This window comes from Sphingomonas sp. NFR04, from assembly GCF_900114095.1.
Taxonomy (GTDB): domain Bacteria; phylum Pseudomonadota; class Alphaproteobacteria; order Sphingomonadales; family Sphingomonadaceae; genus Sphingomonas.
In genome coordinates this window covers 673,241-730,159 of the sequence record NZ_FORV01000002.1, presented here as the reverse complement: position 1 = coordinate 730,159, position 56,919 = coordinate 673,241, and the positions used below count along the sequence as shown (strand labels likewise).

Annotated in this window: 49 protein-coding genes, 4 tRNA genes and 1 riboswitch (2 of these 54 only partly in view); of the genes, 35 read left to right on the top strand and 18 right to left on the bottom strand. The window is 68.1% G+C overall.

Annotated features, from left to right (window positions below):
• Positions 1-1,098: the 5' portion of a M1 family metallopeptidase gene (locus tag BM009_RS09525; protein ID WP_093295643.1), read on the bottom strand. The gene continues 588 nt to the left of window position 1, outside the view; the window shows 1,098 of its 1,686 coding nt (coding positions 1-1,098); the start codon lies at positions 1,096-1,098; the stop codon falls past the left edge of the window.
• A gap of 248 nt (positions 1,099-1,346) precedes the next feature.
• Between BM009_RS09525 and lon the strand changes: the two genes are divergently transcribed.
• The 6 genes from lon (at position 1,347) to BM009_RS09495 (ending at position 10,029) form a co-directional block, all read left to right on the top strand.
• On the top strand, positions 1,347-3,767 hold the full coding sequence (lon, locus tag BM009_RS09520; protein ID WP_093295641.1) for an endopeptidase La: 2,421 nt from the start codon (positions 1,347-1,349) through the stop codon (positions 3,765-3,767).
• Between the two features lie 158 nt (positions 3,768-3,925).
• Entirely contained in the window at positions 3,926-4,198 is a 273-nt protein-coding gene (locus tag BM009_RS09515; RefSeq protein ID WP_064311555.1) for an HU family DNA-binding protein, read from the top strand.
• A gap of 107 nt (positions 4,199-4,305) precedes the next feature.
• Positions 4,306-4,380 (top strand) — tRNA-Val (locus tag BM009_RS09510).
• Positions 4,381-4,516: 136 nt separating this feature from the next.
• Entirely contained in the window at positions 4,517-5,407 is an 891-nt protein-coding gene (locus BM009_RS09505; RefSeq protein ID WP_093295639.1) for a DMT family transporter, read from the top strand.
• Positions 5,408-5,608: 201 nt separating this feature from the next.
• Complete coding sequence (locus tag BM009_RS09500; protein WP_093295637.1) at positions 5,609-7,255, top strand: hypothetical protein; 1,647 nt, start codon at positions 5,609-5,611, stop codon at positions 7,253-7,255.
• 86 nt (positions 7,256-7,341) lie between these two features.
• Positions 7,342-10,029 carry a TonB-dependent receptor domain-containing protein gene (locus BM009_RS09495; RefSeq protein WP_093295635.1) on the top strand — a complete coding sequence of 896 codons (2,688 nt, stop codon included), beginning with the start codon at positions 7,342-7,344 and terminating at the stop codon, positions 10,027-10,029.
• Positions 10,030-10,071: 42 nt separating this feature from the next.
• Here BM009_RS09495 and BM009_RS09490 read toward each other — a convergent pair whose 3' ends face one another.
• Positions 10,072-10,737, bottom strand: a complete 666-nt coding sequence (locus BM009_RS09490) for a prolyl hydroxylase family protein (protein WP_093295633.1) — start codon at positions 10,735-10,737, stop codon at positions 10,072-10,074.
• 120 nt (positions 10,738-10,857) lie between these two features.
• Between BM009_RS09490 and BM009_RS09485 the strand changes: the two genes are divergently transcribed.
• From BM009_RS09485 to BM009_RS09475, 3 genes are all read left to right on the top strand, one after another.
• Entirely contained in the window at positions 10,858-12,027 is a 1,170-nt protein-coding gene (locus tag BM009_RS09485; protein WP_093295632.1) for an ATPase, T2SS/T4P/T4SS family, read from the top strand.
• 48 nt (positions 12,028-12,075) lie between these two features.
• A tRNA-His gene (locus BM009_RS09480) sits at positions 12,076-12,152 on the top strand.
• 33 nt (positions 12,153-12,185) lie between these two features.
• The gene (locus BM009_RS09475) at positions 12,186-13,235 is read left to right on the top strand and encodes a Glu/Leu/Phe/Val family dehydrogenase (RefSeq protein ID WP_093295630.1); all 1,050 of its coding nucleotides are present in this window, start codon (positions 12,186-12,188) and stop codon (positions 13,233-13,235) included.
• 185 nt (positions 13,236-13,420) lie between these two features.
• Here the strand turns inward: BM009_RS09475 and BM009_RS09470 are convergent, their stop codons facing one another.
• Positions 13,421-13,993, bottom strand: coding sequence for a TMEM165/GDT1 family protein (locus BM009_RS09470; RefSeq protein ID WP_093295629.1), 573 nt, complete (start codon positions 13,991-13,993; stop codon positions 13,421-13,423).
• A gap of 10 nt (positions 13,994-14,003) precedes the next feature.
• Positions 14,004-14,187, bottom strand: a riboswitch (yybP-ykoY riboswitch).
• 110 nt (positions 14,188-14,297) lie between these two features.
• Between BM009_RS09470 and ccmC the strand changes: the two genes are divergently transcribed.
• From ccmC to BM009_RS09440, 7 genes are read left to right on the top strand one after another with little or no spacing between them, the layout of a single operon-like run.
• A complete protein-coding gene (gene ccmC / locus BM009_RS09465; protein ID WP_175487961.1) occupies positions 14,298-15,017 on the top strand; it encodes a heme ABC transporter permease CcmC in 720 nt (239 codons plus the stop codon).
• Positions 15,014-15,145, top strand: a complete 132-nt coding sequence (locus BM009_RS23140; RefSeq protein WP_302847360.1) for a hypothetical protein — start codon at positions 15,014-15,016, stop codon at positions 15,143-15,145. Before ccmC ends, BM009_RS23140 begins: the two co-directional genes overlap by 4 nt.
• Entirely contained in the window at positions 15,142-15,576 is a 435-nt protein-coding gene (gene ccmE, locus BM009_RS09460) for a cytochrome c maturation protein CcmE (protein WP_093295626.1), read from the top strand. Before BM009_RS23140 ends, ccmE begins: the two co-directional genes overlap by 4 nt.
• Positions 15,573-17,501 (top strand): heme lyase CcmF/NrfE family subunit, encoded by a 1,929-nt coding sequence (locus tag BM009_RS09455; RefSeq protein ID WP_093295624.1) that lies wholly within the window; start codon positions 15,573-15,575, stop codon positions 17,499-17,501. Before ccmE ends, BM009_RS09455 begins: the two co-directional genes overlap by 4 nt.
• Positions 17,498-18,025 carry a redoxin family protein gene (locus tag BM009_RS09450; RefSeq protein ID WP_093295623.1) on the top strand — a complete coding sequence of 176 codons (528 nt, stop codon included), beginning with the start codon at positions 17,498-17,500 and terminating at the stop codon, positions 18,023-18,025. Before BM009_RS09455 ends, BM009_RS09450 begins: the two co-directional genes overlap by 4 nt.
• Entirely contained in the window at positions 18,022-18,429 is a 408-nt protein-coding gene (locus BM009_RS09445; protein WP_093295621.1) for a cytochrome c-type biogenesis protein, read from the top strand. The genes BM009_RS09450 and BM009_RS09445 overlap by 4 nt, the downstream gene beginning before the upstream one ends.
• A complete protein-coding gene (locus tag BM009_RS09440) occupies positions 18,426-19,088 on the top strand; it encodes a tetratricopeptide repeat protein (RefSeq protein WP_254772213.1) in 663 nt (220 codons plus the stop codon). Before BM009_RS09445 ends, BM009_RS09440 begins: the two co-directional genes overlap by 4 nt.
• Positions 19,089-19,420: 332 nt before the next feature.
• Here BM009_RS09440 and ald read toward each other — a convergent pair whose 3' ends face one another.
• Positions 19,421-20,527: an alanine dehydrogenase gene (gene ald / locus BM009_RS09435; protein WP_093295618.1), complete on the bottom strand. Its 1,107-nt coding sequence runs from the start codon at positions 20,525-20,527 to the stop codon at positions 19,421-19,423.
• Between the two features lie 136 nt (positions 20,528-20,663).
• Between ald and BM009_RS09430 the strand changes: the two genes are divergently transcribed.
• From BM009_RS09430 to BM009_RS09415, 4 genes are all read left to right on the top strand, one after another.
• Positions 20,664-21,134, top strand: coding sequence for an Lrp/AsnC family transcriptional regulator (locus tag BM009_RS09430; protein WP_093295617.1), 471 nt, complete (start codon positions 20,664-20,666; stop codon positions 21,132-21,134).
• A 168-nt stretch (positions 21,135-21,302) separates the two neighbouring features.
• The gene (locus BM009_RS09425; RefSeq protein WP_093295615.1) at positions 21,303-23,237 is read left to right on the top strand and encodes a potassium transporter Kup; all 1,935 of its coding nucleotides are present in this window, start codon (positions 21,303-21,305) and stop codon (positions 23,235-23,237) included.
• On the top strand, positions 23,234-23,758 hold the full coding sequence (locus BM009_RS09420; protein WP_175487960.1) for a 2'-5' RNA ligase family protein: 525 nt from the start codon (positions 23,234-23,236) through the stop codon (positions 23,756-23,758). The genes BM009_RS09425 and BM009_RS09420 overlap by 4 nt, the downstream gene beginning before the upstream one ends.
• Before the next feature lie 41 nt (positions 23,759-23,799).
• A tRNA-Met gene (locus BM009_RS09415) sits at positions 23,800-23,876 on the top strand.
• A 94-nt stretch (positions 23,877-23,970) separates the two neighbouring features.
• Here BM009_RS09415 and BM009_RS09410 read toward each other — a convergent pair.
• The 5 genes from BM009_RS09410 to moaA form a co-directional block, all read right to left on the bottom strand.
• Positions 23,971-25,221 (bottom strand): arsenic transporter, encoded by a 1,251-nt coding sequence (locus tag BM009_RS09410; protein ID WP_093295614.1) that lies wholly within the window; start codon positions 25,219-25,221, stop codon positions 23,971-23,973.
• Entirely contained in the window at positions 25,218-26,495 is a 1,278-nt protein-coding gene (locus BM009_RS09405; RefSeq protein WP_093295612.1) for an MFS transporter, read from the bottom strand. Before BM009_RS09405 ends, BM009_RS09410 begins: the two co-directional genes overlap by 4 nt.
• Positions 26,496-26,687: 192 nt before the next feature.
• Positions 26,688-26,762: transfer RNA gene (locus BM009_RS09400), tRNA-Asn, on the bottom strand.
• Positions 26,763-26,846: 84 nt separating this feature from the next.
• Complete coding sequence (locus BM009_RS09395) at positions 26,847-27,623, bottom strand: NAD kinase (RefSeq protein ID WP_093295611.1); 777 nt, start codon at positions 27,621-27,623, stop codon at positions 26,847-26,849.
• On the bottom strand, positions 27,620-28,636 hold the full coding sequence (gene moaA / locus BM009_RS09390; RefSeq protein ID WP_093295610.1) for a GTP 3',8-cyclase MoaA: 1,017 nt from the start codon (positions 28,634-28,636) through the stop codon (positions 27,620-27,622). The genes BM009_RS09395 and moaA overlap by 4 nt, the downstream gene beginning before the upstream one ends.
• 81 nt (positions 28,637-28,717) lie before the next feature.
• On the opposite strand from moaA, the gene BM009_RS09385 reads away from it, so the two are divergent.
• A complete protein-coding gene (locus tag BM009_RS09385; protein ID WP_093295608.1) occupies positions 28,718-30,703 on the top strand; it encodes a putative bifunctional diguanylate cyclase/phosphodiesterase in 1,986 nt (661 codons plus the stop codon).
• 15 nt (positions 30,704-30,718) lie between these two features.
• Here BM009_RS09385 and BM009_RS09380 read toward each other — a convergent pair whose 3' ends face one another.
• A complete protein-coding gene (locus tag BM009_RS09380) occupies positions 30,719-32,185 on the bottom strand; it encodes a methyl-accepting chemotaxis protein (RefSeq protein ID WP_093295870.1) in 1,467 nt (488 codons plus the stop codon).
• Between the two features lie 271 nt (positions 32,186-32,456).
• On the opposite strand from BM009_RS09380, the gene BM009_RS09375 reads away from it, so the two are divergent.
• Positions 32,457-32,861 (top strand): YybH family protein, encoded by a 405-nt coding sequence (locus BM009_RS09375; RefSeq protein WP_093295607.1) that lies wholly within the window; start codon positions 32,457-32,459, stop codon positions 32,859-32,861.
• Positions 32,862-32,867: 6 nt separating this feature from the next.
• Here the strand turns inward: BM009_RS09375 and mfd are convergent, their stop codons facing one another.
• Both mfd and BM009_RS09365 read right to left on the bottom strand, forming a co-directional pair.
• Complete coding sequence (gene mfd / locus BM009_RS09370) at positions 32,868-36,341, bottom strand: transcription-repair coupling factor (RefSeq protein ID WP_093295605.1); 3,474 nt, start codon at positions 36,339-36,341, stop codon at positions 32,868-32,870.
• A gap of 167 nt (positions 36,342-36,508) precedes the next feature.
• Positions 36,509-36,775 carry an FAD assembly factor SdhE gene (locus tag BM009_RS09365; protein WP_093295604.1) on the bottom strand — a complete coding sequence of 89 codons (267 nt, stop codon included), beginning with the start codon at positions 36,773-36,775 and terminating at the stop codon, positions 36,509-36,511.
• Positions 36,776-36,965: 190 nt separating this feature from the next.
• On the opposite strand from BM009_RS09365, the gene BM009_RS09360 reads away from it, so the two are divergent.
• Together BM009_RS09360 and recG are read left to right on the top strand one after the other, a co-directional pair.
• Positions 36,966-37,208: a hypothetical protein gene (locus tag BM009_RS09360; RefSeq protein WP_093295602.1), complete on the top strand. Its 243-nt coding sequence runs from the start codon at positions 36,966-36,968 to the stop codon at positions 37,206-37,208.
• 71 nt (positions 37,209-37,279) lie between these two features.
• Complete coding sequence (gene recG, locus BM009_RS09355) at positions 37,280-39,343, top strand: ATP-dependent DNA helicase RecG (RefSeq protein ID WP_093295601.1); 2,064 nt, start codon at positions 37,280-37,282, stop codon at positions 39,341-39,343.
• On the opposite strand, the gene BM009_RS09350 is transcribed toward recG, so the two are convergent.
• The 3 genes from BM009_RS09350 to BM009_RS09340 form a co-directional block, all read right to left on the bottom strand.
• On the bottom strand, positions 39,344-39,664 hold the full coding sequence (locus BM009_RS09350; RefSeq protein WP_175487959.1) for a PilZ domain-containing protein: 321 nt from the start codon (positions 39,662-39,664) through the stop codon (positions 39,344-39,346).
• A 261-nt stretch (positions 39,665-39,925) separates the two neighbouring features.
• Positions 39,926-41,155: a tyrosine--tRNA ligase gene (gene tyrS / locus BM009_RS09345; RefSeq protein WP_093295869.1), complete on the bottom strand. Its 1,230-nt coding sequence runs from the start codon at positions 41,153-41,155 to the stop codon at positions 39,926-39,928.
• 49 nt (positions 41,156-41,204) lie between these two features.
• Positions 41,205-41,921: an MgtC/SapB family protein gene (locus BM009_RS09340; RefSeq protein WP_093295597.1), complete on the bottom strand. Its 717-nt coding sequence runs from the start codon at positions 41,919-41,921 to the stop codon at positions 41,205-41,207.
• Positions 41,922-42,036: 115 nt separating this feature from the next.
• Here BM009_RS09340 and BM009_RS09335 point away from each other — a divergent pair, with 115 nt between their 5' ends.
• The 6 genes from BM009_RS09335 to BM009_RS09310 are packed head-to-tail and all read left to right on the top strand — an operon-like array spanning position 42,037 to position 48,306.
• Positions 42,037-42,825, top strand: coding sequence for a hypothetical protein (locus BM009_RS09335; protein ID WP_093295596.1), 789 nt, complete (start codon positions 42,037-42,039; stop codon positions 42,823-42,825).
• Between the two features lie 31 nt (positions 42,826-42,856).
• Positions 42,857-43,381: a DOMON-like domain-containing protein gene (locus tag BM009_RS09330; RefSeq protein WP_093295594.1), complete on the top strand. Its 525-nt coding sequence runs from the start codon at positions 42,857-42,859 to the stop codon at positions 43,379-43,381.
• A 1-nt stretch (position 43,382) separates the two neighbouring features.
• Positions 43,383-44,579 (top strand): exo-beta-N-acetylmuramidase NamZ family protein, encoded by a 1,197-nt coding sequence (locus tag BM009_RS09325; RefSeq protein WP_093295593.1) that lies wholly within the window; start codon positions 43,383-43,385, stop codon positions 44,577-44,579.
• 11 nt (positions 44,580-44,590) lie between these two features.
• Complete coding sequence (locus BM009_RS09320; RefSeq protein ID WP_093295867.1) at positions 44,591-45,784, top strand: hypothetical protein; 1,194 nt, start codon at positions 44,591-44,593, stop codon at positions 45,782-45,784.
• A 36-nt stretch (positions 45,785-45,820) separates the two neighbouring features.
• Positions 45,821-46,885 carry a DUF2336 domain-containing protein gene (locus BM009_RS09315; protein ID WP_093295591.1) on the top strand — a complete coding sequence of 355 codons (1,065 nt, stop codon included), beginning with the start codon at positions 45,821-45,823 and terminating at the stop codon, positions 46,883-46,885.
• On the top strand, positions 46,882-48,306 hold the full coding sequence (locus BM009_RS09310) for a PAS domain-containing sensor histidine kinase (RefSeq protein WP_093295590.1): 1,425 nt from the start codon (positions 46,882-46,884) through the stop codon (positions 48,304-48,306). The genes BM009_RS09315 and BM009_RS09310 overlap by 4 nt, the downstream gene beginning before the upstream one ends.
• Positions 48,307-48,310: 4 nt before the next feature.
• Here BM009_RS09310 and BM009_RS09305 read toward each other — a convergent pair whose 3' ends face one another.
• On the bottom strand, positions 48,311-48,574 hold the full coding sequence (locus BM009_RS09305) for a hypothetical protein (RefSeq protein WP_093295588.1): 264 nt from the start codon (positions 48,572-48,574) through the stop codon (positions 48,311-48,313).
• Between the two features lie 419 nt (positions 48,575-48,993).
• Here BM009_RS09305 and BM009_RS09300 point away from each other — a divergent pair, with 419 nt between their 5' ends.
• Positions 48,994-49,368, top strand: coding sequence for a hypothetical protein (locus BM009_RS09300; protein WP_093295587.1), 375 nt, complete (start codon positions 48,994-48,996; stop codon positions 49,366-49,368).
• Positions 49,369-49,393: 25 nt separating this feature from the next.
• Here BM009_RS09300 and BM009_RS09295 read toward each other — a convergent pair whose 3' ends face one another.
• Both BM009_RS09295 and BM009_RS09290 read right to left on the bottom strand, forming a co-directional pair.
• The gene (locus BM009_RS09295; protein ID WP_093295585.1) at positions 49,394-49,720 is read right to left on the bottom strand and encodes a hypothetical protein; all 327 of its coding nucleotides are present in this window, start codon (positions 49,718-49,720) and stop codon (positions 49,394-49,396) included.
• A gap of 23 nt (positions 49,721-49,743) precedes the next feature.
• Positions 49,744-51,435 (bottom strand): L,D-transpeptidase family protein, encoded by a 1,692-nt coding sequence (locus BM009_RS09290; protein WP_093295866.1) that lies wholly within the window; start codon positions 51,433-51,435, stop codon positions 49,744-49,746.
• A 163-nt stretch (positions 51,436-51,598) separates the two neighbouring features.
• Between BM009_RS09290 and BM009_RS09285 the strand changes: the two genes are divergently transcribed.
• From BM009_RS09285 to BM009_RS09270, 4 genes are all read left to right on the top strand, one after another.
• Complete coding sequence (locus BM009_RS09285) at positions 51,599-52,927, top strand: MFS transporter (protein WP_093295584.1); 1,329 nt, start codon at positions 51,599-51,601, stop codon at positions 52,925-52,927.
• Between the two features lie 90 nt (positions 52,928-53,017).
• Complete coding sequence (locus tag BM009_RS09280) at positions 53,018-53,737, top strand: GDSL-type esterase/lipase family protein (protein ID WP_093295582.1); 720 nt, start codon at positions 53,018-53,020, stop codon at positions 53,735-53,737.
• The gene (locus BM009_RS09275; RefSeq protein ID WP_093295581.1) at positions 53,734-55,686 is read left to right on the top strand and encodes a glycoside hydrolase family 97 protein; all 1,953 of its coding nucleotides are present in this window, start codon (positions 53,734-53,736) and stop codon (positions 55,684-55,686) included. Before BM009_RS09280 ends, BM009_RS09275 begins: the two co-directional genes overlap by 4 nt.
• 160 nt (positions 55,687-55,846) lie before the next feature.
• A protein-coding gene (locus tag BM009_RS09270; RefSeq protein WP_093295864.1) for an ABC transporter ATP-binding protein crosses the window boundary here: on the top strand, positions 55,847-56,919 show its 5' portion. 781 nt of this gene lie beyond the right edge of the window; the window shows 1,073 of its 1,854 coding nt (coding positions 1-1,073); it begins with the start codon at positions 55,847-55,849; the stop codon falls past the right edge of the window.

The window sequence follows — 56,919 nt, the reverse complement described above, 5'->3', positions numbered from 1 at the left end:
ATAGCGGGCATCGCCCTCGCGCCACTGGCCGTAGAGCGGCTGCATGTACTGGGTGTAGCCCTCGTGCAGCCAGTAATCGTCCCAGTTGGCGGCGGTCAGCTGGTTGCCGAACCATTCATGGCCGAGCTCATGCTGGAAGATCTCGTCGAAGCCCGACGGCGTCTTGCGGTAGTTGTTACCGTACGCGTTGATCGTCTGGTGCTCCATGCCCATGTGCGGCGTCTCGACCACGCCGAGCTTCTCGTCGCCCCAGGGGAAGGGGCCGATCATGCTCTCGTAGAAATCGACCGTGGGCGCGAACTCGGCGAACAGCGCCTTGGCCTTGGCCTCGCGGCCGGGCAGATACCAATAGTGCAGCGGGAAGCTGTTGCCGAAGCGGCTCTTATAGGTGGCGGTCAGCTCCTGATAGGGGCCGATGTTGAGCGCCACGTCATAGGGATTGGGGCTCTTCGCCCGCCAGTGCCAGGTGGTGCGGCCGTCGGCGAGCGTCTCCGCTCGCAGCAACTTCCCGTTGGAGGGGGCCTTGAGCCCGGCGGGCACGGTGATGTGGAGGTCAACCAGCGCGGGCTCGCCCTGCGGGAAATCGAGGCACGGCCAGAACAGGTCGCAGCCATAGCCCTCTGCGGTGGTGGCGATCCAGGGCTTCTTGTCGCCGGGCGTGGTCGCCCAGACGAGGCCGTCGTCCCAGGGCGCGCGCACCGCCACGTGCGGCGTGCCGCCATAAGCGATCTCGGCGACGACCGTGTCGCCGGCCTTCAGCGGGCGGGGCAGGGTGATGAACATCCGGCCTTCGGGGTTGCGCCACTGCCCAGTCGCCAGCGGTTTGCCGTCGATCTTGACCGCACTGACCGGCAGGTTGCGGTCGAGGTCGATCTGCAGTTCGCGCTGCGGCGCGCTGGTCCGCAAGGTGAGCGTCGCGGTGCCGTGCAGGGCATAGCTGGCCGGCAGCACCTCGATCGCGAGATCGGCATGTTCGAGCCGCAGCGCTGCGCGCTCCGGCGCGATCGCGCCTCCCGAGGCTTGCGTCGTCGGGGTGATCGGCGGTTCGCCCCGCTTCTGCGCCTGTGCCTGCCCCATTGTCGCAGCGAGCGCGGCCATGGCCGTCGCAAATGTCGAAATCTTCAATGCGTCCCCCAAAAGGCCTGCCGTCCCGTTCCACGCGCGAATCGACAGCGTATGCCATGATAGCGATGCCGCGCTGCGACGCGAGAGCCGTGACAACGCCGGGCGGGGCTGGAGTTTTCCACCGCAATCTGGGTTAATGCGGCCACGCGATTGATGCGATCGTTCCAGGCCCCATATATAAGCCCTATGGTGCCCCTTCACGGGGCAGACCCGGAGTTTTCATGAAGCAGTCCTATCCCGTCCTGCCGCTTCGCGACATCGTCGTCTTCCCGCACATGATCGTGCCGCTGTTCGTCGGCCGTGATAAGTCGGTCGCGGCGCTGGAAGCGGCGATGGCTGACGACAAGGAGATTTTCCTCGTCGCGCAGCTCGATCCGGCCGAGGACGATCCCGGCCGCGAGGATCTCTACGATACCGGCGTTTCCGCCGAAGTGCTCCAGCTGCTCAAGCTGCCCGACGGCACCGTGCGCGTGCTGGTTGCCGGCAAGGAGCGCGGCAGCCTGACCGCGATCGAGGAGACCGGCGCCTATCTCACCGCGCATGTCGAACCCGTCGCGGAGGGTGACGAGTCGCTCGAGGAAGCTGCGGTCGAGCTGAGCGCCGAGCTCAAGGCGCTGATGCGCTCGGTCGTCGAGCAGTTCGAGAATTACGCCAAGCTCAACCGCAAGCTGCCGGCCGAGACCGCGGTGCAGCTGGGCGAGCTGGAGGATCCGTCGCGCCTTGCCGACGCGGTCGCCGCCAATATCTCGGTGAAGGTCGCCGACAAGCAGTCGCTGCTCGTCGAAAACGATCCCCAGAAGCGTCTCGAGATGGTGTTCGCCTTCATGGAAGGCGAGCTGGGCGTGCTGCAGGTCGAGAAGAAGATCCGCAGCCGCGTCAAGCGCCAGATGGAGAAGACGCAGCGCGAGTACTATCTCAACGAGCAGCTCAAGGCGATCCAGCGCGAGCTGGGCAATGAGGGCGAAGAGGGCGAGGGCGACGAGGTTGCCGAACTCACCCAGAAGATCGCCACGCTCAAGCTTTCGAAGGAAGCGCGCGCCAAGGCGCAGGGCGAGCTGAAGAAGCTCAAGACGATGGCGCCGATGTCGGCCGAGGCCACCGTCGTGCGCAACTATCTCGACGTGCTGCTGGGCCTGCCCTGGGGCAAGAAGTCCAAGCTGAAGAAGGACATCGCCGAGGCGCAGGGCGTGCTCGACCAGGATCATTACGCCCTGGAGAAGGTGAAGGACCGGATCGTCGAATATCTCGCGGTCCAGGCGCGCACCAACAAGTTGAAGGGGCCGATCCTGTGCCTCGTCGGCCCGCCGGGCGTGGGCAAGACCAGCCTGGGCAAGAGCATCGCCAAGGCGACCGGCCGCGAGTTCATCCGCCAGTCGCTGGGCGGCGTGCGCGACGAGGCCGAGATCCGCGGCCATCGCCGCACCTATATCGGCTCGCTGCCGGGCAAGATCGTGTCGAACCTCAAAAAGGCCGGCACCTCGAACCCGCTGTTCCTGCTCGACGAGATCGACAAGCTGGGCCAGGATTTCCGCGGCGATCCCGCCTCGGCGCTGCTCGAGGTGCTGGATCCCGAGCAGAACAGCAAGTTCAACGACCATTATCTGGAGATCGACATCGATCTTTCGGACGTGATGTTCGTCTGCACGGCCAACTCGCTGAACCTGCCGCAGCCGCTGCTCGACCGCATGGAGATCATCCGGCTCGAGGGGTATACCGAGGACGAGAAGGTCGAGATCGCCGAGCGCCATCTGGTTGTCAAGCAGGTCGACGCGCATGGCCTGAAGGACGGCGAGTTCGTCCTTACCAACGAAGGCCTGCGCGACCTGATCCGCTATTATACCCGTGAAGCCGGCGTGCGCACGCTGGAGCGCGAGATCGCCAAGCTCGCCCGCAAGAGCCTGCGCAAGATCCTCGAGGGCAAGGAGACCCAGGTCACCATCACCCCCGAGAACCTGGCCGACTTTGCCGGCGTGCGGAAGTATCGCTTCGGCGTGGGCGAGGAGGAGCACCAGATCGGTGCGGTCACCGGCCTGGCCTGGACCGAAGTGGGCGGCGAGCTGCTGACGATCGAGAGCGTCACCGTGCCCGGCAAGGGCGCGATCAAGACGACCGGCAAGCTGGGCGACGTGATGAAGGAATCGGTGGAAGCCGCGTTCAGCTTCGTCCGCGCGCGCAGCCCGAGCTACGGCATCAAGCCGAGCCTGTTCGCGCGCAAGGACATCCACGTCCACTTGCCCGAAGGCGCGGTGCCGAAGGATGGTCCGTCGGCGGGTATCGGCCTGGTCACTTCGATCGTCTCGACGCTCACTGGTGTCGCCGTTCGCAAGGACATCGCGATGACCGGCGAAGTGACGTTGCGCGGGCGCGTGCTGCCGATCGGCGGCCTCAAGGAGAAGCTGCTGGCGGCGCTGCGCGGCGGCATCAAGATGGTGCTGATCCCGGAGGAGAACGAAAAGGACCTCGCCGAGATTCCCGCCAATATCCGCGAAGGGCTGGAGATTGTCCCGGTTTCGCACGTGGATGAGGTTTTGCGCCTCGCGCTGACCGAGCCGCTTACTGCTATCGACTGGTCGGATGCCGATGATCTCGCTACCCAGCCGCCCGCCGGCCTGCCGGCGATCGGAGATGCTTTGCATCATTGACATGACGTAACTTTTCTGACGCAATTCGCGCCGAAAGACTTTGACTCCGGCGGCTCGCCCGTGCTGACTCGCACGCCAGCGCAGCCGCCGCGACTCATTCGGCTATCCAATCCAATTCAACGCGGTATCCCGCACAATATCAGGGGGTTTGCACCAGCATGAACAAGCAAGAGCTGATCGGTCAGGTCGCGGATGTATCGGGCCTGGCCAAGGGCGACGCGGTAAAGGCCGTCGAAGCGGTGTTCGACGTGATCACCGGCGCGCTCAAGAAGGGCGACGAAGTCCGCCTCGTGGGCTTCGGCACCTTCTCGGTCAGCAAGCGCAAGGCATCGACCGGCCGCAACCCGCGCACCGGCGAAGAGATGACCATCAAGGCATCGAACCAGCCCAAGTTCAAGCCGGGCAAGGTGCTGAAGGATTCGGTGAACTAAGCACCGAAAAATGCCGGCGGGGTGCGAAACAGGGCTGGACAGGCCTGGATCGGCACCGTAAAGGCCCGCTTCCCGTTTCGGCCGCAGGGTTTCACCCACAGGCCAATGGGCGCGTAGCTCAGTGGTAGAGCACTGTGTTCACACCGCAGGGGTCGCTGGTTCAATCCCAGCCGCGCCCACCATGTAGAGAAGCCCGTCGGACCCCAGGTTCGGCGGGCTTTTTCGTTGCTCCCCCCACCTGCGCGCGATAGGCGCGGCGGGATAGCCCATGGCCGGTTCTTCGACTGCCGCGCGCGGGTGCGGAAGGAGGCGGTTTCGATGCTGTGGGCAGGGGCGACGGTCGCGGCGGCGGCCTTCCAGGTGGCGCGCAACGCCTTCCAGCGCGGGATGATGGCGTCCAGCGGGCCGTGGGGCGCGACGCTCGTGCGCTTCCTGTTCGGCTTGCCCTTCTCGACCGCGCTGATGCTGGGCGCCATCGCCGTGGCCGGGCCGGGCCATCTCCATCCACATCTCGGCTGGACCTTCTGGTGGCCGGCGCTGCTTGGCGCGCTGGCGCAGGTGCTCGCGACCGCCGCGCTGCTCCAGGCGATGCACCATGCCGGCTTCGCGGTCGGCACCGCGCTCCAGCAGAGTTCGGTACCGCTGGCGGCGCTCGCCGGTCTGCTGGTGTTCGGCGACACGCTCAGCCCGCTTGGCTGGATCGGGGTGGCGGTGACGACCGCAGGGCTGGCGGTGCTGGTATGGCCGCGTGATGTCGGCGGGGAAGGGCGGCTGCTCCCGGGCCTCGTGTTCGGAACAGTGTCGGGCCTGTTGTTCGGGCTGGCGCTCAACGGCTTCCGCCATGCTGGCCTGGCACTGGAGCCGGCACATCCGTTCTTCGCGGCGATGACCAGCGTCACGCTCGTGCAGGCGGTGCAGACGATCGGGCTGGTCACCTTCTTGCTGTGGCGCGATCCCGCGGCGCTGCGCGCGGTGATTGCCGGGTGGCGCGGATCGCTCGGCGCCGGGCTGTTCGGGGCGTTGGCCTCGTCGGGCTGGTTCTTCGCGCTCAACCTGGCGCCGGCGGCGGCGGTGCGGTCGTTGGGCGTCGTCGAGATGCCGATCGCCGCGGTGGCCGGGCATCGGCTGTTCCGGGAGGCATTGAGCATCCGCCAGGCGATTGCGGGCGTGACGGTCTGCATCGGCGTGATCCTGACGGCAGGATTTTGAACGATCCTGTTGCCGGGAAATCACAGGGTTAGGCTGTATTTGAACTGTAATATCTGAGTCTCCGAATTGTCTTCGTACTCCCATGTTGGAGTCATGTCCCCCGCCTAGCGCCGCAATGCGGCCGACGGGGAATTGCCGAGTCGATCCCGCACCGAATCGCATTCGCGCAAAAGAACCGGCGTCCGCCGGAACGGAGACATTATGGCCAGCTTCAAACGCCTTGCCCTTATCCTCATGACGAGCAGCGCAGGGCTTGCGCTTTCGGCATGCGACGGCGCGAACGACATCGCTTCGCCGGGCACCGGCGGCAACGTGATCATCAACAACCCCGCGCCGACGCCGGCGCCGAGCCCGACGCCGACGCCGACCGCGACGCTGGTCACGCCTGCCGGGGGATGCCCGACGATCGCCGACCCGAAGGGGCTGACCGACGAGGGCACGATCAGCGGCCCGACCGGGACCTGGCGCGTCTGCACGCTGCCGTCGATCCTCTCGCGCAGCGTCACGCTTCCGAAGCTCGCCGGCGTGCTCTATCAGATGAAGGGCCGCGTCGATGTCGGCTGCGACAGCGGTTTCACCGCGCCGACCTCGGGCGCGCCGCTCACCAGCACGACCGTCGGCTGCACCGCCGCCAACGGCTTCACGCTCACCTCCGGCCAGCTGACCGCGGACACCAACGTGACGCTGACGATCGAGCCGGGCGTCATCCTCTACGGTGGCACCGGTACCTCGTGGCTTGCCGTCAACCGCGGCAACAAGCTCATCGCGAACGGCACCGCTTCCCAGCCGATCATCTTCACCAGCCGTGACAACGTGACCGGTGCCGTGTCGGACACGACCTTCGGCCAGTGGGGCGGCGTGGTGCTGATGGGCCGTGCGCGCGTCACCGATTGCGGCAGCGGCTCGACGGCGGCCAACACCTGCGAGCGCCAGACCGAAGGTTCGGCCGATCCGGCGACGTTCGGCGGTACCGATGACAGCTACAACGCCGGTTCGCTGAAATATGTGCAGATCCGTTATTCGGGCTATGTCCTGGGTGCGAACGTCGAACTGCAGGCGCTGACCGCCGAAGGCGTGGGCACGGGCACCACGCTCGACTATGTCCAGAGCCACAACAGCTCCGACGACGGCATGGAGTTCTTCGGCGGCTCGGTCCGCTTCAAGCACTACATCGCGACGGGCGCCGACGACGACAGTCTCGACATCGACACCGGTCTGCAGGGCCTGTTCCAGTACGTGCTGCTGGTCCAGCGGACCGGCGCGGGCGACGCGCTGATGGAGGTCGACAGCAACGGCAACGAGGCGGATACGCCGCGCCAGGTCACGACGGTTGCGAACTTCACCGCCCTGCAGTCGCAGTCGAGCAGCAACAACGACGCCAACGACCAGGCTTCGATCCTGCTGCGCGGCAATGCCGACCTGACGCTGGTCAACGGCCTGGTGATCACGCCGAACAACGAGTGCCTGCGCATGAACGGCTCGGGTACCACCCCGGCGACGCTCACCGCACGCTCGGTGGTGCTCCAGTGCAATGCCACCAAATATATCGGCACCGGCACCTACAACGCGACGCAGGTCGCCACGGCCTTCGGTTCGGGTGCGAACAACAACAACGACAGCTTCGTGAACTCGCTGGCGTCGCTGTTCGTCAACGGCGCAAACGAGACCGCCGTCACCGCGATCGACCCGAAGACGATCAACGCCTTCTTCGATACGACGACCTGGATCGGCGCGGTGCGTGACGCGGCGGACAACTGGTATGCGGGCTGGACCTGCAACTCGAGCTACGCCGCGTTCGACAATGCCACCGTGGCTGGCCGCTCGTGCACCTCGCTGCCGACGACCTGAGGCCAAGCCTGACCTGACTGGAGGGCGGGGCGTGGCCGAACCGGGCACGCCCCGCCCTTTCCCGATGTACGAACTAGGGGTTCATAATGACCAAGTCGTTGGGGCTTGCCAGCCTGCTGCTCTTCTCTTCTGCGCTCGTGGCGCCCGCGCTGGCGCGCGCGCAGACCGCGCCGACCACGCCCGGCCCGCAGACCGGGCCGGCAACCAATGCCGCCGATCAGCCGGTCACCCAGCCGGACGTGCAGCAGGAGGAGGCGCCCGACGTCTCCGTGCCCGGTGAGATCGTCGTCACCGGCCGCCGCGCCAACCTGACGCGCGACATTCCGCAGGTGGTGTCGGTGCTTTCGGCCGCCGATATCCAGCGGACCGGCGAAGGCGACATCGCCGGCGCGCTCGGTCGCGTCACCGGCCTCAGCGTCGTCGGCAACGGCTATGTCTTCGTCCGTGGCCTGGGCGATCGCTACTCGCTGGCGCTGCTCAACGGCTCGCCGCTGCCGAGCCCCGAGCCGCTGAAGCGGGTCGTTCCGCTCGACCTGTTCCCGACCAACGTCGTCTCCTCGTCGCTCGTCCAGAAGAGCTACTCGGTGAACTATCCGGGCGAATTCGGTGGCGGCGTGATCAACCTCACCACCAACGCTGCGCCCAAGAAGGGCTTCGTCACCGTGGGTGGGGGGCTCGGCATCAACAGCCGCGCGACCACGCAGCTCGGCTATGTCTATGCCGGCGGCAAGCACGACTGGACCGGGTTCGACGACGGCAGCCGTGATCTGGCGCCGGCGCTGAAGGCCTATTTCGACAGCGGCGCGCGTCTCAGCTCCGGCACGGTGGACGGTGCGGCGATCGCCGGCGAACTGGTGAATGCCAGGAACGCGCTTCTCCAGCGTAACCGCGATCTGCCGCCCAATTGGTCAACCAGCCTGTCTGCCGGCAAGTCGTTCGACTTGGGCGACAACACGCTCGGGCTGATCGCCACCGCCGGCTACAGCAACAAGTGGAGCGTGCGCGACTCCATCCAGCAATATTCGATTACCTCGGACCTGTCCGCGCTTGAGAGCGACTTCGAGCGGATCAGCACCGACAACCGGATCGTCCTGAACGGACTGCTCGGCGTCGGCTTCGAGTTCGGCGACAACAAGCTCCGCTGGACCAACGTGTACATCCGCGACACGCTGAAGAACACGCGGCTCGGCCTCGGCACGCGCAACAACAACGTCACCACCGACGTCCAGCAGCAGGAAACCCGCTGGTTCGAGCGACAGCTGATCGACACCCAGCTGGTCGGCGAGTTCAAGCTCACCCCGACGCTGAGCCTGGACCTGCGCGGCAGCTATGCCAATTCGAAGCGCAAGTCGCCGAGCGAGCTCAGCTTCGAATATATCCGCACCAACGTCGCGTCCGACCCGTACGGCCAGTATTTCATCAACCGGCTCAACAACGGCAACAACGGCGACGCGACCGCCAGCTACTCGGACCTGAACGAGGACCTCTACTCGGGCGGCGCGGACCTGACGTTCAAGCCGATCACCGATCTGAGCCTTTCGGCCGGGTATTCGTACCTGCGGACCAAGCGGTTCAGCTCGCGGCGCGACTTCCAGTTCACCGCGCCCAGCAGCTTCCCCAGCGGCGTGGCGATGCTGCGGCCGGATCTGCTGCTCAGCCCGCAGGTCATCAATGATTACAACATCCAGCTGATCGAGACGAACGAAGGCAATCCCGCCTTCAACGCCTCGCTGAACAACCATGCCGGCTATGGCCGGGCGGTCTACCAGATCACGCCCGATCTCTCGATCGATACCGGCGTGCGCTACGAAACGGCGAAGGAAATCGTCACGCCCGCGCAGGTGTTCAGCACGCCGGGCGCGAGCGAAGCGGGTACGAACCTCAAGAACGATTATTGGCTGCCCGCGGCGACGCTGACCTGGCAGTTCCGCCCGGGCATGCAGTTCCGCCTCAACGGATCGAAGACGATCGCCCGTCCGCAGTTCCGCGAGCTGATCTTCCAGTTCTATTTCGATCCGGAGACCAACCGCCAGTATCGCGGTAACCCGCTGCTGCAGGACAGCACGCTGTACAATGGCGAGGGCCGCTTCGAATGGTATCTCGGCAGCGACCAGCGCGTATCGGCCGCCGGCTTCTACAAGCGCATCAACCGACCGATCGAAGCGTTCATCACCGGCACCGACCAGCTGGTGACCAGCTTCGCCAACGCGCCCAAGGCCAATCTCTACGGTGTCGAGCTGGAGGCGCAGAAGAAGTTCACCCTGGCCGACTGGTTCAACGCGCCGTTCTTCAGCGAGCGCGGCCTGCTGGTGATCGCCAACTACACCTACACCAAGTCCGAGCTGAAGGTGGCGCAGGGCGACCGGACCGCGGTCTATGCCGCCACCTCGACCAACGCGACCGACTATTTCCGGGACGGCGCGTCGCTCACCGGCCAGTCGGATCACCTGGTGAACCTCCAGCTGGGCATGGAGAGTTCGGGTCGGCTCTCGCAGCAGACCTTCATCCTCTCCTATGCCACCAAGCGCGTCACCAGCCGCGGCCTTGCCAACCAGAACCAGCCCGACGTGTACGAATATCCGGGGCTCAACCTCGATTTCGTCGCGCGCCAGGGGGTGATGCTCGCTGGTCGCCAGTTCGACGCCAAGTTCGAGGCGCGCAACATCACCGGGCGCCGGTACAAGGAACTCCAGTCGAACGGCACGCGCACCGTGACCTACAACCGCTATTCGCCGGGAACGACGCTGCAGCTGTCGCTCTCGACGACCTTCTGACAGGCACGAAGGGCCCGGCGGATGCGCTGCCGGGCCCTTTGTTCACCAACCCCAGGGCCGCTCGCGGAACCACTGGGTGATCACATATTTGGTGCCCGCGCGTACCTTCATCGCATGGTGGATCGTCGCGGGATTGACGCTGCCGTCCGGCCGCAGATTGTTCCAGGCGAGCAGCTTGCCGGGCTCGGGCTGGACGATCTTGTCAATCGCCTTGAAGCGCGTGGCGCCGCCCGCCTCGACCTGGTTGAGGTAGAGCATCACCGTCCAGGTCCGCTGGCCGGAGACGTCGCAGAATTTGTGGAAGTCGGCGGTGCCGGGATCGAAATAGTCGGTGTGCGCCTTGAACTCCTGCCCGATGGCGTAGCGCTGGCCCTGCATCGGCTCGGCATGCGCGCCGTCGAGACCGATGAAATCGAGGATGCGTGCCTTGAGGTCGATCGCCAGCGGATCCTCGGGGGCAAGGTCGCAGGTCTCGCTAGTCCGGAAGGCATAGTCGTCGCCGGCATTGGCCAGGGTGGAGGGGCGGCGCTTCTCGTCGATCCGCGCCACCAGCGCCGCGCATTGGGCAGCGTCGAGGAAGTTACGCACCATGAACAGCGTCACCTTCGGGCTCGGCACTTTCTGCACGCCCGGATAGGAGAGAATGCGCGCGACGACGGGTTCGGAGGGGTGGCCGCTGCCGAGCGAGGGAAGGGAAGGCATCTGCATGATCGTGCTTTTGCCAAAACAGGTGGTTCCATGCCAGCAGGACGCGCGATCGTCATAAAATTGCAGGTCGATTGTCACAAAGCCTGCGTAGCCGGGCGCCGTCCAGCAGGGGGATGACAGGTGCATATCGACGTCGAACGGCATCCCGAAGAAGCGGGTGGGGCGGCGCCCGGAGCGCTGCAACTGGAGGCGCTGCTCGCCGAGGCGGCGCGGCTCGAGGCTTCCCACCTTCATCTTGAGCCGAGCATGCGGGGCATCGAGATTGCGTTCCGCGCATCGGGACTGCTGCATCCCTTTCGCGAGCTCGATCGGGACCAAGGTGACGCGCTGCTCCGGCAGATCGCGGCCGCTGCGCGGCTTTCGCCTGAGCGGACGCTGCCGCAGCGCGGGGAGATGCGGTGGAAGGGCGAGATGCTCGACGTTTTCGTGCTGCCGGTCGTGCGCGGGCAGCGCGTGGTGGTGCAGCGTGCCCCGCGCCAGGCCGGGCATCGCGAACTCGAAGCCTTGGGGATGAGTGCGGCGCTGGCGAACCATGCGCGGACGGTGCTGGCCCGGCCCGGCCTCGTGCTGGTGGGGGCGCCGGCGGGGCATGGCGGCAGCACGACGTTGCAGACGCTGCTCGGGCTTGCCGCATCGCGCACCCGGCCGGGCCTTGCCATCGCGAGCGACGCAAAACCGGACATGCTGGGCGTATCCTGGGCGGACGGGTCGATCGTGGCCCCGGCGGAAACGCTGCGCGCGGGAATTGAGCAGGATGTCGACGTGCTGATGATCGATTCGCTCGCTGATCGCGCCGCGGCCGCGGCGGCAGTGCAGGCCGCCCAAGCGGGTCGGCTGGTGCTGGCGGGCATCGACGCGGTCGATTCGGTGGCGGCGATCCAGCAGATGCGTGCCTGGCGAGTCGAGGCGTTCCACCTCGCCTCCGCGCTCAGCCTGGTACTGGCGCAGCGGCTGGTGCGCCGGCTGTGCCCGGAATGCCGCGAGCCGGTGCAGGCGACCGGCTCGGTATCGGCGCTGCTCGGCTTTGATCCGGGTGCGATCGTCTATGCCTCGGCCGGGTGCAGTGCCTGCGGCGGTTCCGGATTCGCCGGACAGACGGGCGTCTTCGAGTCGATTCGCGGCGACGCGACGATCCGGCGGCTGGTCAACGACGGCGGCGACGCGGCGATTCTCGCCCGCCATGCCTTTATCAGCACGCCCAATCTGGGCTCCGCCGCGCGGCACCTTGCCCGTACCGGGGTGACGACGCCCGAGGAGGCGGTTAAAATTTCCCGCGGGCAGGGTGCGTAATCATCTTGCGCTCGGCTTCGGAGCCCGCTAAGCGCGCACTCCTTCACGGCGACCATAGCTCAATCGGTTAGAGCGCTGGTTTGTGGTACCAGAGGTTGCGGGTTCGATCCCCGTTGGTCGCCCCACTTTCCCCCTTTCATAACAGCGCGGATCCATCCATGATCACCGACTGGGGCTTTCCCGATTTCGACGACCACGAGGGCGTTCACCTCTTCTCGGATCGGGCTTCCGGCCTTAGCGCGATCATCGCGGTGCACTCGACGGCGCTGGGTGCGGCCGCCGGTGGCGTGCGCTTCTGGCACTATGCCGATCATCGCGCCGCAATCACCGATGCGCTCCGCCTGTCGCGCGGGATGAGCTACAAAAACGCCATGGCCGATCTGCCGATGGGCGGCGGCAAGGGCGTGATCCTCGCCGACAAGCCGGGTGCCGAAGTGACCCAGGCGCAGCTGGAAGCCTTCGGTCGCGCCGTCGAATCGCTCCATGGCCGCTATGTTACCGCCGAGGATGTCGGCATGTCCGAAGCGCGCATGAAGGTCGTCGCTACCCAGACCAAGCACGTCTCCGGCCTGCCGGTGGCGGCGGGCAGCGCGGGCGGCGATCCGGGCCCGGTGACGGCGCGCGGCGTGTATCTCGGCGTCAAGGCGGCGGCGAAGCGTGGCCTGGGCGTCGATTCGATGGCCGGTGTTCGCGTGGCGATCCAGGGCGTCGGCTCGGTCGGCGGCGGGCTTGCCCGGCTGCTGGCGGCGGACGGTGCCAAGCTGACCCTGGCCGATGTCCATGGCGACCGCGCCAAGGTACTGGCCGCCGAGCTGGGCGCCGAGGCGATCGACGCCGATGCGATCCTGACCCATGAAGCCGATATCCTCAGCCCCTGTGCGCTGGGGGCGATCCTGACCGAACAGTCGATCGAGGCGCTGAAGGTGCGAGTCGTCGCGGGCGGCGCGAACAACCAGCTCGCCACGCGCGAGGACGGCCATCGCCTCCATGCGCGCGGCATCGTCTATGCGCCGGATTATGTGATCAATGCGGGCGGCATCATCAACGTCGCGCTCGAATATCTGGGGCAGGGCGACCGCTCCGAGGTGGATGCCCGGGTCGAGAAGATCCCGGTGCGCCTCAACCAGGTATGGGACGAAAGCGCCGCGACCGGCGATCCGTCGAGCGAAGTCGCCGACCGCATCGCCCAGCGCCTGATCGGGCGTTGATTTCTAAATCCTCCCCCGGCGAAGCTGGGGGAGGGGGACCATTCGCGTAGCGAATGTTGGAGGGGCCGCGCCGGAAGGCGCGGTCTTTCGCGTTTGAAGGACAACCGCCGCGTGCCGCGGCGGCCCCTCCACCCCGCGGCTTGCGCCGCGCGGTCCCCCTCCCCGTGCCGGGGAGGATCTTCACGTTACAACCAGGCCGCCGTCTGCGCCGCGAGCCACAGGCCGATCGCGACGAACAGCAGCGCGGCGATGCGGTGGACGGTCGTCAGTGGCACCCGGTCGATTACCGCCTTGCCGAGGAACACCGCCGGCACATTGGCGAGCATCATCCCCAGCGTCGTTCCCGCCGTGACCGGTAGGACAGCATGGAAACGGGCGCCCAGCGCGACGGTGGCGACTTGGGTCTTGTCGCCCATCTCGACCAGGAAGAAAGCGATCGCGGTGGTGAGGAATGCGCCGAACCGCGCGGGCTTGGTTTCCTCTTCCTCGTCAAGCTTGTCGGGGATCAGCGTCCACAGGCCCATCGCGACGAACGAGGCGGCGATCGCATAGCGAAACCACACGCTATCCAGCAGCCCGGCGACCTCCGCGCCCACCAACGCCGCGAGGAAGTGATTGGCGATGGTCGCGACGAAGATGCCGCAGATGATCGGCACCGGCCGCTTGAAGCGGGTCGCGAGAAGGATCGCCAGCAGCTGGGTCTTGTCGCCGATTTCGGCGAGCGCAACCACCGCGGTGGAGGTAAGCAGGGCTTCCAAGAAAATCTCCGGGGCCGGGCGGATACGAATCCAACGACATCGCATCTCCCCGCCCGGCACGAGCGGAGATGCGACGCCATTGGTCTCGCCCGAACTTTGCGGCTCCGCCTGCGCCATGGTCTCTCGACCAAGTATGTTGACGCGGGCGCCCGGTGCGCACGGCACCGACTGGCTACTCCCCAGATGACGGCGACCGGGTAGCCGAGGCTGCACGGCTTTGCAACCCTATGCGCAAGGAGGGGCGGGGCGGTGCAATCCCCGCTTGGAATTGGGGGAGAAACCCGGCTAATCCATCGCGGTGCCGATGCTTCACGCCCTCGCCAACCCGGCGCGCTTCCTCAAGATCGCCCGGCCGCTCACGCCCGCCCTGTTCTGGGTCGGACTGGCGCTGACGCTGTTCGGCGCCTGGGGCGGCCTCACGCAGACTCCCGCCGACTATCTGCAGAAGGACAGCGTCCGCATTCTCTACATCCATGTGCCGACCGCGTGGCTGGGCATGGGCGGGTGGAGCAGCCTGGCGCTGGCGTGCCTGAGCTATCTGATCTGGCGGCATCCGCTGGCGATCGTCGCGGCGCGCGCCATCGCGCCGGTCGGGGCCGTGTTCGCCGCACTCTGCCTGATCACCGGCTCGATCTGGGGGCGCCCGACCTGGGGCACCTGGTGGGAATGGGACGGCCGGCTGACCAGCATGCTGCTCCTCTTCTTCGTCTACATCGCCTGGATCGCGCTCGCCCGCGCCGATGCCGAGCGGAGCGGCGACGGGCGCATTCCGGCGCTCTTCGGTGTCGCGGGAACGGTACTATTGCCTATCATTCGCTACTCCGTGGTGTGGTGGAACACGCTGCACCAGGGGGAGAGCATCGGGCTCACCCGCAGCAGCATCGATGCCTCGATGCTCTGGCCGTTGTGGTTCACGCTTTCGGGATTCAGCCTGTTGTTCGGCGCGATCGTGCTGATGCGGATGCGCGCGCTGCTCGCCCGGCAGAAGGTCGAAGCCCGGCTGCGGCGGAGGGCGGCGCAATGAACCATTGGTGGTTCGTGACCGCCGCCTATCTGGTAGTGGCGCTCGGCACCGGCGGTATCGCCGCTGCGAGCTGGTGGACGATGCGCCGCGCGGAAGCCACGGCCGACGCACTGGGGCGCCGCCAGTGAAGGCAAAGCATCAACGACTGACGCTCGCATTGCTGGCGGTGGCGGCGATCCTCGGCGCGGCGCTGCTGGCGCTTTCCGCGCTAAAGGACCAGGCGGCGTTCTTCTACGCCCCCGGCGACGTGGCGGGCAAGCCGCTGCCGCTCGGCAAGGCGGTGCGACTGGGGGGCATGGTCGAGAAGGGCTCGCTGGTCCGCGCGCACGATGGCGTGTCGATCGCCTTCAAGGTCACCGACGGCAAGGACGTGGTGCCGGTCCGCTTCCGCGGGGTGACACCGGACCTGTTCCGCGAAGGTTCGGGCGTGGTCGCCGAGGGCCAGTTCCAGCCCGACGGCAGCTTCGCCGCCGACAATCTGCTCGCCAAGCATGACGAGCGCTACATGCCGCCCCAGATGGCGGGGAAGATGCACAAGAGCGAGTCGCTGGAGCCATGATCGCCGAAGCCGGACTCGCGGCGCTGTGGCTCGCCACGGCCTTTGCCATTGCGCAGCTGCTGCTGGGCGCCGCGGCCGCGCGCGCGGGCGATCCGGCGGCGATGCTGCCGGGGGTGCGCAAGATCGCGCTCGTCCAGGCGCTGTTCGCGCTGCTGGCCTTCCTGATCCTGATCTGGCTGTTCGTCACCTCGGACATGTCGGTGCTGCTGGTGGCGGAGAACAGTCACTCGCAGAAGCCGATGCTGTACAAGGTCGCAGGCGCCTGGGGGAACCATGAAGGCTCGATGCTGCTCTGGGTGACCGTGCTCGCGGTTGCCGGCGCAGGCGTCGCGCTGTTCGAGCGGCGGCTGGTGGCCGAGACGCTGTCGGCCACGCTGGCGGCGCAGGCGGCGATCGCAATCGGCTTCTATGCCTTCCTCGCCTTCGCCTCGAACCCCTTTGCGCGGCTGAACTCTGCGCCGGCGGACGGGCAGGGGCTCAACCCGCTGCTCCAGGATCCCGGCCTCGCCTTCCACCCGCCGACGCTCTATCTCGGTTATGTCGGTCTCTCGGTGGCGTTCAGCTTCGCGGTCGCCGCGCTGCTGATGCGCGATGTCGGCCCCGCCTTCGCCAAGGCGATGCGGCCCTGGGTACTGGCCGCCTGGATCTTCCTGACGATCGGCATCACCGCCGGCAGCTACTGGGCCTATTACGAGCTCGGCTGGGGCGGCTGGTGGTTCTGGGACCCGGTGGAGAATGCCTCGCTGATGCCGTGGCTGGCGGCGACCGCGCTGCTCCATTCGGTCAACGTGCTGGCGACGCGCGACGGCCTGCGCGCCTGGACCCTGATGCTGGCGGTGGTCGCCTTTTCGATGTCGATGGTCGGCACCTTCCTCGTTCGCTCGGGCATCCTGGTGAGCGTCCACGCCTTTGCCGTCGACCCCACGCGCGGTACCTTCCTGCTGGCGCTGCTCGGCCTCTATATCGGCGGCGCACTGGCGCTGTTCGGCGCGCGCGTCGGCACGGTGACCCAGGGTGCGACCTTCCAGCTGGTCAGCCGCGAGGCGGCGCTGGTGCTCAATAACCTGCTGCTCAGCGTAATCCTGGGCATCGTGCTGATCGGCACGCTCTACCCGCTGGTCGCCCAGGCGATGGGCGTGCAGCTGTCGATCGGTGCGCCTTTCTTCGAGAAGACTGCGGTGCCGATCGCGCTGTTCCTGATCGCGGGCACGGCCGCCGGCCCGCTGCTGCGCTGGCGCAAGGACTCGGCGCAGGCGCTGCTCTCCCGCCTGACGATCCCGGTAGCCGTCGCGGGCGTGGCGTTCGCGCTGTTCTTCGCGCTGTCCGGCTTTGCCTCGCCGATCGCGGTGCTGGTGCTGGCGCTCGCCTTCGGGTTGGCCGCGGCGAGCGTCGCGCCGCTGTGGAAGCGCAAGCTGCGCCGCACGCCGCTGCCGATCTACGGCATGGTCGTCGCGCATCTCGGCATCGCCGTCAGCCTTGCCGGCATGGCGGCGGACACGCTGTTCAAGCAGGAGCGGCTGGCGGCCGTCGCGGTCGGCGACAACCTCACCGTCGGCCCGTTCAAGGTGACGCTGGCCGAGGTGCGCCCCACCGTCGGCCCCAACTGGTCGGCGATGGAAGCGCGGCTGGAGGTCCAGCGCGGCACCAGCGAGCCTTTCGAACTGATCCCCCAGCAACGTTTCTTCGCCAATCCGCCGACCAATACCAGCGAAGCAGCCATCGCCACCCTGTGGGACGGCCAGGTCTATACCGTGCTCGGCGCGGCGGACGGGGCCGGACGTTGGCAGCTCCGCTTGTGGTGGAAGCCGTTCGTCACGCTGATCTGGGCCGGCGGTGGCCTGATCGCGCTGGGGGGCATCCTGTCGCTGCTCGGCCGGGTGCGCCGCGCGCGCCGGGAAGCGCGCGAGCGGGAGGAATGGGCATGAAGAAGCTGCTGATCTGGCTGCCGCTGGGCCTGTTCGTGCTCGTCTTCGCGCTGGTGGTGAACGGGCTGATCGAGCCGAGTGACCGCATCGTGCGTTCTGCCATGGTCGGCAAGCCGCTGCCCGCGCTGCAGCTGCCGGCGATCGTTGCCGGCAAGCCGGGCATCGATACCGCGACCTGGCCCAAGGGCAAGCCGCGCCTGCTCAACGTCTTCGCCAGCTGGTGCATCCCCTGTGTGGCCGAGGCGCCGCAATTGCTGAAGCTCAAGCAGGCGGGCGCGCAGATCGACGCCATCGCGGTGCGCGACACTGCGGCGGAGGTGCAGGCCTTCCTCGCCCGCAACGGCGATCCCTATAGCCGCATCGGCGACGATGCCGCGATGCGGGCGCAGCTCTCGCTGGGCTCGTCCGGCGTACCGGAGACCTTCGTGATCGACTCGCGCGGGGTGATCGTCGACCAGCATATCGGCGACATTCGCGCCGAGGACGTGCCCAGGCTGCTCGCCGCGCTGGAGAAGGCGAAGTGAGGCGGGCGCTGCTGCCCATCGCATTGCTGCTGGCCGGCGCGGCGCAGGCGGACTCGGCGCTGCCGGCCTCGCCGCTCGCCTATACCCAGCTGCCCGACCCTGATCAGGAAGCGCAGGCCAAGGCGCTGATGGAGACGCTGCGCTGCCTCGTCTGCCAAGGCCAGAGCATTGCCGACAGCGACGCCGACATGGCCGGCGAGATGCGCGCGCTGGTCCGCCAGCGGATCGCCGCGGGCGAGCGACCCGCGCAGGTCCGCAAATGGCTGATGGAGCGCTATGGCGACTATGTCACCTACGACCCGCCGCTCAGCTGGATCACTGCACCGCTGTGGATCGCGCCGCTGGTGCTGCTCGCGCTCGGGCTGCTGATCGCGCGTCGGCTGTTCAAGAGGAAGACGGCATGATGGGATGGCTGGTCTTCGGTGGCTTCGCGCTGCTCACAATTGCGCTATTGCTACTCATTCGCTTCCCAAGGCGGTTCTGGACGGTGCCGGCAATGGCGGTAACGCTGGCGGGCGCGGGCTATGCATGGCAGGGGCAGCCGAGCCTGCCCGACCATCCGGTGGAGGGTGTCGCCAGCGTTCGCCCGCTCGACCCAGACCTGATCGCGACGCGCGAGGGGCTCTTCGGCCGGTTCAACTTCGACTACAGTTATTTCATGGCCGCCGACGCGATGACGCGGGCCGGCGCGCCACAGCTCGCCGCGACGGTGATGCTGGGGGCCGTGCGCAAGGCGCCGAACGATCTGGGGCTCTGGTCCGGGCTCGGCCTGGCGCTTGCCGAACATGACGGCGACCAGCTTTCCCCTGCCGCGCTCTATGCCTTCGACAGAGCCGAAACGCTCGCGCCCAATCACCCGGGTCCGCCCTTCTATCGCGGCATCGCGCTGGCCCGGGCCGGGGATCTGGAGGCGGCGCGACAGGCATGGGGCAGGGCGCTCCGCCTTCTCCCGCCGGAAGCGAGCTATCGCGACGACATGGTCGGCGTGATCCTGAAGCTCGATCCTGGCCTCGCTGCGGCGGCGCGATCCGCGCTGCCGGCAAATCCGCCGCCCGCCCGCTAACGAGTCGTTACCCCTCTGTATTGGAACCAGCATCGCTCGTCTGCGGTGCATCGAGTTCCAGCGGATACAGGGGTCCGAAACATGCACATCTAGAGCGGCAAGGCCGCCGACTTCCTGGGCTGATCGAACGGCTGTCGCTGAGCTTCACCGTTCAGGCCGAGAATTTCCACGAGATGGGGGAGGGCGTCGCCCTTGCCGAATCGCTGAACGCGACCTGCGCTCACCGAGCGTGCAGCTGGGCAACCTTTTCGAGTTCCTGCCCGAGAGCAGCGCCGTCGCGGCCTGAAGGCCGGTCCCCGCTCGGACGCAAGCCCGAGCGGGGACTTCGTCCATCAGCCTGCCCAGGCTTCGAACGGCAGGTCGAGCGCGTCGGCCACCGCCTGGTGACGGATCTTGCCGCCCGAGACGTTGAGGCCGTTGGCGAGGTGGCGATCGGCCTGCATGGCCGCTTCCGCGCCGTGGTTGGCGAGCTTCAGCACGAAGGGCAACGTCGCGTTGTTGAGCGCGAAAGCCGAGGTGCGGGCAACCGCGCCGGGCATGTTCGCCACGCAATAATGGATCACGCCGTCGATCTCGAACACGGGATCGTCATGGGTGGTGGCGCGGCTGGTCTCGAAGCAGCCGCCCTGATCGATCGCGATGTCGACCAGCACCGAGCCGCGCATCATCGTCTTCAGCATGTCGCGGGTGACGAGCTTGGGGGCCGCCGCACCCGGCACCAGCACCGCACCGATCACCACCTGCGAGGTGCGAACCGCCTCGGCGATCGCGGCCTTGCTGGCATAGGCGGTCTTGATCTGGCTGCCGAAATGCATGTCGAGCTCGGCCAGCCGCTCGTTGTTGATGTCGTAGATCGTCACGTCGGCACGCTGGCCGGTCGCCATCTGCGCGGCGTTGATGCCCGACACGCCGCCGCCGAGGATCGCGACCTTGCACGGTGCCACGCCCGGCACGCCGCCGAGCAGTTCGCCGCGGCCGCCCTGTTCCTTTTCGAGATAGTGCGACGCGACCTGCACCGACATGCGGCCGGCGACTTCGCTCATCGGCTTGAGCAGGGGGAGGGCGCCCGAGTTCGAGGTCACCGTCTCGTAGGCGATGCAGGTCGCGCCCGACTGCATCAGGCCCTCGGCCTGCGGCTTGTCGGCGGCGAGGTGGAGATAGGTGAACAGCAGGTGGCGCGGTTCGAGCAGGGCGATTTCCTGCGCCTGCGGCTCCTTCACCTTCACGATCATGTCCGACTGGGCGAACACGGTCTTGGCGTCGGGCGCGATCTGGGCGCCGACGGCGGTATAGGCCGCATCGTCGAAATCGATGCCCATGCCGGCCTTGGTCTCGACCAGCACGCTATGGCCGGCATGGACCAGCTCCGCGACCGAAGCGGGGGTCAGGCCGACGCGATATTCGTGATTCTTGATTTCCTTGGGAACGCCGATGCGCATGGGAACTCTCCTAAGTCCTGATGCGCGCAATATACCGCGAACCCGGCGTGCGAATCCCTGCAAAGCAGAGCGTCTGCCGCCTAGTTGCGTGCATGGATCTTGCGTTCGGCGCGTCTTGGCGCGCATTCCATGCAGCATGGATCGAATCGACACAGCTATCCTCAAGTTGCTCGCTGCCGATGCGCGGGCGCCGGTCAGCCAGGTCGCGGCGGCGGTAGGGCTGTCGCAATCGGCATGCACCCGGCGCATCCAGGGGCTGGAGGCGAGTGGACTGATCCGCGGTTATGGCGCGCGGCTGGGGCATCGAACACTCGGTTTCCGGGTGACCGCCCTGGTCGACATCACGCTCGGCACCCAGGTGGAGGAAGATCTTGCCCAGTTCGAGGCGGCGGTGGGCCGGATCGACGGGGTGGTGGAGTGCGCGCTGGTCTCGGGCGGGCAGGACTATCGGCTCAAGATCCTGTGCCGCGATCTCGACGATTACGAACGGCTGCACCGCGAGCATCTCGGCCGCCTGCCAGGTGTCGTTACGATCAACAGCAGCTTCGTCCTGCGCGAGGTGCCGACCCGGGGCGAGGACGACGCCTTGTTCGGCGCGGCGCGATGACTATCTTGCGCCTTGTTGGAACGGGCACGGCGCTGGTGCGTCTAGCCGCCCTGGACACGCTTGTTGATAGGGCATGTTGCACATGCTAACTGCCCGCATCCTGATGATGATGAGAACACAGGTCTCTATGGCCAGGTCGGTTCGCTACTCTCAGCGTCAGTCGCAGCGGTGAACACCGCCGCGACCGGAGACGCTGCCGCGCTCCTCCCCGATTCGGACCCGCATGTCGGTCATGGCCATCACGGCCAGGACCCGACGTGGAAACTCGCGCTCGGTGCCATCGGCATCGTGTTCGGCGACATCGGCACCAGCCCGCTCTACGCCTTCCGCGAGACCTTCGCGAACGAGCACCACGAGCTGCCGCTCGATACCCCGCACGTGCTGGGTGCGATCAGCCTGATGTTCTGGTCGATGATGGTCGTCGTGACGCTGAAATACGTCACCATCATCATGCGCGCGGACAACAAGGGCGAGGGCGGCAGCCTGGCGCTGCTCGCGCTGATCTCGGGACGCGGCGGCCAGCGCCGCTGGACCCAGGGGATCGTGCTGCTCGGGGTGTTCGCCACCGCGCTGTTCTACGGCGATTCGATGATCACGCCGGCGGTTTCGGTGCTGTCGGCGGTGGAAGGCCTTGCCGTCGCCGCGCCGGGCTTCCACCGGCTGGTGGTGCCGATCGCGGTCGTCATTCTCGTCATGCTGTTCTCGATCCAGCGGACCGGCACCGCGCGGGTAGGCGCGTTCTTCGGCCCGGTGATGATCTTCTACTTCCTCGTCATCGCGACGCTGGGCGTGATCAGCCTCATCCAGACGCCCTATGTGCTGCAGGCGCTGTCCCCGCACCATGCCGTCCACTTCTTCATGCTCGATCCGCTGCGTGCCTTCCTGGCACTCGGTTCGATCGTGCTGGCGGTGACCGGCGCGGAGGCGCTCTACGCCGATATGGGGCATTTCGGCCGCAATCCGATCCGCATCTCCTGGCTGTGGTTCGTGCTGCCGGCGCTGATGATCAACTATATGGGGCAGGGTGCCCTGCTGATCCGCGACGCGGAAGCGCTGCGCAGCCCCTTCTACCTGCTCGCCCCGGAAGCGTTGCGGCTGCCGCTGGTCTTCGTCGCCACTGCCGCCGCGATCATCGCGTCGCAGGCAGTGATCTCGGGCGCCTTCTCCGTGACCCAGCAGGCGATCCAGCTCGGATTCGTGCCGCGGCTGCGCATCGACCATACCAGCGCGGCGACCGCCGGGCAGATCTATATCCCGATCATCAACTGGGCGCTGATGATCATGGTGATCCTGCTGGTGCTCAGCTTCCAGACTTCGTCGAACCTCACCGCGGCGTATGGCATCGCCGTCACCGGCGCGATGCTGATCGACAATTGCCTGCTCGCCGTGGTGCTGTTCAACCTGTGGCACTGGAAGAAGCGCTATGCGATCCCGCTGCTCGCGATCTTCTTCACCGTCGACTTCGCCTATTTCGCGGCCAACCTCACCAAGGTGCCCGATGGCGGCTGGTTCCCGCTGATGGTGGGCTTCATCGTCTTCACCCTGCTCACCACCTGGGCCAAGGGCCGCAAGCTGATGATTGCCCGCCTGCGCGAGAGCGCGATGCCGATCCAGATCTTCATCGAGTCGGCCGCCAATGCCGCCACCCGCGTGCGTGGCACGGCGGTGTTCATGACCTCGACGCCCGATGGCGTGCCCCACGCGCTGCTGCACAACCTCAAGCACAACAAGGTGCTGCACGACCGTGTGATCCTGCTGACCGTCAAGATCAGCGACGTGCCCTATGTGCCGGAGGAGAAGCGCATGGTGGTGGAGGATCTCGGCAAGGGCTTCCACCGCATGATCCTCTACTATGGCTTCATGCAGGAGGCGGACGTGCCCGCGGCGCTCAAGTCGGTCGATGCCTGTGGGGCCGAGTTCAAGATGATGGAGACCAGCTTCTTCCTCGCCCGCCAGACCCTGCTGCCGTCGTCGCGGCCGGGGATGATGATCTGGCGCGAGAAGCTGTTCGCCTGGATGCTGCGCAACGCCGAAAGCGCGATGGAATTCTTCCGCCTGCCCACCAACCGGGTGGTCGAGCTGGGCAGCCAGGTGGAGATTTGAGCGGGGCTCCGGCCCCGCTGCCTGCGCCACTGATCGTCACGGCCTTGTTCGGCAGGCAGGACCAGGCCTGGTTCGATTCGCTGCGCCGGGCGCATTTTCCGCCCGAGCGGAACCAGCTCGATGCGCACCTCACGATGTTCCACCATCTCCCGACTTCCGTGGCGGAGGAACTCAAGCATCGCCTTGCCCAGGAGACCCGCGGCGTGCGCGCGCCGCGCGCCCGGGTGAGCGGGCTGATGTCGCTGGGGCAGGGGGTCGCCTATCGGATCGAGGCGCCTGAACTGGACATGATTCGGGGAGGGCTGCTGGAAGCCTTTGCCGGGATGCTCACGCCGCAGGATGCCGGCCGCTGGCGGCCGCACGTGACCGTGCAGAACAAGGTGCGCCCGGTGCTCGCCAAGGCGCTGCTGCGTGCGCTGGAGGCGGATTTCTCGCCGAAAACCGTGGAAATATCGGGGCTTGCCAGCTGGTGGTATCGCGGCGGCCCATGGGAATTACATTCTCGTCATATGTTCGCTTGACGGATCGTTCGCACCGACATAGATGGCCGCTCTCGCTTCGGGGCGGAGTAGCTCAGTTGGTTAGAGCAGCGGAATCATAATCCGCGTGTCGGGGGTTCAAGTCCCTCCTCCGCTACCATCCCCAAGCCCTTACAAAAGCAATAAATCTGCCGGGTTTGTTGGTTCGGTCCGGCGACGCGAATGCGCCAGTCGCGCCCCAAAAAGCCAACCGCTCAGCCGATTAGCAAGCGCGCGGCCAGCGCTGCAACCAGCGCGGGTATCATCGTCACCGCGCCCACCTTCAGGAACCGCCAGAAGCCGACATCCACGCCTTCGCGGCGGATCGCCTGCAGCCACAGGATCGTCGCCAGGCTGCCGGTGATCGACAGGTTGGGACCAAGGTCCACGCCGATCAGCAACGCGTCGACGATCAGCCGCGGCGGGTGCGCCTGCGCCACCGCCTCGCTGGCGATCAGGCCCGCAGGCAGGTTGTTCATCAGGTTCGAGGCGAAGGCGAGGATGGTCCCCGCGGCCGCAGCGCCCGAGGCTGGATCCTCGGCAGCGCTGCGCAGCGCCTGCGCGACGAGCGCGATCACGCCGGTCCGGTCCAGCGCTTCCACCAGCACGAACAGGCCGGCGACCAGCGGCAACACGCTCCACGACACCGCGCGCGCCAAGGCAATCGGGGAGCGCCGCGCCAGCCCGCAGACCAGCAGCGTCGTCGCCAGACCGGCAAGGCAGGTCGGCAGGCCCAGCGGCTGGTCCAGCGCCGACATTGCGAGCAGCAGCAGGGCCGTCGCGGCAATGCCCGCAAGTGCCGCCTTGCCGCCGCCCGAGAGGGGCGTACGCGCAATGTCGGTCGCGCAGGGGCCGTCCAGCCGCGCGCGCTCTGCCCAGCGCAGGGCCAGGAAGGTGACGGCGATGGCGGCGAGCGAGGGCAGGGCGAAGGAGCCGAACCATTGCCCCAGCGGCGGCATCTTGCCCCCGTACAGCACGAGATTGGCCGGGTTGGAGATCGGCAGCACGAAGCTCGCTGCGTTTGCGATCAGCGCGCAGGCGAACAGCATCGGCAACGGATCGGCCTTCGCCTTGCGCGCCGCGGCATAGACGGCGGGCGTCAGCACCACCGCCGTGGCATCGTTCGAGAGGAAGGCGGTAGTGACGATGCCGGTCGCATAGACCAGCCCGAACAGGCGCAGGGTCGATCCCCGGGCGCGGGCGGCGGCTGCCGCGGCGACCCAGTCGAACAGCCCCTGTTCGCGCGCGGTCTCGCTCAGCAGCATCATGCCGATCAGGAACAGATAGACGTCCGCTCCCTTGGCGACCGCACCCAACGCCGCGCCGGGCGGCATCAGCCCGAGAAGCAGCAGCAGCGCCGCCCCGGCGACGGCCCAGATCGCCTCCGGCCAGCGGAACGGGCGCGCGATCACCCCGGCCGTCGCGGCGGCGCAGATGCCCCACGTGGCGACCGTCGCCGGGATCATCGGTCCTGTCGGAGCCTGTCGCCGGCGCAGGCCGGGCGGAGGATCGCGGCGAAGCCGATCCACAGCGCCAGGCTCACCAGGGCGAAGCTGCCAAGGATGTAGAAGGCGGCGCGATAGCCGATCGCCTGGGCCAGCCAGCCGCCGATCGCCGGGCTCAGCGAGGCGCCGATGCCCTGCACCGTCATCACGGCGCCCTGGCCGACATTCACGCGGCCGGTGCCGTCCAGCATGCAGGCGACCAGCCCGGGGACGGCGACGCTCTGCAGGCCCGCGCCGATGCCGTCCAGCGCCTGGACGGGCCAGACGCCCCAATGCTCGATGAAGCTGCCCGCCAACAGGCCACGCAGCGGCAGCGCGGCGAACGAGATCAGCAGCACCAGCCAATAGCCGCGGCCCGCCGCCATCCGCATCGCGATCAGCGAGGCGAGGATCATCACCGCCTGCGCCACCACCACGGTGGTGGCGGTGAACAGCGCCGCGTCGCCCTTGCCTGCGCCGACCACGGCGAGCCCGTAGAGCGGCAGCATCGCCCCGTTGCCGAGATGGAAGCAGGCGAGCGCGGCGGCGAGGATCAGGAGCGGCTTGGTCTGGAACAGGGCCGCGAAGCCTTCCGCCTGGCTCTCGTGCGCCGCGTCGTCGTCTTCCCGCGCCTCGAGGCCGCGTGCGGCGGCATGGTCGATCGCGCGCTCCGGGATCATCAGCACGGAGAGAATCGCGAGCACGCCGAACACCGCGGCAAGGTAGAAGATCGCCGGCATGCCGAACTTCCAGCCGAGCCAGCCGGAAAGCCCTGCGCCGACCATGTTGCCGGCATGGTTCCACGCCTGGTTGCGGCCGTTCTGCGCGTTGAAGCCGGCCTGGCGCGCGACGCCGAGGGTCATGCCCGCCACTGCCGGGCCGATCGCCGCACCGGCGATGGCGGTGGCGACCTGGCTCACCGTAACCACCCAGCCGGCTTGCGAGAGCAGGATCAGGAACGAGGCGAGCACCGTGCAGATGCCGGTGACGATCACCACCAGCCGCTTCTTCTCGGTATGATCGATAAAGGCGCCGGCCGGGGCCGTCATCGCCATGCCGGCGATCCCGCCCGCCGTCATTACCGAGCCGATCGGCCCGGCGGTCCAGCCGCGCTGTTGGAGGAAGACGCCGAGGAACGGGCCGATTCCCGCCTGCATGTCTGCCATGAAGAAGTTGAGGGCCTGGAGCGCGCGCGTCGCACGCTTGCTGTCGCCGTCCCGCCGCGCGGTAGGGCCTGGTGCCGCTGCAGTCGCCATCCGCGCATCCTTCAAGATCGTGCGGGGGAAACCGAGCAAACGTTTGAAATATCCCCGACGCGCATGATTTAGGTTAGCACGGCTCGCTTTCGACGTCGGGCGCAAGGTGCCGGACCCGAAGGGCGTGACGGTGCATCATGTCGCGGGATGGGGATGTGGGGACCGGTCGTAACCGGCCCCGACAACAGCAGATGGCTCCCCGAGTAGGATTCGAACCTACGACCATTCGATTAACAGTCGAATGCTCTACCGCTGAGCTATCGGGGACCACTCTGGTCAACCCCTCGGCGGTGGGTCACCGCGTCGGGAGGCGCGCCTTTAGCACCGGGTTTTCGAAAGGCGCAAGGGGTTTTATGCAATAAATTGTTCCATCGTTATTCGATCGTCGAGCGCGTGCTCCGGATCGAACAGCAACGTGAGGTCGCGCATGCGGTCGATCTCGACATGGACGCTGCAAACTTCCCGAATCTCGCGCTGATCGGCCACGGCGCTCACCGGGCGCTTGTCCGCCTCCAGCACGCGGATATCGATCCGGGTCTTCTCCGGCAGGATCGCGCCGCGCCAGCGGCGGGGGCGGAAGGGGCTGATCGGGGTGAGCGCGAGCAGCGCCGAGCCCAGCGGGAGGATCGGGCCTTGGGCGGAAAAATTGTAGGCAGTCGAACCTGCAGGCGTGGCGACCAGGATACCGTCGCACACCAGCTCGGGGATCACGATTCGGCCGTTGATCGTCACTTCGAGCTTGGCGGTCTGGCGCGTCTCGCGGAGCAGCGAGGCTTCGTTGATCGCAGGGAGCACGCAGGTTTCGCCCTCCACCGTCGTCGCGGTCATCGCCAGCGGGGCGACGCGGAAGGGGCGGGCGCGCTCCAGCCGCTCGGTGAGCCCGTTCAGGCCCCAGTCGTTCATCAGGAAGCCGACGGTGCCGAGATTCATCCCGAACACGGGCATCAGCCGCCGACGCTCCAGCATCGCATGGAGCGTCTGGAGCATGAACCCGTCGCCGCCAAGGGCTACGACCTCCTCAGCCTCCTCGATCGGCACCCAGTCATAGGTCTGGCGCAATTCCTCCGCCGCGGTCTGGGCCGGGGCGGTGGGCGAGGCGAGCAATGCGCGCGGCTTCCCCACGCTCATCCGCCGGTGACGCTCATGTGGCGCGAAACCGCAGGCGCGGCGCCTGCCTCGATGCGGAAGTCATGGCGTTCGGGCTTGGCGGCGAGCGCACGATCGATCGCCGCATCCACCGCTTCCAGCCCACCGTCGCGAATCGCAGCCTTCAGGTCCACCGAATCCTCATGCCCAAGGCACATGTGCAGCCGCCCGTCGGTCGAAAGCCGAACGCGGTTGCAGCTTGCGCAGAAATTGTTGGTGAGCGGCGAGATCAGCCCCAGCCGGCTGTCCGTACCCTCCACGCGCCAATAGCGCGCCGGGCCGCCGCTGTCGTACGAATCGGCGACCAGGTCGAACGCGCCCTTCAGCCGCGTCAGCACCTCGGGCAGCGGCAGGAAGCGATCGGCGCGGTCCTCGTCGATCACGCCCATCGGCATCGTCTCGATCAGCGACAGGTCCATGCCGTTCGCCGCGGCCCAGGCGAGCATCGGCGCGATCTCGTCCTCGTTGAGCCCGCGCAGCGCCACCATGTTGATCTTCACCCGCAGCCCGGCGTCTCGCGCCGCGGCGATGCCGTCCAGCACCTGCGCGACGTCGCCATGGCGGGTGATGTAGCGGAAGGTCTCGGGATCGCGGCTGTCCATGCTGACATTGAGGCGGCGGACGCCCGCGGCGGCGAGCTGGCCGGCATATTGCGCCAGCCGCGTCGCGTTGGTGGTGAGGGTGAGCTCCTTCAGCCCGTCGCCGATCCGGGCGCCGAGCTGCTCGACCAGCGTCATCATGTTGCGGCGGACGAGCGGCTCGCCGCCGGTCAGCCGGATCTTGGTGACGCCGCGATCGACGAAGCGGCCGGCGATCGCCGCCAGTTCTTCCAGGCTGAGCACTGCTTCGCGCGGCAGGAAGGTCATGTGCTCCGCCATGCAGTATCGGCAGCGCAGATCGCAGCGATCGGTGACGGAAATACGCAGATAGCGGATCGCGCGGTTGTGGCGATCGACCAGCGTAGGCGGCGTCGCAAGGGCGGGGGCGCTGGCCATAGACGGTGGAGGTAAGGCGTTGAACCGCCCTGCACAAGGCTTGGATGGCGGACCGCGCAGCGAGCCGCTATCGAGGGTGCCATGGAAGAAGGGTTCACGATCGTCCAGGGCACTGCGCCTGCCCCCGAGGTGCCGGTATTCGTGCTCTCGTTCCGCCAGCGCGACGAAGTCGCCGCCGCCGCCGCGGGCGGGGGCTGGCGGGTGGTGGCGGCGCGGCGCAGCGAGGGGCTGGAGACGCGCTTCCTGGCCAGCGGCGCCTCGATCGCGGTGATCGATGCGCGCGGGGCAATGACCGAGGGGCTCGATGCCGCCCGGCTGCTCGGCCCGACGATCAAGGCCTATGGCGCGGCGCTGCTGATCCTCGTCTCGCAGAGCGACACCGTGCATATGGGCCGCTTCTACGATGCGGGCGCGACGCATTTCCTCGGCAGCCCGATGTCCTCCGCGGCGATCGCCCATGCGATCCGATTCGCCGAACGCTATGTCGAGCGGCTGTCGGGCTGGGCGGGGCAGGGGACGAGCAATGCCAATCCGCTCGGCTGGCGATTCGACCCGGTCGCGGGCTCGATCGAGTTGACGCCCGCGCTCGCCCAATTGCTCGACCTGCCCGAGGCGCCGGGGCCGCGCGCGCTGTTCGGGCGGCTGGCGCTATCCGACCGTCGGCTCGCCTGGGCGGCGCTGCGGCGACTGCGCGAGGCAGGCTCGACCGCCTTCGCCCACGACCTGCCCGGCAAGGGCCGGGTGGTGCAGCATCTGCAGTACGACGCGGAGACCGGCCAGATCGACGCGCTGGTCGAGCCGCTCGGGATGACCCCCGACGCCGGCGCGGCGGTGCGCGACGTGCTGACCGGCGCGCGCGATGCGCCGAGCGCCCGTCGCTGGATCGATCGGGCGATGGAGAAGGGGCAGCGGGTCGGTCTGGTGCTGGTGGGCCTCACCCGTTTCGACACGATCAATACCGCCTATGGCCGCCCGGCCGGGGACGAGTTGCTGCGCAGCGTGTCGCGGCGGGTGGCCGAGGCGGCGCGCGAGACGCTGGGAACCGACGTGGTCGTGGCGCGGATCGGCGGATCGGATTTCCTCGCCGCGGCGGTGGACCCTGGCACGCCGGCGCTTCGCACCGCGGCGCGCAAGATCGAGGAAGCACTGGCGCGGCCATTCGTCGCGGCCGGCGAGCTCGTCCATCTCGGCGCCAAGGTGGTGTTGACCGAGAGCGTCGCCGGCGACGGCGCGGCGAGCCTGTTGCGGCGGGCCAGCGAGACGCTGCTCGGCGAAGGCACTGCCCGGCCGGGCAGCGGTCCGTCCATCGAATCCCTGATCGGGGACTTGCGGCGCGGAATCGAGCGCGGCGAGATCGGCGTGCTGTTCCAGCCCCAGGTCGAGGTAGCGACGGGGCAGATCATGGGCGTGGAGGCACTGGCGCGGTGGCAGCACCCCCAGCATGGCGAGATCGGGGCCGAGCCCCTGTTCGCCGCTGCCGATCGCGCGGGACTGGTGGGGGTGCTGAGCGAGCATGTCCAGCGTCGGGCGCTGACCATCGCCGCGCACTGGCCGCGCTCGCTGAGCAGCCTCCGGCTGTCGATCAACGTCACGGCGGGCGATGTCGGGCGGCCGGGCTTCGGCGAGAGCCTGCTGCGCTGGGTGGATGCCACCGGCTTCCCCCGCCAGCGGCTGACGCTGGAGATCACCGAAAGCGGGATCATGGCGGATCTGAGCGAGGCGGCGGCGCTGCTTTCCGGCCTGCGCACGGCGGGGTGCCGCGTCGCGATCGACGATTTCGGCACCGGCTATTCGAGCCTCGCCTATCTGAAGGCGCTGCCGCTCGACTATCTCAAGATCGACAAGAAGCTGTCCAACGAGATCACCGGATCGCCGCGCGACCGGATCGTGGTGCGTGGCGTGATCGACATGGCCCGCTCGCTGGGACTGTCCGTGGTGGCGGAAGGTGTGGAGACCGAGGCGGCGCTGGACCTGCTCGCCAAGGAGGGCTGCCAATATTTCCAGGGCTTCCTGTGCTCGCCGCCGATCGACGTGCCGGCGCTGGCCGCGCTGGTGCGCGACTGGTGAGCGGGGGCGCCCCGATCAGAGATCGGGGCGCGTGAGCGCGGGGATCGCGGCGGCCGGCAGCGGACGATAGCCGCCGAATCGCGAGCCCGCCTTTTCGGTGCGGAACTGCGAAGCGAGATTGGCGAGGTCGCTCACCTCGTTGGCGAGGTTCTGCGCGGCGGCGGAGGTCTGTTCGACCATCGCCGCGTTCTGCTGAGTCGCGCGGTCCATCGCGCCCACCGCGTTGGAGATCTCGCTGATCGCGGTGGACTGGGCACCGTTGTCGGCGGCCATGCTGCCGAGCAGGTCGTGGACCTGTCCGACGTCGCCCGAGATATTGGCCAGCGCACCGTCCACCTTCTGCACCGCGTCTACCGCGGTGACGATCTCGGCCTGGGTCATGGTGAGCTGTTCGCGGGCGCGGCCCGCTTCTTCCTCGGCGCGCATCGCGAGCGCGGAGACGAGATCGGCGACGACCGCGAAACCGCGGCCCGCTTCGCCCGCCCGGCCCGCCTCGACGGCCGCGTTCATCGCAAGCACGCGCGTCTGGAAGGCGATCTTGTCGAGGCCCTCGATCACACTGTCGGTGCCCTTGGCGGCTTCGGACACGCGGCCCATCGCCTGCGAGGCTTCGTCGGCGATCGAGCGGCCCTGGCCGACCGTGGTGAGCGCCTGGTCGGCGCGCGCGACCGTGTGGCGCGCTGCCTCGGCGGTCGAGCGGAAGCGCGCGTCCATCTGCGAGACGGCGGCGGTGGTCTCCTCCAGGCTCGCGGCATTGCCCTGGGTGCGGCGCGAGAGATCCTCGGCCGCCTGCGAAATCTCGTTGATGCCCGAGCGGATCCGCATCGTGCCGTCGCTGACCGAAGCGATCATCTCGCGGATGCGGTTCAGCGTCTTGTTGTAGCTCTTCTCGAGCGCGGCGAAGCTGGAGGGGAGCCCGCTCAGCTCGTTGGTGAGGTCGCCTTCCGCCAGCGCGGTAAGTGCGTTCTCGAAGGCGGTGACCGCAGCTTCGCGCTCGGCCTGGGCTTCCTCGAAATAGATCGACAGCGACACTTCCATGTCGAGCAGCGCGGCCTTGACCAGCGCGATCGTCGCCTTTTCGGTGCTGGGCCCGCGGAACAGGCGCAGCAGGCGCTTCAGCGGGCTGTTGAAGCGGTGCACGCCGGCGATCAGGCCCTGCAGCACGATCGCATAGCTGCCGACATACCAGCGCGGCTCCAGCCCGATGCGCGCATGGGTGGCGCCGATGCGGCGGGCGCTGGCGTGATAGTCGGCGTTGAACTCGCCGGCGGCGATCCGGGCCCAATGCTTCTGCTGTGCGGCCTTGGCAACGCCCATATGCGCCTGATCGCGGAAGAACCGCGACGTCTCCGGCGTGGCCGCCGCGCGCTCGTAGAAACGGTCGAGCGCATCGCCCAGCGTCGCCTCGACCCATGGCTGGGTGGCGCGCAGCGTGTTGCGCTGGGCCTCGTCCATTTCCATGAAGCTGAGCCGCGACTTCATCTGCTCGGGCACGGGGCGCATCCTTTCCTGACCTGCCAATGCGGCTGCCGGACATGCGGCAAGCCAATCTTGAGCATCATAGTATGGCCCAAGGGACAGGTGGTGCGGCTAAGTAGAATACCGGTGCGCAGTGTGTAACAACCTAGACGGCGAACGCCATTTTGCCGATCCTGCGATGGGCGCACCTGATCCGCAAAGGATGTCGCCGCGCAGGCGCTGACGATGTGCGGCAATGATAATTACAGGTTCGCAAGTGTGAAAGGATGCTCGGATGCTGCTGGCACTTCTGTTGATCGGCCTGGACCCGGAATCGCGTGCAGTGGATATGGCAATGGCACGCAGCGTCGCCGGCTGGAACGCGGGCGATATCGATCGCTTCCTGGAACTCTATTCGGACGATCCGACGACCAGCTTCGTCGCCGACGAGGGACTCGTGCGCGGCAAGGCGGCGATGAAGGTCCGCTATCAGGCCAAATACGACTTCGCCGATCCGGCCAAGCGCGGCACGCTGACGATCGAGCGGCTCGACTATCGCCCGCTCGGGCGCGACTATGCCCTGTACATCGGTCGCTACACGCTACGCTATCCGGATGGGCACAGCGCTTCCGGCCCCACCAGCGTCGTGCTGCATCACGAAGCCGGCGGGTGGAAGATCGTCGCCGATCACAGCAGCTGAGCGGGATCAGCCCGCGGCGCGTGCCAGCCCGCGCGAGAGCTGGAGCGCGCCGTGCAGCCGTGCCGCCGGGTTTGCCCAGGCGCGGTTGATCACCAGCTTCATGTCCGGGCGCAGCCGTGCCGTCTCGCCCAGCTTCTCGACATAGGCGATCAGGCCGGCGGGGTTGGGGAAATGGTCGTTGTGGAACGACACCAGTGCGCCCTTGGGTCCGAGATCGAGCTTGGCGATGCACGCCTTCTTGGCGTTGAGCTTGGTCTCGATAAGGCGCAGCAGATTGTCGGTCGGCTCGGGCAGCTTGCCGAAGCGATCGATCAGCTCGGCGGCGAAGCTCTCGATGCCGTCGGTATCCTCGATCTCGTTGAGGCGGCGGTAGAGGCCCATGCGCAGGTCGAGATCGGGGACATAGTCCTCGGGGATCATGATCGGCGCATCGACGGTGATCTGCGGCGACAGGTCCTTGGGGCGGTTGTCGTCGCGGATGCCGCCAGCCTTGGCGTCCATGATCGCCTCTTCCAGCATCGACTGGTAGAGCTCGTAGCCGACTTCCTTGATATGCCCCGACTGCTCATCGCCGAGCAGGTTGCCCGCGCCGCGAATGTCGAGATCATGGCTGGCGAGCTGGAAGCCCGCGCCCAGGCTTTCCAGGTCGGACAGCACCTTGAGCCGCTTTTCCGCGGCCTCGGTCATCTGCCGCTGGGGCGGGGTGGTCATATAGGCATAGGCGCGCGTCTTCGCCCGGCCGACACGGCCGCGCAGCTGGTAGAGCTGGGCGAGGCCGAACTTGTCCGCGCGGTTGATGATCAGCGTGTTGGCACTCGGGATGTCGAGCCCGCTCTCGACGATGGTGGTCGAGACCAGCACCTCGAACTTGCGGTCGTAGAAGGCGGAGATCCGCTCCTCCACTTCGGTCGGCGACATCTGGCCGTGCGCGACGACATAGCGGACCTCGGGCACCTCGTTGCGGAGGAATTCCTCGATCTCGGGCAGGTCGGCGATGCGCGGGGTGACGAAATAGCTCTGCCCGCCGCGATAATGTTCGCGGAGCAGCGCCTCGCGCAGCACCACGGGGTCCCAGGGCATCACATAGGTACGCACCGCGAGGCGATCGACCGGCGGGGTCTGGATCACCGACAGTTCGCGCAGCCCGCTCATCGCCATCTGCAGCGTGCGCGGGATCGGGGTGGCGGTGAGGGTGAGGACATGGACGTCGGTCTTGAGCGCCTTGAGCCGTTCCTTGTGGGTGACGCCGAAGCGCTGCTCCTCGTCGACGATGACGAGGCCGAGCCGCTTGAAGTCGATATTCTTCGCCAGCACCGCATGGGTGCCGACGACGATGTCGATCGTGCCCGCGGCAAGCCCGTCCTTCACCTTCTTGGTCTCGCCCGCGGTGACCAGACGCGAGAGGCGCCCGATCTCCAGCGGGAAGCCTTCGAAGCGCGTCTTGAAGTTGTTGTAATGCTGGCGGGCGAGCAACGTGGTGGGGCAGACCACCGCTACCTGCATGCCGGCCATCGCCGCGACGAAGGCGGCGCGCAGCGCGACCTCGGTCTTGCCGAAGCCGACATCGCCGACGACGAGCCGGTCCATCGGCCGCCCGGCGGCCAGGTCGCCCAGCACGTCGCCGATCGCGCGATCCTGGTCGTCGGTCTCCTCGAAGGGGAAGCGGTCGACAAAGGCGGGGTAGCCGCCATGATCGGGCTCGGCGATCTCGGCGCCGCGGGTGGCGCGCAGGGCCGCGGTGGCGATCAGCTCGCCCGCGATCTCGCGGATCCGCTCCTTCATCCGCGCCTTGCGGCGCTGCCAGGCCTCGCCGCCCAGCCGGTCGAGCGCAGCGCCTTCCTCGCCCGAGCCGTAGCGGCTCAGTACTTCGAGATTCTCGACGGGCACGTAGAGCTTGTCGCCGCCGGCATATTCGAGCGCGACGCAATCGTGCGGCGCCTTCTGCACCGGGATCTGGGTCAGCCCCTCATAGCGGCCGATGCCGTGGTCGAGATGGACGACGAGATCGCCGGGGGACAGCGTCGCCAGTTCCTGGAGGAAGGCGTCGGTATTCTTGCGGCGCTTGGCGCGGCGGACGAGGCGGTCGCCGAGCATGTCCTGCTCGGTGAGCACCGCCACGTCGGGCGTGGTGAAGCCATGGTCGAGCGGCAGCACCAGCAGCGCGACCTGCAGCCCGCTGCCGTTCGGGTTGGCGACGCCGAGCGCCGGCTGCCAGCCATCGACCGGTACCGCGCCGGTGAGGCCGTGATCCTCCAGCAGCCCCTTCAGCCGCTCGCGCGCGCCGACCGAGTAGCTGGCGAGCACGGGCTTCTTGCCCTGGCTGCGGAGCGCCTTGAGGTGCGCGACCACCGCCTCATAGACGTTGCTGGCCGCCGCGCGCTCGGGCGCAAAGTCGCGCGGGCCGTCGACGCCGAACTCGACGACGCTAGCGGATTCGGGCTCGTGGAAAGACGTCGCCACGTGCATCGGCTGCGCATCGACCTGCGCCTGCCATTCCTTGGCGAGCAGATAGAGGTCGCCGGCCTTGAGCGGGCGATAGCTGCCCGGATCGGCCGACTGCGCCCGGATGCGGTTTTCCTGATAGTCCTTGATCGCCTCGAAGCGCTGCTCGGCGGCAGCCGGCGTGCCGCTGTCGCGGACGATCACGCTATGATCGGGCAGATGGTCGAACAGCGTCTCCAGCCGCTCCTCGAACAGCGGCAGCCAATGCTCCATGCCCGCAAGGCGGCGGCCCTCGCTGATCGCCTGGTAGAGCGGGTCGCCGGTCGCGGTGGCACCGAAGCGATCGCGATAGCCGCTGCGGAACCGCTTGATGCTCTCCTCGTCGAGCAGCGCCTCGCTGGCGGGCAGCAGGGTGAAGCCGTCAACGCGGCCGGTGGTGCGCTGGTCCTGCGGATCGAAGGTGCGGACGCTTTCGATCTCGTCGCCGAAGAAATCGAGCCGCAGCGCCTGCTGGGCGCCGCTGGGGAACAGGTCGACCAGGCCGCCGCGCACGGCGAACTCGCCATGATCGTTTACCGTTTCGACGCGGACATAGCCGTTCGCCTGGAGCAGCGAGGCGAGCTTATCGAGCCCGATCCGCTCGCCGGGGGCGAGTCGCGCGACCAGCTGGCGGATGCGGAACGGGGTGAGCGTACGCTGGGTCGCGGCATTGACCGTGGTGACGAGGAGACGGGGCTTCTCGCTCTTGCCCTGGAGCGCGTGGAGGGTGGCCAGCCGCTCGGCCATCACCCGCAGCGTCGGGCTGGCGCGGTCATAGGGCAGGCAGTCCCAGGCCGGGTAGGAGAGGACCTCCAGTTCCGGCGCGAAGAAGGTCGCGGTGCTGGCCACCGCGCGCATGCCCGCCTCGTCGGCGGCGACGAACACCGCCATCCGGCTGGCGCGGGCGACATCGGCGAGCATCCAGGGGAGGAAGCCGCTCGGCACGCCGGCGAGCGTCAGCGGATGCTTGGCGGAAAGGATCGTCTTCAGGTCGGGCATGGGGTCTCGCGTCGATAAGCGGTTCGGCCATCCTCACCCTCCCCACCGCCTCCGGCGGCGGGTCCCCTCCCTCTCCCTTTGGGAGAGGGGACTAAATCCCTCTCCCTTTGGGAGAGGGAGGGAGGCGCGAAGCGCCGGAAGGGTGAGGGTGAACCGTCAGGTCAATTTCACTCGGAAATAGGCACGTAGTTCAGCGTCTTCAGCGCATCCAGAATCGTGCCCCGGTAGCGCTCCGGGGCGGTGTCGGTTCCCATCGCCCAGGCCATGATGTCGACATCCTGCTCTTCGAGCAGCGTCTCGAACAGCGTGATTTCGTCGTCGCTCCAGCGCTCGCCATGCTGGTCGAAGAAGCCGCCGATCAGCAGGTCGGCTTCCTTCGTGCCGCGGTGCCAGCTGCGGAAGCGGAGGCGCTTGAGGCGGGTTTCTCGATCCATGACGGGCTTTCCCAACGGCAGGCGGACGGCTGCACGCCAGGGCGCGGCCGACACGGGGTTGATCTCGAGCCCGGCAGATAGGGATGCCGCCGCCGAAAGGCCAGCGTGGTCTTCCGGGTAGAGACGTGGAAGGCTTGTTAACCGACGCGGGCTAGGGTGGGCGTCTCTTTGGGGTAAAGGCTAGGGTAGGATGAGCGACACTTTGACCAACAAGCTGCGTTTCGTGATGCTGAAGGCGATCAATGGCGAGCCGATGATCGTCAACATCGCGGCGGTACGCACGGTCACCACGATCAACATGGCGGGCGAGGATGTCGGCGTCATCTCGTTCGGCAAGGATCATGAAGTCGTGATCGGTTCCTCGGTGCCGGAAGTCGTGAAGGCGATCGAGGCCGCGCTCGCCAGCCACAGCCCGATCTTCCTCAACGCCTGAACCACGGCAAGGGCGCTGCGACCGGTGCAGCGCCATTTGTCAGCCGCCCCGCCGCACGATAGGGCGGGGCGATGCGTCCCGAGCTTCTCAACCCGCTGTTCGCCGAAGTCACTGCGCTGAAGGGCATCGGCCCGGCGCTGGCCAAGCCGATGGAAAAGCTGGGGCTGGCGCGGGTGGTCGATATCGCCTTCCACCTGCCGACCGGATTCGTCGATCGAATCCCGCGCGACGAACTCGACATGGCCGATTCGGGCAAGGTGATCGCGATCACGCTCACGCCCGTGCAGTATCGCTTCGGCGGCGGAGCGCGCTCGCCGGCGCGGGTGCAGGCGGTCGACGCCAAGGGCAACCACGTCTCCCTCGTCTATTTCGGCGGCAGCTCGGGCTGGGCCAAGAAGCTGCTGCCGCTCAATGAGCCGCGCTGGGTCTCGGGCAAGCTCGAACATTATGGCCAGGAGCTGCAGATGGTCCATCCGGACCATGTCCTGCCGCTCGACCAGGTGGAGAGCGTTGGCGGGCGCGAGGCGATCTATCCCTGTTCGGAAGGCATCACCTCCAAGCGCATCGCGGCGCTGGCCGCGCAGGCGATCGAGCGTGCGCCCGAACTCCCCGAATGGATCGAGCCGAGCCTAAAGGCGCAGAAAGGCTGGCCCGACTGGCGCGAGGCGATCGCGCGTATCCATGCCGATCCGGCCGATGCCAAGGCGCGGGAACGGCTCGCCTATGACGAGGTGTTCGCCAACCAGCTCGCGCTGCTGCTGGTGCGCGGCGAGGCGCGGGCGAAGCGCGGGCGTCCGCTGGCCGGCGACGGGCGCCTGCGCGACAAGCTGAAGCTGCCCTATGCCCCCACCGGCGCGCAGAGCCGCACCATCGCCGAGATCGAAGGCGACATGGCGCAGACCCAGCCGATGTTGCGGATGCTGCAGGGCGATGTCGGCTCGGGCAAGACGCTGGTCGCGACGATGGCGCTGCTGATCGCGGCGGAGGCCGGCGCACAGGGCGCGCTGCTCGCGCCAACCGAAATCCTCGCGCGGCAGCATTACGAGACGCTCAGCCGCACGCTCGGGCCGATCGGCGTCAACGTCGCCATCCTCACCGGTCGCGACAAGGGCAAGGCGCGCGAGGCGACACTGATGGGGCTCGCCGCCGGCGAGATCGACATCCTGATCGGCACCCATGCGATCTTCCAGGAGGGCGTGACCTATCGCGATCTCGGGCTGGTAGTGGTCGACGAGCAGCATCGCTTTGGCGTCGCGCAGCGGATGATGCTGCAGGCGAAAGCGGAACGCCCGCCGCATCTGCTGGTGATGACCGCGACGCCGATCCCTCGGACGCTGACGCTCGCCCAATATGGTGAGATGGACGTCAGCCGGCTCGACGAGATGCCGCCGGGCCGCCAGCCGATCGAAACGAGCGTGATCTCGGAAGAGCGGCTGGGTGAAGTCGTCGGCGGGCTGGGGCGGCACCTCGCGGGGGGCGGGCAGGCCTATTGGGTGTGCCCGCTGGTCGAGGAGAGCGAGAAGAGCGACCTGGCGGCCGCCGAGGCGCGTGCGGCCGAGCTGCAGGCGCATTTCGGCGACAAGGTCGGGCTGATCCATGGCCGGATGAAGGGGCCGGAGAAGGACGCGGTGATGGCGCGCTTCTCGGCGGGCGAGCTCGGCGTGCTGGTCGCCACCACGGTGATCGAGGTCGGCGTCGATGTGCCCAACGCCACGCTGATCGTGATCGAGCATGCCGATCGCTTCGGCCTCGCCCAGCTGCACCAGCTGCGCGGCCGCGTCGGGCGGGGCGGGGGGCGTTCGGTGTGCGTGCTGCTGCGCGGCAACCATCTGAGCGAGACTGCGCGGGCGCGGCTGGCGCTGATGCGCGAGAGCAATGACGGCTTCCGCATCGCCGAGGAGGATCTGCGGCTGCGCGGCGCGGGCGAGCTGCTCGGCACGCGGCAATCGGGCGACATGCAGTTCCGGCTGGCCGAGCCGGACATGCTCGGCGCATTGCTGCCCGCGGCCAATGGCGACGCGCGGCTGCTGGTCGACCGCGACGGCGGGCTGAAGGGCGAGCGGGGGCAGGCGGCGCGGGTGGCGCTCTACCTGTTCGAGCGCGATGCGGCAGTCGGGTTGCTGCGCGCCGGCTGATCAGCGGGTGCGCAGCGCCGCGACGAGGGGCACATAGTCGGCGGAGGCGATCGGCTGGAGGAACTGGCAGCCGACCCGCCCGCCCAATGCCCAGCGGACCTCCGCGCCGATTTCGCCGACGACGGGCAGCTGGATGCGGAGCAGATCGCCGGCTTCGAACGGCGCCTCGCAGCGCGCCATCAGCCCCTGCGGCGAGACGTTGACGATCAGGAAGGCGACGGGACGCGCGTCCGGGCCCACCGCACGGGTGCGGTGTTCGACTTCGTCGCGATGCACCAGACGATCGTCGGCGCTCGCCAGCTTGGCACCCGTTACGCTCACACGCCCCTCTTCACACACTGGAGGACCGCGGAAACGGTAACTTGGATCAGTGAACGAGTGACCAACGAGGGTGGTTAACCGGGCTGACGCCAGCTGCGATGGCAGCAGCTTGCCGAGCGCGCTCACTCCGTCATCCCGGCGGAAGCCGAGATCCATTGCGGTCTTCGTCGCCGTTCCTGCTGATAGCGAGGGGCGACTGGATCCCGGCTTTCGCCGGGATGACGCATGTGGAGAGGGCGGAAGCTCTTCCGAGCCGCTGGCTCAGCCCTGCGGCGTCAGCAGCCCGTGATGCTTCTTGCCGGCCGAGAGGCGCACCTCGCCCGAAACCGCGATCGTCGCCGCCTCGTCGTCGATCTTCTCGCCCTCGACACGCGCACCGCCGCCCTTGATCAGACGCCGTGCCTCGCCCTTCGACGCGCAGAAGCCCAGGCCGACCAGCGCATCGACCACGCTGATGCTGCCGCCGCTGACCGCCAGTGTCGGCAGCGCACCGCCCGCGGCGCCTTCCTCGAAGGTCTTGCGCGCGGTCTCGGCGGCTTCCTCGGCTGCGGCGCGGCCGCGGCACATGGCGGTGGCTTCGTTGGCGAGGATCTTCTTCGCCTCGTTGATCTCGGCGCCTTCCAGCGCTTCGAGCCGGGCGATCTCGTCGAGCGGCAGGTCGGTGAACAAGCGCAGGAAGCGGCCGACGTCGCGATCGTCGGTGTTCCGCCAGAACTGCCAGTAATCATAGTGCGGCAGCTGGTCCGGGTTGAGCCACACCGCGCCGGACATGGTCTTGCCCATCTTGCCGCCGTCCGCCGTGGTGATCAGCGGGGTGGTGACGCCGTAGACCTCGGTGCCGTCGACGCGGCGCGACAGCTCGATGCCGTTGACGATGTTGCCCCACTGGTCCGATCCGCCCATCTGCAGCCGGCAGCCCGCGCGGCGCGACAGCTCCAGGAAGTCATAGCCCTGGAGGATCATGTAGTTGAATTCGAGGAAGCTCAGCGACTGCTCGCGATCGAGCCGCAGCTTGACCGAGTCGAAGCTCAGCATCCGGTTGATCGAGAAATGCCGTCCGATGTCGCGCAGGAAGGGGATGTATTCGAGCTTGTCGAGCCAGTCGGCATTGTCGACCATCACCGCGTCGCTGGGGCCGTCGCCGAAGGTCAGGAAATTCTCGAACACGGTCTTGATCGAGGCGATGTTGCTGCTGATCGTGTCGAGAGTCAGCATCTTGCGGGCTTCGTCCTTGAAGCTCGGGTCGCCGATCTTGCCGGTGCCGCCGCCCATCAGCACGATCGGCTTGTGCCCCGCCTGCTGGAGGCGGCGGAGCAGCATGATCTGCACAAGGCTGCCGACATGGAGCGAGGGCGCGGTGGGATCGAAGCCGATATAGCCGGGCACGATCTGCTTGGCGGCGAGCGCGTCGAGGCCCTCGGCGTCGGTCACCTGGTGGATATACCCGCGCGAGGCGAGCAGGCGGAGCAGATCGGAGCTGTATTCGGTCATGGTGCGAGCGCGCATAGCCAAAGCGGGCCCCCGCGTCATCCCCGTGCGCTCAGTCCTGGGTCTGCAGCTCCCAGCTGGCGTGCTGCACGTCGTGGCGCTTGGAGAGATGCGCGATGATGCTGTCGAGCTCGGCATCCAGCGCGGCGGTGGAGACGAGGCGGGCGCGCAGCTCGATGCGGTCGTCGGGGCGTTCGATCGTCTCGATCTCGGCGACGGGATAGCGCATCAGCTCCAGGTGATCGGTAAGCAGGTCGCGCAGCCGGTCGACCTCGGCCGGCACGGTGGTGAGCGTGACGAAATACTGGGCCTCCACCTGGCCGCCGGCGAGCGGCACCCGGTTGATCGCGTTGACGATGGGCCGCAGCAGCGTGTTGCCGGCGATCACGAAGATCGCGAGCGTCGCCGCCTCGGCCGCCATGTCGCTGCCCGCGCAGGCGCCGACCGCCGCCGAGCACCACAAGGTCGCCGCGGTGTTGAGCCCGCGGACGTTCATCCCCTCCTTCATGATCACGCCCGCGCCGAGAAAGCCGATGCCGGAGACGACATAGGAGATCACCCGCACCGCCTCGAGATCGCCGGCGATGCGCTGCGCCAGATCGACGAACGCCGCCGAGCCGAGTGCCACCAGCGCATTGGTGCGCAGCCCCGCGGTGCGCTGGCGGAACTGCCGCTCCGCGCCGATCGCGGCGCCGAGGATCAGTGCCAGCACATAGCTGAGCAGCGTGTCGCAATAGGCGGCGAGGTGGAAGGTGTGGAGGAACTTCATGGCTGCCGCCTTAGGACGGTTTCGTTGCGCTACCGTGGCGCCAGGCGCACTGCGACAAGTGCGTTGCGGGCACGGCATGAAAGGCATAGCTTCGGCATATCGGGGGGTACGTTATATGATCACGTCTTTCCTGCTGCCGTTCCTCTTCCTCGGCGTGGCCGATTGCCATCCGGTGCCCGGTGCCGATCGCCTTTGGGCGCCCTCCACGCGATATGTCGTCGTCGGCGAAGTGCACGGGACCAACGAGACGCCGGACGCGCTTGCCAACCTTGCCTGCCTGGCAGCCGAGAGCGGGCGGCCGGTCACCGTCGCACTGGAATATGATGCGGACACCCAGCCCGTGATCGATGCCTGGCTGCAATCGGACGGTTCCGCGGCGGCCCGCAGGGCACTGCTCGCCATGCCCTTCTGGCATCGCGATTTTCAGGATGGCCGCAGCAGTGTCGCATTTCTGCGGCTGTTCGAACAATTGCGTCGGCTGAAGCAGGCTGGCCGGATCCAGGCTGTGGTCGCTTCGGACGCGGCCGATGTCGCCGGCGGCAAGAGCCGGGACGCCGGGATGGCGCAGGCGTGGCAGCATGCGGTGCCGGCGCCGAACGGTCTGGTGCTCGTGCTGGTGGGCAACCTGCATGCGATGCGCCAGAAGCGCGAAGGGTTCGACCTCGTGCCCGCTGCGTCCTTTTTGCCCCGCGACCAGACCGTGACGATCAACGCAGTCGGTGACGGCGGCGAGGTGTGGACCTGCCAGCAGGACGGGTGCGGGAAGCACGGCTCCGGCCCGACGCGAGGCGTTCCGGAAGGGATGGTTCCCGTGTCCGATCCCGCCGAGTCGTGGGATGTGCAGTACAACCTCGGCCGCCCGACCACCGCTTCCGTGCCCGCAGTTCCCAAGCGAGGCGGCTGACACCGGCGGTGTTCCCGCGCTAGGCTGGGCCATGGACGTTCTGTTGCTGCCCCACCCGACAACACCGCCGCGCTCGATCGTGTCCGTGGCCTGCACCCTGCGGCGCCTCGGTACCGCGCTGGATCTGCGCTACACGATCGCAGGTGCGCCGGGCGCGCTGCTGCTGCCTAGCCCTGCGCCGCCAGCGCAAACGGACGGGCTCTGGAAGACGACCTGCCTCGAACTCTTCGTGGCAGATGCGGACGGCGGCTATCGTGAGTTCAATTTCGCGCCGTCGCGGCAATGGGCGGCGTATGGCTTCAGCGCGCGCCGCGAAGGCATGGCGCCGCTCGCCCTGCCGGTGCCTCCGCCGATCCGATTGACGCAGCAGGGCGACACCACCGTCCTTTCCGTCCACCTGCCCGGCATCGGCACCGGCCCGCTCCGCCTCGGCATCACTGCGGTGATCGAGGAGACGGACGGCACCAAATCCTATTGGGCGTTGCGTCATGGCGGCGATGCGCCGGATTTCCACGATCCCGATTGCTTTGTCGCCCAACTGCCGCCAGCAGACTGACATGCTCTTCGGAATCGATCGCCTCCTCGCCGAACCCGACCTGCGCGCGGCCCTGCAGGGCAAGCGCGTGGCGCTGCTCGCCCATCCTGCCTCGGTCACCGCCGACCTCACCCACAGCCTCGACGCGCTGGTCGCGGCAGGGGTCAACATCTCGGCGGTGTTCGGCCCCCAGCACGGCGTCCGCGGCGACCTGCAGGACAATATGTTGGAGTCGCCGGACTTCACCGATCCGCGCTACGGCGTGCCGGTGTTCAGCCTGTACGGCGAGGTGCGCCGGCCCACCGACGCCTCGATGGACACGTTCGACGTGATGCTGGTCGACCTGCAGGATGTCGGCTGCCGGATCTACACCTTCGTGACGACCTTGCTCTACGTGCTCGAAGCCGCGGCGAAGCACGGCAAGGCGGTGTGGGTGCTCGATCGTCCCAATCCCGCCGGCCGCCCGGTCGAGGGGCTGACGCTGCTGCCGGGCTGGGAGAGCTTCGTCGGCGCCGGGCCGATGCCGATGCGCCACGGCATGACGCTGGGCGAGCTCGGGCACTGGTTCATCGCGCATTATGCGCTCGACGTGGAGTATCGCGTCGTGGCGATGCAGGGCTGGGAGCCCGAGGCGGCACCCGGCTTCGGCTGGCCGATGGAGCGTCCCTGGATCAATCCGAGCCCCAATGCCGCCAACGTCAACATGGCACGCGCCTATGCCGGCACGGTGATGCTGGAGGGCACGACGCTTTCCGAGGGCCGCGGCACCACGCGCCCGCTCGAACTGTTCGGCGCGCCGGACATCGATGCCCGCGCGGTGATTGCCGAGATGCAGCGCCTCGCGCCCGCATGGCTCGCCGGCTGCACCCTGCGCGACATGTGGTTCCAGCCGACCTTCCACAAGCATGTCGGCCAGCTCTGCGCGGGCGTGTTCCTCCATGCCGAGGGGCCGGCCTATGACCACCAGGCATTCCGCCCCTGGCGGGTCCAGGCGCTGGCGTTCAAGGCGATCCGCGCTCTGTATCCTGACTACGACTTGTGGCGCGACTTCCCGTACGAATATGTGTTCGACAAGCTGGCGATCGACGTGATCAACGGCGGACCGGGCCTGCGCGAATGGGTAGACGACGCGGGCGCCACCCCCGCCGATCTCGACGCGCTGACGCTGCCCGACGAAGCGGCCTGGATCGCGGCACGCCAGCCGCATCTGCTCTACTGATGGAGGGCATGATGGTGGCACCCGAACGCGCGCTCTGCGGCCTGATCTTCGCGGTAGAGGAGGCGCAGGATCGCCCCGGCACGCTGGTCGCCAGCCTGCCGTTCGGCGGGATGACGCTGCTCGAATATCAAATCCGCCTCCTCGCGGGCATCGGTGCCGAGCAGGTGCTGGTCGCGGTGGGCAAGGTGACCCCGCAGTTTCTCGGCGCGATCGAGCGGGCAGGGCGCGGACGGCTCAAGGTGGACATCGTCCGCTCGGCCGAGGAAGCCGCCGAGAAGGTGCTGCGCGACGCCGACGTGCTGGTGCTGGCCGACGGACTGGTCACCATCGATCCGGTGATGGAGCGGATGGCCGCCGAGCCGCACGCCGCGCTGCTGGTGACCGACGATTCCGAATCGCCGGCCGCGATCGAGCGGCTCGACATGCGGCACTGCTGGGCGGGCATCGCCCGGATCGAGACGCGGCATCTCGCCCATATCGCCAACATGCCGGAGGACTACGATTTCCAGTCGGCGCTGCTCCGCGTCGCGGCACAATCGGGCGCGCTGCAGGTGCCGCTGGCGCCGGGCTGGGCGCGCGCCGGCCATGCGGTGGAACGGAGCGGCGAGGGGCTGGCCGCGCGCAACGACGCGGTGCTGGTGGCGCTGAGCGACCGCCGCACGCTCTGGGCCGATCGCTGGGTGTTCAGCCGCGCCGCGCGGCTCGTGCTGCCGCAGATGATGGCGCGCAACATTCCCGATTGGGCGCCGCTGGCGCTCGGCGGGGTCGTGTCGGTCGCCGCCTTGCTCACCGTGCTGGCGGGCTGGGAAGGGATCGGCGCGCTGGTCGCGCTGCTCGCGACCCTCGCCTTTGCCACCGCCGCCTCGCACGCGGCGCTGCGCGGCGAGGAGCCCCGCGCACGCCAGATCGAAGTCGCGATCCTCGGCCTGTTCATGCTGCTGCTCGCGGCGGGCGGCTGGCGCGAGTTCCGCGCGATCGGCAATGCGACGCCGCTGCTGCTCGCGGCGGGCGGCGTGGGGCTGCAATTGCTCGCCGAACGCGTGCCGGTGCCGCGCCGACGCTGGTGGGCAAATGCCGCGGCGCAGATGCTCGTCTTCACCCCCTTCGCGCTGGTCGGCCATGCGACATTGGGGCTGGCGGCGGTGTCGGTCTATGCCTTCGCGACATTGACCGCGGCGATCGAAAGCCTGCGCGGCAAGTCTTAGCCTCCGATTAAGCTCGTGCCGCTATGTAGCTGATACATGGCGCAGGGCGCTCCCGAACCGCGTGGTGGCCCGGCCATCGACGCCCAGGATCTGCTGGCACGCGCAGCGGCAGCGGCGGCGCACGAACGCGCGCTCGGCGCGGCGACCGCGCGCGACCTGGCGATCCCCGAAAGCCTGCGGCTCGACGAGCGCACGCGCGCCGCGATGCGGATCGCGCTCGATCAGATCGTCGCCGCGATCGAGGCCAGCCTGCGCCGCGCGGTGGTGCCGGAGGGCTTTCCCGGCATCGGCCCGACGCTACCGCTGCTCCACGCCGCCGAACTGGCGGCAGATCCCGCGCTGGTGCACGAACTGCTCGCCCGCATACGGCTCGACCAGCTCGCGGCCGGCCTGCCACATCGCGCCGCCGACCATTCGGCACGACCGAGCCTGCTCAACCGCCTGGCCGAGCATCCGGCGCCCGAGCTGTCGGAGGCGGCGCGGGCGCTGCTGCTCGCCGAAAGCCGCGCGCGGAGTCCTGAAGCGGGACGTTGGCGGCTGCCGTTAACCTTGCACCGCCGGCTGCTTTGGTGGGTTGCATCCGCCATGCGCGAGCAAGCAGGAACTCTGGCGGGCGTGGCACTGGACGAAGCGCTGTGCGCTGCCGTCGCCGCCGAATGCGCGCTGGCCGAGCGCTGCGCCGAGGAGGAGGTGGAAGCGGTGGCGCTGCGCCTCGCCGCCGCGATCGCGCCCGAGCCGCGCGAACACGCCCGGGTGTTGCTGGAGGCGCTGCGCGATCGCCATCTGCCGCTGTTCCTGGCGCTGCTTGCGCGGGCAGGCGACATCGCCTTCGCCGATGCCCGTGCGCTGCTGCTCGATCCCGGTGCCGAGCGGCTGTTGCTGGTGCTGCACGCGCTCGACGTCCCGAGGGAAGCCATCGCCGAACTCTGCTTCCTGCTCAGCGACGCCGATCCCCGCCGCGACCTTGCCGCACTGGCGGATACGGTCGACATGCTGGCGGCGATCGAGATCGCCAAGGCGCGCGACCTGCTCGCCGAACTGCGGCTTCCCGCCGGTTATCGCGAGGCCCGTGCCGCGCTGCGCGGGATACGCGCGCGGTGATCGCGATCCCCTCGCTCGATCCCGTGGTGCCGCTTGCGGTGGCGCGGCTGGATGCCAGCGGGCGACTGATCGACGCCGAACCCCGGCTGCGCGCGCTCAACGATCGCGCCGGCGGCGGGATCGGCGAACCGCTGGCCTTGCCGGGCGTGGCCGCGATCGCGCAGCTCGCCCATCGGCTGGGCATCTCCATCTCGCGCAGCGTCGTCGCGGCGGATGGCGAGGAGGAGATCGACCTGTGGGTGCGCGCCGGCCCCGATCGCGGGGGCGTGCGGCTGGAGGTCAGCGGCTGGCGCGCGCGCCCGGCTTGGCGTCCAGCAGGCGATCCCGCGCGCGACGGCGACTTCCTCCGCGCCGCCGGCGACTGGCTATGGGAAACCGACAGCGCACTGCGGCTGACCTTCCTCTCGCCCGAGGCGGGCCAGCGCCACGGCTTCGACATTCGCGACATGCTCGGCCAGCCGCTGACGCGTCTTTTCGCGCTGGCGCAGGACGATGCCGGGCAATTGCCGATCCTCTCCGCAGTATCGGCCCAGGCGCGGTTCGACGGCCAGCGCGCCGAGGTGCGCGGGACCGGACGGATGGTACGGCTCGCCGCGACGCCGCGACACGACCCGCTCGGCCGCTTCGCCGGGTTCATCGGCGCGGCGCGGATGCTGGACGGGGAGGGCGCCGACTCGCCGCGGCCTGCGCCGCCGGTCACCGGGAGCGGGTTCCCGCGCGCCTTCGGCAAGCGGCTGGAACGCGCGTTGCGGGGGCCGCTCGCGCGGATCATCGCCAATGCCGATGCGATCGGCGCGCAGGGCGAGGGGCCGATCCGCGGCGATTATGCCGGTTATGCGGGGGATATCGCCAGCGCCGGGCGACACCTGCTCGCGCTGGTCGAGGATCTGGTCGACCTCCAGGCGATCGAGCGGGAAGATTTCGCGACAACGCGGTCGACGATCGACCTGGCCGATGTCGCCCGGCGCGCGGCGGGGCTGCTGGCGATGCGCGCGGGCGAGGCGGGGGTCCGCATCGATCGGCCCGGGCCCGATATGGAGCTGCGGGTGCGCGGCGAGTTCCGCCGGGCGCTGCAGGTGCTGGTCAACCTGATCGGCAATGCGCTGCGCTACAGCCCGCGCGGTGCGGCGGTGTGGATCCGGCTCGAAAGCGAAGGCGGGATGGGCTGCGTGATCGTCGCGGACCAGGGCAAGGGCATCGCGCTCGACGACCAGGCGCGCATCTTCGAGAAGTTCGCCCGGGTCGATCCGGCCGAGCCGGGCGGCAGCGGGCTGGGGCTCTACATCGCGCGGCGGCTTGCGCGGGCGATGGGCGGCGACCTGATCGTCGACAGCGCGCCCGGCATGGGCGCGCGCTTCGTGCTGATGCTGCCGCTGGTCGAGGATCCGGAGCGCCCGCCTCCTCCTGCGGGCGCTCCTTGAGCCGTCAGCGGCGACGGCAGACTTCGGTGCGGCGGCCGTGGTGCCATTCGTTCCAGCAGACGGTGCGGCTGCGATAGCCATAGCCGCCGCGGTCCCAGCCATGATGGCGGCCGCGATCCCACCCGCGATGGCGATCACCGCGGTCGTGGCGATCCCAGCGGCGCTCGTGATGGTCGCGGTAGCGCCAATCCTGTGCCTGGGCGGCGGTGGCGCCCACCAGACCGGTGGCGACGAAGCCGGCAGCGGCGATCCATTGAACCAGTTTCATCCGTGTGTCCTTTCTCGTTTCGATGGCAAAGGACTAGGCGATTCGAAGCGTCCGCAGCCTGAACCGGTTCGTAGGCGCAGGTTCATCTCCGCATCATGCCCGGGGACCCGCTGCGCTGCGGCAAAACGGCAACAGCCGCGTGATTGTGTTAATTGTAGTACTGTGTAGTACGATTTTAGCTTGACGTTACGGCGCACGGGCGTAGACGGATGCGCATACCGAAACGACCCACCTGCATTTGACAGCGTGGGTTCAGGGAGCCGGGATATACCGGTAGTTCTCGCGGCGGAACGATGGGGGCGTCCCCGGCAGTTTCGCAGCGGGGTCAAGGTGGAACCGATTTTTGCGGAACGGCCGGCGATGCCTCACGGCGTCGCCACGGGGAGGCCTGCATCCGCTGCGTGTAGGGAGTGCAGGCAATGGCGTACCTCGATCTTTCCGGCTTCGACCGTCAGCCCGGCACGACGCAGGCAGTTGCGGCGCTGACGCCGCTGGAATGGCAGGTGGTCGCCATTGCCCAGCGCGATCGGCTGTCCTCGCTCCAGGCGCCGAGCCGCTGGGCACGTTTCCTGGCGATCTTCTTCGGCGGCGATCGCGCGAGCCCGCGCCTGGCCGACTCGAAGCTGGAGGCGCTGCGCCGCATCGCCGTGCTCGCCTGGCACAAGGGCTATGCGCTGCCGAAGCAGGAAATCGCCGCCTTCCATGCCTCGGGCTATTCGCTCGAGCATCTCGAGCTGCTGCTGGCCCGGGTGAGCCAGGGCCGTTCCGCGCTCAACGAGGGGCGCGCCCGCTAAGCGCGGGACGCGCCGTCTTCCCCGCTTACTGCTGCTTCTTTTCCTGGTTCTCGCTGTCGGCGTTGCGATCGATGCGCGACGTCATGCCGGTGGCGGCTGCGTCCGACTCGGTCTGCTCGCGGTCGCTGAACGGCTTGGGCTTCTCGGTCGGCGTCGCTTCGGGAACCGGCGCGGCGTTGACCGGCTCGGCCGCCGCGGGCTCCTGGGTCGAGACGTTCACGTCGGCCGGGGTTTCCGGCACGGTGATCTCGGTGACGTTGGCGTCGGGCGCGCTCGGAGCCTCGTCCTTGCTCCCGCAAGCGGCGAGGGTGAGGCCGGCGCCGGCCAGGATCGCGAAAGTGCGCAGCTTCATGGGTATTTCCTTGGCGTTCAGGTTCAGGAGGCGGTGGCGACGCTGACGGCCGCACGCGATTCGATCTTCTCGGCGAGCAGCTTGTCCCAGTTATAGGGATCGTCGCGGAAGTTCATCGTGCCGTCGCCGCTCGCAAACGCGGTCCAGTAGAGCAGATAGACCGCGACCTGGTCGGCATCGGCAAGGCGGACGCGGACGGTCTTGGTGCCTTCCAGCTGCGCGGCGATCGCCTCGGGCTGCCATTCCGGATCGTTCTTGAGCAGCAGCTCGGCGAGCGGACCGGGCTTCTCCAGCCGGACGCAGCCATGGCTGTCCAGCCGGCTATAGCTGTTGAAGCCCGACTGGACCGGGGTGTCGTGCAGATACACGGCATAGGGATTGTCGAAGTCGAACTTGTAGCGGCCGAGCGCACTGCGCGGACCCGATTCCTGCTGCAGGCGGCGATCCGGCCCGGTGCCGATCACGCGATAGCCATGCGCCTTCAGATAGGCCTCGCCCTTCGGCCACAGCTCCTTCGCCGCGATGCCGCTCGGCACGTTCCACGGCGGGTTTAGCACGATCGAGTGGATGCGCGACTGGAGCATCGGCGTTTCGTTGCCCGGGCGGCCGGTGACCGCCTTCATCGAGGCGATTGGGCTGTCGCCCTCGAACACGGTCATCACCGCCGCGGCGATGTTCACCTGGATGCGCTTGGCCGGGAGCGTCTGCGGCAGCCAGCGCCAGCGCTCCATGTTCGCCATGATCTGGCGGACGCGTGCCTCGACCGGCACGTTGAGCGCGGCGAGCGTGCCGGTGGAGACGACGCCGGTCGGGCGCAGGCCGTAGCGGCGCTGGGCGCGGAGCACGGCCTCCTGCAGATCCTGGTCGAACACGTCGCCGCTGGCCGAGACCTGCTTGTCCTCGACCGCGAGCCGCTTGCGCAGCGCCTTCACCCGCGCGCCGCTGGCGCCCTTGGCGAGATCCGGCCCCGGCGCGAGCTTGGGCCAGCCGCCCGAGGTGAGGATCCCGCGATAGGCGACCAGGCCCTTCTCCAGCCCGTCATAGCCCGCATAGGGCGGGGGCAGCGAGCGGATCCAGGCGGCGAGGCGGTCGCGCTTCACCGCATCGGCGAAGCCGGGGGCGGGGTCGAACGGGGCGGGGCGCAGGCCCCAGTCGTTGATGAAGTCGCTGGAATCGAGTCGGCCGGAATGGACGGCGCGGGCATAATCGAGCGCGGCGCGCGCCATGCCGTCGCTGTCATTGGGCAGGGTAACCGTGCTGGTCATGCGGCGCAGGCCCTGCGACAGGCCGGCATCGGTGAGCAATTGGCGGAGTTCCGCGATCTGCTTGCCGCTCAGCGTCGGCAGCGGGGTGGCCGCGACCAGCGGCGCGGGGGCGAGCGGCGTCGGCTGCACCTGGGGCGGCGCGAGCGTCGGGCGGGGCGTCTGCACCGCCGGGGTCTGGCCCTGCGGTGCGCGCGGGGTCTGCGACTGCGGGGTGCGCGGGGCGGCGGTTGCTGCCGGTCGCGGCGTCTGCGTTCGCGCGGGCGCCTGGGTCTGCACCTGGCTTGCGGGGGTTGCCGTCGGCTGCGTGACGGGAGTCGGGCTGGGCTTGGGCTTCGGAATCAGCCGGAACTGGGCCATCGCAGGGGAGGCGATCGCGCTCGCCAGCGCCACTATTGCCACCCCCTTCGTCAGCACCAACTTCGTCCCCACCGGCTTCTTCACTTCGTCCACGCGCAATACTCCACTCGCCGCGTCGTTGATCAACGCATCGGCCTATAGGCGATGCCCGCAGGAACATGCGAGAAGGAAAACCCATCCCCCGCTCAGCTTGACTTTTGCCAACGTTGTCGGGAAGCGTCGCGCCCACACGCCACCAGGGCAGGAGAGGGATCGCTTGGCCACCGCACGTTCGACGCACACCACGCTGGCATTCGCCGCGGTAACAACGCTGTTCTTCGCCTGGGGGTTCATCACCTCGCTGGTCGACCCGCTCGTCGCGGCGGTGAAGGGCATCTTCACGCTCACCAATTTGCAGGCGCAGGCGAGCGCGTTCGCCTTCTTCTTCGCCTATTTCGTGGTGTCGCTGCCGGCGGCCGCGCTGGTCTCGCGCCTCAAGGCGGTGCCGTCGATCCTGCTCGCGCTCTGCACCATGGCGGTCGCCTGCCTGATCATGCTGACGGCGGCCAACCTCGCCAATTACTGGCTGGTGCTGCTCGGCCTGTTCGTGCTGGCGAGCGGCATCACGGTACTGCAGGTCGCCGCCAATCCGCTGGCGGCGGCGCTCGGCGATCCGCAGCGCAGCCATTTCCGGCTGGTGCTGAGCCAGACCTTCAATTCCTTTGGCACCTTCCTCGGCCCGCTGCTCGGCGCGCATCTGTTCCTCAAGGGCGTCGAGGTGAAGTCGGGCGCGGTCGTCGATCCGGCGGTCCGTGCCGAGGCGCTGGCGGGCATCGATACCGCCTATCTGTGGATCTGCGGGCTGATCCTCGCGCTCGCCGTGTTCTTCTTCCTCAGCCGCCGCGTCGTGCGGGACGCTGCACCGGCGCAGAACACGACCTCGGGGCTGTTCGACGCCTTTTCCTCGCGCTGGGCGTTGTTCGGTGCGCTCGGCATCTTCCTCTATGTCGGTGCCGAAGTGTCGATCGGCACCCAGATGGCGCTGTTCCTCAACGACAACAGCATCTGGGGCCAGTCCGACGCGCCGTTCGGGGTACCGATCCTCGGCACGCTGATGGGCAGCGACGGCGTCCACGGCGTGTCGCTCCAGGAGGCCGGCAAGGCCGTCGCCTTCTACTGGGGCGGCGCGATGGTCGGCCGTGCGCTCGGCTCGCTGCTGCTCACCCGCGTCCGCGCCGACAAGCTGCTCGCGCTGTTCACCGTGATCGCGGCGGCGATGTGCCTCTATGTCGTCACCGTCGGCGGCGTCACCGCGGGCTTCGTCGCGCTGTCGATCGGCCTGTTCAACTCGATCATGTTCCCGGTGATCTTCACGCTGACGCTCGAGCGTTCGGGCGCCAGCGAGGAGGCCACCTCGGGCCTGCTGTGCACCGCGATCGTCGGCGGCGCGCTGCTGCCGCTGCTCGTTGGCAAGGTGGCGGATCTGCACGGCTATGCCTTCGCGCTGGTCGTGCCGGCGCTCTGCTACGTGGTGCTGTGCGGCTTCGCGATCGCCGCGGGCCGCGCCAAACCGGTGCGCGCGGGCGGCGGCGCTTCGCTGCACTGATCGAAAGGGGCCGGGCGGGGGTTTGACGCTCCGAGAACGTTGCGCCACGCTCGGCCCTCAACGACAAAGACTTACTCCAGGAGAATCGGGATGTCCCTCCGCCGCCGTTCGCTGCTCGCCGGCGCACTTGCGCTGCCCTTCGTCGCCCGCGCGCAGACGCAGGAGACCTATCAGCAGCGCAAGGAGCGCCTGCTGCACGAGGACTTTCCCGAACTCAGCCGCTACGCCGCCGACAATGCCCGCATCCTCGCGAGCGGCGAGAAAGTGAACATGGTCTTCATGGGCGATTCGATCACCGAGGGCTGGAAGGGCAAGCGCCCGGGCTTCTTCACTACGGGCCGCGTCTGCCGCGGCATCAGCGGCCAGACCACGCCGCAGATGGTGCTGCGGATGATGGCGGACGTCGTCCACCTCAAGCCGCGCTTCGTCCACATCATGGCGGGCACCAACGACATCGCCGGCAATACCGGGCCGATGACGCGCGCGCAGAGCTATGACAATTTCCGCATGATGACCCAGATCGCCAAGGCGAACGGCATCGGCGTGATCCTCGCCTCGGTGCCGCCCTCAGACCATTTCCCGTGGCGCGAAGGGCTCGACGTGCTCGGCCCGATCCGCGAGATGAACGCCTGGCTGCGGGACTATGCCAAGGCCGAGCGGCTGACCTGGGTCGACTATACCCCCGTGCTGGGCGACGCGAAGGGCGCGATGAAGCCGGGCCTCGCCTCGGACGGCGTCCATCCCACCGAGGCCGGCTATGACGCGATGGCGACGGTGATCGAGCCGATCCTGAAAGCCCGCCACGCGTGAAGCACCTGCTCGGCACGGCGGCGCTGCTGATCGCGGCTCCGGCCGCCGGGCAGACGCTGGAGGTGGCATCCCCAGACGGCGCCAACCGAATGGTGGTCGCGCTCGATCGGCAGGGCGTGCCCAACTACACGGTGCAGCGGCGCGGTGAGCTGATCCTCGCTCCCGCGCCGATCGCGCTCGATTTGGATCGCGACATGCTCGGCTGGGGCATGGCCGTCACCGGCAGCGAGGCGAGCAGTGCCGACAGCCGCTACAAGATCGTCCTCGGCAAGGCGGCCGAGGGGCGCGACCAGTATAACCAGCGCATCGTCCACCTGCAGGAGCGCGGCGGGGCCAAAAGGCGGATGGACATCATCCTGCGCGCCTATGACGACGGCATCGCCTTCCGCATGCTGGTGCCGGTCCAGCCCGCGACTGCGGCGGCAGTGGTGCGCTACGAGCGTACCGGATTCTACTTTCCGCAGCCCTGGAAATGCTGGGGCTTCAATGTCGGCCGGTTCGGGTCGAGCCATGAAGGCGAGTTCGATCCCGTCGACACCACCAGGCTGCGCGACCACAACCTCTTCGACGTGCCCTTCGGCTGCGAGACGGGGAAGGGTGCCTTCGCGATCGCCGAGGCCGACCTGATCGACTTCGCCGCGATGTACCTCACCGGCCGCGGCAATGGCGGACCGGGGCTGCAGGTGAAGCTGTCGCCCTCGCTCGACGACCCGCGCATCGCGGTGCACACCCGCATCGGTAGCCCGATCGTCACGCCGTGGCGGGTGGTGATGCTCGCCGACAAGCTCGGCGCGCTGCAGGAATCGACGCTGCTCACCAGCCTCTCCACCCCGAGCCGGATCGAGGACAGCAGCTGGATCCAGCCGGGCCTCACCAGTTGGGACTGGTGGAGCGGTCCCTCCATCGCCAAGCTCCCCGGCCAGCGCACGACCACGGCGGTGGCCAAGGCGTTCATCGACTTCGCCGCGGCCAACGGCATGCCGTACACGATGATCGACGAGGGCTGGTATGCCGGCGCCGGCGGCGGCGGGGTGCGGCGGCCGGGCGTCGACATCACCAAATGGTCGGATGCGATCAATCTGCAGGAAGTTGCAGACTATGCCCGCGCCAAGAAGGTGCGGCTGTGGCTCTGGGCGCATTGGCAGGCGCTCGACGAGCAGATGGAAGACGCGCTTTCGCTCTACGAGAAGCTGGGCGTCGCCGGCATCAAGATCGACTTCATGGAACGCGACGACCAGTGGATGGTCAACTGGTACCAGAAGCTGCTGGGGGCGGCGGCGCGGCACCATCTGATGGTCGACCTGCACGGTGCCTTCGCGCCGCGCGGCCTCACCCGCACCTGGCCCAATTTCGTCACCCAGGAAGGCGTGATGGGTGCCGAGTACAACAAGTGGAGCAGCCGCGCGACCGCGGGCAACGACGTGATGCTCGCTTATACCCGCGGGCTGCTGGGGCCGATGGACTATACCCCCGGCGGCTTCCGCAACGTCGCACCGGCCGATTTTCGGATGCGCGGCGACCTGCCGATGGTGCAGTCGACGCGGGCGCATGGGCTGGCGATGTACGTCGTCTATCTCTCGCCCCTGCAGGCGGTGGCCGACAGCCCCGATACCTATGCGGCGAGCCCTGCAGGCTTCGACTTCATCCGTCAGGTGCCGACCAGCTGGGACGAGACGCGCTTCCTCGCCGGGGAGACGGGCGCGTACATCGTGCTGGCCCGCCGCAAGGGGAAGACCTGGTATCTCGGCGCGATGAACGACGAGAAGGCGCGGACGATCTCCGTGCCGCTCGATTTTCTGGGAGCGCGCGGGGCCGAAGCGCGGATCTGGAGCGACGGGGCGGCGCCGGATGCGGTGCAGGTGGAGGCGAAACGCCTTTCGCGGGATACGCCGCTGACGCTCAACCTTGCCTCTACCGGCGGGGCGGTGGCGGTGATTCAGGAGCGCTGATTTCGGCGGCGCCTGCCCAGATTCTGCCGCATTTCGTCGCCCCAATTTCACCGTTCGACCGCATCTGTCGCAAAGTTCACCCAGGGTTCATGGCCCGATGGGTCTTTTCGGTCGCATGATTGTTGCAATGCAGCGCCCGGAAACCCCGAAGGGGAACGACATGCCGTTTCTGAAGAGCCCGGCTCGGTTCCTGCTCCACTATGTCACGCGACGGCCGCTGGCCTTCGCGCTGCTCGCGCTGCTCGTGGTGGGCGGCGCGTCCAGCGCGGTGGGCGTGCAGTACGCGATGAAGCTGCTGATCGATTCGATGACGGTCGCGGCGCCCTCGCACACGGCGGTGTACGTCGCGCTCGCGGCGTTTGTCGGCTTGGTGGCGCTGGAGAACGGGCTCGTCCGCGGCGGGGCGATGTTGTTGTGCAACATCACCGTGGCGAGCAGCGTGCGCATCCGGCTCGACATGTTTCATTATCTGACCGGCCATCATATCGGCTTTTTCCAGAACCAGCGCGGCGGCTCGCTGGGGCACCGCGTCGGCGCGCTGACCGGCTCGTTCCAGGCGCTCACCCACCGTATCCTGATGGAGATCACGCCCCCGCTGATCGCGTTCGGCGGCGCGCTGCTGATCTTCCTCGCGATCGACTGGCGCATGGCGGTGGCGATCACCGGCATCTTCGTCGCGGCAAGCACCGGCCTGGTCTTCCTCGGCATGCGCGGCGACAAATACCACAAGGCCTTTGCCCGCGCCGCCAGCGAGAGCGGCGGCGAGCTGGTCGACCTGGTCAGCAACATCGCCGCGATCAAGTCGTTCGGCGCGCGCCGACGCGAGTCCGAACGCCTCGCCGGCTTCTTCCAGACCGAGGCGGCGGCGCAGAAGCGCGGCTGGATGTTCGTCGAGCGCATCCGCGTGCTGCACGACGTGGCACTGGTGATCCTGGTCGGCGCGGCACTGGTCTGGGCGGTCGAGCGCTGGATCGCGGGCGGCATCACCGCGGGCGACGTCGTTGTCGTCAGCGCGATGACCTTCCGCATGCTCAACGGCTCGCGCGACCTTGCCATGGCGCTGATCGATACCAGCCAGCAGTTCAGCTATCTGCGCGAGACGCTGGAGATCGTCGGTGCCCCGCATGCGCTGGAAGACGCGCCCGACGCGGTGCCGCTGCAGGCGACCGAGGGCGAGGTTCGCATCGAGGGCCTCACCTTCGGCCACCATCCGGGCCGCCCGGTGCTGCACGA

Excerpts from the sequence above, each read along its gene's own strand:
- lon (WP_093295641.1), top strand. The coding sequence starts at position 1,347 with ATGAAGCAGTCCTATCCCGTCCTGCCGCTTCGCGACATCGTCGTCTTC.
- BM009_RS09515 (WP_064311555.1), top strand. The coding sequence starts at position 3,926 with ATGAACAAGCAAGAGCTGATCGGTCAGGTCGCGGATGTATCGGGCCTG.
- BM009_RS09505 (WP_093295639.1), top strand. The coding sequence starts at position 4,517 with ATGCTGTGGGCAGGGGCGACGGTCGCGGCGGCGGCCTTCCAGGTGGCG.
- BM009_RS09500 (WP_093295637.1), top strand. The coding sequence starts at position 5,609 with ATGGCCAGCTTCAAACGCCTTGCCCTTATCCTCATGACGAGCAGCGCA.
- BM009_RS09495 (WP_093295635.1), top strand. The coding sequence starts at position 7,342 with ATGACCAAGTCGTTGGGGCTTGCCAGCCTGCTGCTCTTCTCTTCTGCG.
- BM009_RS09490 (WP_093295633.1), bottom strand. The coding sequence starts at position 10,737 with ATGCAGATGCCTTCCCTTCCCTCGCTCGGCAGCGGCCACCCCTCCGAA.
- BM009_RS09475 (WP_093295630.1), top strand. The coding sequence starts at position 12,186 with ATGATCACCGACTGGGGCTTTCCCGATTTCGACGACCACGAGGGCGTT.
- ccmC (WP_175487961.1), top strand. The coding sequence starts at position 14,298 with ATGCTTCACGCCCTCGCCAACCCGGCGCGCTTCCTCAAGATCGCCCGG.
- BM009_RS23140 (WP_302847360.1), top strand. The coding sequence starts at position 15,014 with ATGAACCATTGGTGGTTCGTGACCGCCGCCTATCTGGTAGTGGCGCTC.
- BM009_RS09455 (WP_093295624.1), top strand. The coding sequence starts at position 15,573 with ATGATCGCCGAAGCCGGACTCGCGGCGCTGTGGCTCGCCACGGCCTTT.
- BM009_RS09450 (WP_093295623.1), top strand. The coding sequence starts at position 17,498 with ATGAAGAAGCTGCTGATCTGGCTGCCGCTGGGCCTGTTCGTGCTCGTC.
- BM009_RS09440 (WP_254772213.1), top strand. The coding sequence starts at position 18,426 with ATGATGGGATGGCTGGTCTTCGGTGGCTTCGCGCTGCTCACAATTGCG.
- ald (WP_093295618.1), bottom strand. The coding sequence starts at position 20,527 with ATGCGCATCGGCGTTCCCAAGGAAATCAAGAATCACGAATATCGCGTC.
- BM009_RS09430 (WP_093295617.1), top strand. The coding sequence starts at position 20,664 with ATGGATCGAATCGACACAGCTATCCTCAAGTTGCTCGCTGCCGATGCG.
- BM009_RS09410 (WP_093295614.1), bottom strand. The coding sequence starts at position 25,221 with ATGATCCCGGCGACGGTCGCCACGTGGGGCATCTGCGCCGCCGCGACG.
- BM009_RS09405 (WP_093295612.1), bottom strand. The coding sequence starts at position 26,495 with ATGGCGACTGCAGCGGCACCAGGCCCTACCGCGCGGCGGGACGGCGAC.
- BM009_RS09395 (WP_093295611.1), bottom strand. The coding sequence starts at position 27,623 with ATGAGCGTGGGGAAGCCGCGCGCATTGCTCGCCTCGCCCACCGCCCCG.
- moaA (WP_093295610.1), bottom strand. The coding sequence starts at position 28,636 with ATGGCCAGCGCCCCCGCCCTTGCGACGCCGCCTACGCTGGTCGATCGC.
- BM009_RS09385 (WP_093295608.1), top strand. The coding sequence starts at position 28,718 with ATGGAAGAAGGGTTCACGATCGTCCAGGGCACTGCGCCTGCCCCCGAG.
- BM009_RS09380 (WP_093295870.1), bottom strand. The coding sequence starts at position 32,185 with ATGAAGTCGCGGCTCAGCTTCATGGAAATGGACGAGGCCCAGCGCAAC.
- BM009_RS09375 (WP_093295607.1), top strand. The coding sequence starts at position 32,457 with ATGCTGCTGGCACTTCTGTTGATCGGCCTGGACCCGGAATCGCGTGCA.
- mfd (WP_093295605.1), bottom strand. The coding sequence starts at position 36,341 with ATGCCCGACCTGAAGACGATCCTTTCCGCCAAGCATCCGCTGACGCTC.
- BM009_RS09365 (WP_093295604.1), bottom strand. The coding sequence starts at position 36,775 with ATGGATCGAGAAACCCGCCTCAAGCGCCTCCGCTTCCGCAGCTGGCAC.
- BM009_RS09360 (WP_093295602.1), top strand. The coding sequence starts at position 36,966 with ATGAGCGACACTTTGACCAACAAGCTGCGTTTCGTGATGCTGAAGGCG.
- recG (WP_093295601.1), top strand. The coding sequence starts at position 37,280 with ATGCGTCCCGAGCTTCTCAACCCGCTGTTCGCCGAAGTCACTGCGCTG.
- tyrS (WP_093295869.1), bottom strand. The coding sequence starts at position 41,155 with ATGACCGAATACAGCTCCGATCTGCTCCGCCTGCTCGCCTCGCGCGGG.
- BM009_RS09340 (WP_093295597.1), bottom strand. The coding sequence starts at position 41,921 with ATGAAGTTCCTCCACACCTTCCACCTCGCCGCCTATTGCGACACGCTG.
- BM009_RS09335 (WP_093295596.1), top strand. The coding sequence starts at position 42,037 with ATGATCACGTCTTTCCTGCTGCCGTTCCTCTTCCTCGGCGTGGCCGAT.
- BM009_RS09330 (WP_093295594.1), top strand. The coding sequence starts at position 42,857 with ATGGACGTTCTGTTGCTGCCCCACCCGACAACACCGCCGCGCTCGATC.
- BM009_RS09325 (WP_093295593.1), top strand. The coding sequence starts at position 43,383 with ATGCTCTTCGGAATCGATCGCCTCCTCGCCGAACCCGACCTGCGCGCG.
- BM009_RS09320 (WP_093295867.1), top strand. The coding sequence starts at position 44,591 with ATGGTGGCACCCGAACGCGCGCTCTGCGGCCTGATCTTCGCGGTAGAG.
- BM009_RS09315 (WP_093295591.1), top strand. The coding sequence starts at position 45,821 with ATGGCGCAGGGCGCTCCCGAACCGCGTGGTGGCCCGGCCATCGACGCC.
- BM009_RS09305 (WP_093295588.1), bottom strand. The coding sequence starts at position 48,574 with ATGAAACTGGTTCAATGGATCGCCGCTGCCGGCTTCGTCGCCACCGGT.
- BM009_RS09300 (WP_093295587.1), top strand. The coding sequence starts at position 48,994 with ATGGCGTACCTCGATCTTTCCGGCTTCGACCGTCAGCCCGGCACGACG.
- BM009_RS09295 (WP_093295585.1), bottom strand. The coding sequence starts at position 49,720 with ATGAAGCTGCGCACTTTCGCGATCCTGGCCGGCGCCGGCCTCACCCTC.
- BM009_RS09280 (WP_093295582.1), top strand. The coding sequence starts at position 53,018 with ATGTCCCTCCGCCGCCGTTCGCTGCTCGCCGGCGCACTTGCGCTGCCC.